This window comes from Streptomyces sp. NPDC005195 (assembly GCF_040608315.1).
Taxonomy (GTDB): Bacteria; Actinomycetota; Actinomycetes; order Streptomycetales; family Streptomycetaceae; genus Streptomyces; species Streptomyces kaempferi.
Map to the genome: position 1 here is coordinate 112,246 of NZ_JBEXHZ010000006.1, position 54,120 is coordinate 166,365.

59 protein-coding genes, 2 pseudogenes and 1 riboswitch (2 of these 62 cut by a window edge) are annotated in these 54,120 nt (G+C 71.7%); of the genes and pseudogenes, 31 read left to right on the forward strand and 30 right to left on the reverse strand.

What is annotated here, in order from left to right; translation table 11 throughout:
* Positions 1 to 265: the 3' portion of a fic family toxin-antitoxin system, toxin component gene (locus tag ABZV34_RS09815; protein ID WP_356273043.1), read on the forward strand. 110 nt of this gene lie to the left of the window's left edge; the window shows 265 of its 375 coding nt (coding positions 111–375); its start codon lies off the left edge, out of view; its stop codon occupies positions 263 to 265.
* Positions 266 to 311: 46 nt separating this feature from the next.
* Here the strand turns inward: ABZV34_RS09815 and ABZV34_RS09820 are convergent.
* The 4 genes and pseudogenes from ABZV34_RS09820 to bioB form a co-directional block, all read right to left on the reverse strand.
* Positions 312 to 446, reverse strand: a pseudogene (locus ABZV34_RS09820) (SAM-dependent methyltransferase); the annotation flags it as partial.
* Between the two features lie 74 nt (positions 447 to 520).
* Positions 521 to 1,231 carry a dethiobiotin synthase gene (bioD, locus tag ABZV34_RS09825; RefSeq protein ID WP_356273045.1) on the reverse strand — a complete coding sequence of 237 codons (711 nt, stop codon included), beginning with the start codon at positions 1,229 to 1,231 and terminating at the stop codon, positions 521 to 523.
* A 1-nt stretch (position 1,232) separates the two neighbouring features.
* Positions 1,233 to 2,513, reverse strand: coding sequence for an adenosylmethionine--8-amino-7-oxononanoate transaminase (locus ABZV34_RS09830; RefSeq protein ID WP_356273047.1), 1,281 nt, complete (start codon positions 2,511 to 2,513; stop codon positions 1,233 to 1,235).
* Positions 2,506 to 3,705 carry a biotin synthase BioB gene (gene bioB, locus ABZV34_RS09835; RefSeq protein WP_356273049.1) on the reverse strand — a complete coding sequence of 400 codons (1,200 nt, stop codon included), beginning with the start codon at positions 3,703 to 3,705 and terminating at the stop codon, positions 2,506 to 2,508. Before bioB ends, ABZV34_RS09830 begins: the two co-directional genes overlap by 8 nt.
* 163 nt (positions 3,706 to 3,868) lie before the next feature.
* Between bioB and ABZV34_RS09840 the strand changes: the two genes are divergently transcribed.
* The gene (locus ABZV34_RS09840) at positions 3,869 to 5,002 is read left to right on the forward strand and encodes an 8-amino-7-oxononanoate synthase (RefSeq protein WP_356273051.1); all 1,134 of its coding nucleotides are present in this window, start codon (positions 3,869 to 3,871) and stop codon (positions 5,000 to 5,002) included.
* A gap of 12 nt (positions 5,003 to 5,014) precedes the next feature.
* Here ABZV34_RS09840 and ABZV34_RS09845 read toward each other — a convergent pair whose 3' ends face one another.
* Together ABZV34_RS09845 and ABZV34_RS09850 are read right to left on the reverse strand one after the other, a co-directional pair.
* The gene (locus ABZV34_RS09845; RefSeq protein WP_356273053.1) at positions 5,015 to 5,239 is read right to left on the reverse strand and encodes a DUF397 domain-containing protein; all 225 of its coding nucleotides are present in this window, start codon (positions 5,237 to 5,239) and stop codon (positions 5,015 to 5,017) included.
* Between the two features lie 12 nt (positions 5,240 to 5,251).
* On the reverse strand, positions 5,252 to 6,109 hold the full coding sequence (locus ABZV34_RS09850; protein ID WP_356273055.1) for a helix-turn-helix transcriptional regulator: 858 nt from the start codon (positions 6,107 to 6,109) through the stop codon (positions 5,252 to 5,254).
* Between the two features lie 212 nt (positions 6,110 to 6,321).
* On the opposite strand from ABZV34_RS09850, the gene ABZV34_RS09855 reads away from it, so the two are divergent.
* Entirely contained in the window at positions 6,322 to 6,780 is a 459-nt protein-coding gene (locus ABZV34_RS09855; protein WP_356273057.1) for an ATP-binding protein, read from the forward strand.
* Positions 6,781 to 6,844: 64 nt separating this feature from the next.
* On the opposite strand, the gene ABZV34_RS09860 is transcribed toward ABZV34_RS09855, so the two are convergent.
* Positions 6,845 to 7,756 (reverse strand): LysR family transcriptional regulator, encoded by a 912-nt coding sequence (locus ABZV34_RS09860; RefSeq protein WP_356273059.1) that lies wholly within the window; start codon positions 7,754 to 7,756, stop codon positions 6,845 to 6,847.
* A gap of 120 nt (positions 7,757 to 7,876) precedes the next feature.
* Here ABZV34_RS09860 and ABZV34_RS09865 point away from each other — a divergent pair, with 120 nt between their 5' ends.
* Entirely contained in the window at positions 7,877 to 8,548 is a 672-nt protein-coding gene (locus ABZV34_RS09865; protein WP_356273061.1) for a LysE family translocator, read from the forward strand.
* A 60-nt stretch (positions 8,549 to 8,608) separates the two neighbouring features.
* Here ABZV34_RS09865 and ABZV34_RS09870 read toward each other — a convergent pair whose 3' ends face one another.
* The 3 genes from ABZV34_RS09870 to ABZV34_RS09880 form a co-directional block, all read right to left on the reverse strand.
* Positions 8,609 to 9,082, reverse strand: a complete 474-nt coding sequence (locus ABZV34_RS09870; protein ID WP_356273063.1) for a C40 family peptidase — start codon at positions 9,080 to 9,082, stop codon at positions 8,609 to 8,611.
* 3 nt (positions 9,083 to 9,085) lie between these two features.
* Positions 9,086 to 9,271, reverse strand: a riboswitch (cyclic di-AMP (ydaO/yuaA leader).
* Between the two features lie 345 nt (positions 9,272 to 9,616).
* On the reverse strand, positions 9,617 to 9,922 hold the full coding sequence (locus tag ABZV34_RS09875) for a hypothetical protein (RefSeq protein ID WP_356273065.1): 306 nt from the start codon (positions 9,920 to 9,922) through the stop codon (positions 9,617 to 9,619).
* Between the two features lie 7 nt (positions 9,923 to 9,929).
* Positions 9,930 to 10,586 (reverse strand): ATP-dependent Clp protease proteolytic subunit, encoded by a 657-nt coding sequence (locus tag ABZV34_RS09880; RefSeq protein ID WP_356273067.1) that lies wholly within the window; start codon positions 10,584 to 10,586, stop codon positions 9,930 to 9,932.
* 263 nt (positions 10,587 to 10,849) lie between these two features.
* Here ABZV34_RS09880 and ABZV34_RS09885 point away from each other — a divergent pair, with 263 nt between their 5' ends.
* From ABZV34_RS09885 to ABZV34_RS09920, 8 genes are all read left to right on the forward strand, one after another.
* Positions 10,850 to 11,128 carry a type II toxin-antitoxin system Phd/YefM family antitoxin gene (locus tag ABZV34_RS09885; protein WP_356273069.1) on the forward strand — a complete coding sequence of 93 codons (279 nt, stop codon included), beginning with the start codon at positions 10,850 to 10,852 and terminating at the stop codon, positions 11,126 to 11,128.
* Between the two features lie 436 nt (positions 11,129 to 11,564).
* Complete coding sequence (locus ABZV34_RS09890; RefSeq protein WP_356273071.1) at positions 11,565 to 11,867, forward strand: urease subunit gamma; 303 nt, start codon at positions 11,565 to 11,567, stop codon at positions 11,865 to 11,867.
* A gap of 16 nt (positions 11,868 to 11,883) precedes the next feature.
* Positions 11,884 to 12,195 (forward strand): urease subunit beta, encoded by a 312-nt coding sequence (locus ABZV34_RS09895; protein WP_168526983.1) that lies wholly within the window; start codon positions 11,884 to 11,886, stop codon positions 12,193 to 12,195.
* Positions 12,188 to 13,909: an urease subunit alpha gene (locus tag ABZV34_RS09900; protein WP_356273073.1), complete on the forward strand. Its 1,722-nt coding sequence runs from the start codon at positions 12,188 to 12,190 to the stop codon at positions 13,907 to 13,909. Before ABZV34_RS09895 ends, ABZV34_RS09900 begins: the two co-directional genes overlap by 8 nt.
* Positions 13,909 to 14,583: an urease accessory UreF family protein gene (locus tag ABZV34_RS09905; RefSeq protein WP_356273075.1), complete on the forward strand. Its 675-nt coding sequence runs from the start codon at positions 13,909 to 13,911 to the stop codon at positions 14,581 to 14,583. Before ABZV34_RS09900 ends, ABZV34_RS09905 begins: the two co-directional genes overlap by 1 nt.
* A gap of 88 nt (positions 14,584 to 14,671) precedes the next feature.
* Positions 14,672 to 15,355, forward strand: a complete 684-nt coding sequence (gene ureG, locus ABZV34_RS09910) for an urease accessory protein UreG (protein ID WP_356273077.1) — start codon at positions 14,672 to 14,674, stop codon at positions 15,353 to 15,355.
* On the forward strand, positions 15,343 to 16,110 hold the full coding sequence (locus tag ABZV34_RS09915) for an urease accessory protein UreD (RefSeq protein WP_356273079.1): 768 nt from the start codon (positions 15,343 to 15,345) through the stop codon (positions 16,108 to 16,110). Before ureG ends, ABZV34_RS09915 begins: the two co-directional genes overlap by 13 nt.
* 130 nt (positions 16,111 to 16,240) lie before the next feature.
* On the forward strand, positions 16,241 to 17,839 hold the full coding sequence (locus tag ABZV34_RS09920) for an alpha/beta hydrolase (RefSeq protein ID WP_356273080.1): 1,599 nt from the start codon (positions 16,241 to 16,243) through the stop codon (positions 17,837 to 17,839).
* Between the two features lie 171 nt (positions 17,840 to 18,010).
* On the opposite strand, the gene ABZV34_RS09925 is transcribed toward ABZV34_RS09920, so the two are convergent.
* From ABZV34_RS09925 to ABZV34_RS09940, 4 genes are all read right to left on the reverse strand, one after another.
* Positions 18,011 to 18,736 (reverse strand): lysophospholipid acyltransferase family protein, encoded by a 726-nt coding sequence (locus ABZV34_RS09925; RefSeq protein WP_356273082.1) that lies wholly within the window; start codon positions 18,734 to 18,736, stop codon positions 18,011 to 18,013.
* Positions 18,737 to 18,848: 112 nt separating this feature from the next.
* Positions 18,849 to 20,075 carry an ornithine--oxo-acid transaminase gene (gene rocD / locus ABZV34_RS09930; protein WP_356273084.1) on the reverse strand — a complete coding sequence of 409 codons (1,227 nt, stop codon included), beginning with the start codon at positions 20,073 to 20,075 and terminating at the stop codon, positions 18,849 to 18,851.
* Positions 20,072 to 20,893, reverse strand: coding sequence for a dimethylargininase (gene ddaH / locus ABZV34_RS09935; RefSeq protein WP_356273086.1), 822 nt, complete (start codon positions 20,891 to 20,893; stop codon positions 20,072 to 20,074). The genes rocD and ddaH overlap by 4 nt, the downstream gene beginning before the upstream one ends.
* Positions 20,894 to 21,015: 122 nt before the next feature.
* Entirely contained in the window at positions 21,016 to 21,528 is a 513-nt protein-coding gene (locus tag ABZV34_RS09940) for an Lrp/AsnC family transcriptional regulator (protein WP_356273088.1), read from the reverse strand.
* Positions 21,529 to 21,604: 76 nt separating this feature from the next.
* On the opposite strand from ABZV34_RS09940, the gene ABZV34_RS09945 reads away from it, so the two are divergent.
* The 4 genes from ABZV34_RS09945 (at position 21,605) to ABZV34_RS09960 (ending at position 25,788) form a co-directional block, all read left to right on the forward strand.
* Entirely contained in the window at positions 21,605 to 22,360 is a 756-nt protein-coding gene (locus ABZV34_RS09945) for a LytTR family DNA-binding domain-containing protein (RefSeq protein ID WP_356273090.1), read from the forward strand.
* An 11-nt stretch (positions 22,361 to 22,371) separates the two neighbouring features.
* Positions 22,372 to 22,731 carry a hypothetical protein gene (locus tag ABZV34_RS09950; protein WP_356273092.1) on the forward strand — a complete coding sequence of 120 codons (360 nt, stop codon included), beginning with the start codon at positions 22,372 to 22,374 and terminating at the stop codon, positions 22,729 to 22,731.
* 103 nt (positions 22,732 to 22,834) lie between these two features.
* Positions 22,835 to 24,577, forward strand: a complete 1,743-nt coding sequence (locus ABZV34_RS09955) for a cation acetate symporter (RefSeq protein WP_356273093.1) — start codon at positions 22,835 to 22,837, stop codon at positions 24,575 to 24,577.
* The gene (locus ABZV34_RS09960) at positions 24,574 to 25,788 is read left to right on the forward strand and encodes a histidine kinase (protein WP_356273094.1); all 1,215 of its coding nucleotides are present in this window, start codon (positions 24,574 to 24,576) and stop codon (positions 25,786 to 25,788) included. The genes ABZV34_RS09955 and ABZV34_RS09960 overlap by 4 nt, the downstream gene beginning before the upstream one ends.
* A 12-nt stretch (positions 25,789 to 25,800) precedes the next feature.
* Here the strand turns inward: ABZV34_RS09960 and ABZV34_RS09965 are convergent, their stop codons facing one another.
* The 5 genes from ABZV34_RS09965 to ABZV34_RS09985 all read right to left on the reverse strand — a co-directional run bounded on the left by ABZV34_RS09965 (position 25,801) and on the right by ABZV34_RS09985 (position 30,512).
* Complete coding sequence (locus ABZV34_RS09965) at positions 25,801 to 25,959, reverse strand: hypothetical protein (RefSeq protein ID WP_153291893.1); 159 nt, start codon at positions 25,957 to 25,959, stop codon at positions 25,801 to 25,803.
* A gap of 109 nt (positions 25,960 to 26,068) precedes the next feature.
* Positions 26,069 to 27,022 carry a cytochrome c oxidase assembly protein gene (locus ABZV34_RS09970; RefSeq protein ID WP_356273095.1) on the reverse strand — a complete coding sequence of 318 codons (954 nt, stop codon included), beginning with the start codon at positions 27,020 to 27,022 and terminating at the stop codon, positions 26,069 to 26,071.
* A 167-nt stretch (positions 27,023 to 27,189) separates the two neighbouring features.
* Positions 27,190 to 28,215 (reverse strand): 6-phosphofructokinase, encoded by a 1,026-nt coding sequence (locus ABZV34_RS09975; RefSeq protein WP_356273097.1) that lies wholly within the window; start codon positions 28,213 to 28,215, stop codon positions 27,190 to 27,192.
* Positions 28,216 to 28,525: 310 nt separating this feature from the next.
* Complete coding sequence (locus ABZV34_RS09980) at positions 28,526 to 29,254, reverse strand: glutamine amidotransferase (protein WP_356273099.1); 729 nt, start codon at positions 29,252 to 29,254, stop codon at positions 28,526 to 28,528.
* A gap of 19 nt (positions 29,255 to 29,273) precedes the next feature.
* Positions 29,274 to 30,512: a MurT ligase domain-containing protein gene (locus ABZV34_RS09985; RefSeq protein WP_356273101.1), complete on the reverse strand. Its 1,239-nt coding sequence runs from the start codon at positions 30,510 to 30,512 to the stop codon at positions 29,274 to 29,276.
* Between the two features lie 154 nt (positions 30,513 to 30,666).
* Here ABZV34_RS09985 and def point away from each other — a divergent pair, with 154 nt between their 5' ends.
* A complete protein-coding gene (def, locus tag ABZV34_RS09990) occupies positions 30,667 to 31,206 on the forward strand; it encodes a peptide deformylase (RefSeq protein ID WP_356273103.1) in 540 nt (179 codons plus the stop codon).
* Between the two features lie 130 nt (positions 31,207 to 31,336).
* Here def and ABZV34_RS09995 read toward each other — a convergent pair whose 3' ends face one another.
* Positions 31,337 to 31,981, reverse strand: a complete 645-nt coding sequence (locus ABZV34_RS09995) for a TetR family transcriptional regulator (RefSeq protein WP_148008033.1) — start codon at positions 31,979 to 31,981, stop codon at positions 31,337 to 31,339.
* Positions 31,982 to 32,150: 169 nt separating this feature from the next.
* Between ABZV34_RS09995 and ABZV34_RS10000 the strand changes: the two genes are divergently transcribed.
* Positions 32,151 to 33,380: an acyl-CoA dehydrogenase family protein gene (locus tag ABZV34_RS10000; protein WP_356273105.1), complete on the forward strand. Its 1,230-nt coding sequence runs from the start codon at positions 32,151 to 32,153 to the stop codon at positions 33,378 to 33,380.
* Positions 33,381 to 33,396: 16 nt separating this feature from the next.
* Here ABZV34_RS10000 and ABZV34_RS10005 read toward each other — a convergent pair whose 3' ends face one another.
* From ABZV34_RS10005 to ABZV34_RS10015, 3 genes are read right to left on the reverse strand one after another with little or no spacing between them, the layout of a single operon-like run.
* Entirely contained in the window at positions 33,397 to 33,918 is a 522-nt protein-coding gene (locus ABZV34_RS10005) for a cupin domain-containing protein (protein ID WP_356273107.1), read from the reverse strand.
* Positions 33,919 to 33,925: 7 nt separating this feature from the next.
* Positions 33,926 to 35,149, reverse strand: a complete 1,224-nt coding sequence (locus ABZV34_RS10010) for a cytochrome P450 (RefSeq protein ID WP_356273109.1) — start codon at positions 35,147 to 35,149, stop codon at positions 33,926 to 33,928.
* A complete protein-coding gene (locus ABZV34_RS10015; RefSeq protein ID WP_356273292.1) occupies positions 35,146 to 36,267 on the reverse strand; it encodes a type III polyketide synthase in 1,122 nt (373 codons plus the stop codon). Before ABZV34_RS10015 ends, ABZV34_RS10010 begins: the two co-directional genes overlap by 4 nt.
* 144 nt (positions 36,268 to 36,411) lie before the next feature.
* Between ABZV34_RS10015 and ABZV34_RS10020 the strand changes: the two genes are divergently transcribed.
* Positions 36,412 to 37,086, forward strand: coding sequence for a transcriptional regulator (locus tag ABZV34_RS10020; protein ID WP_356273111.1), 675 nt, complete (start codon positions 36,412 to 36,414; stop codon positions 37,084 to 37,086).
* 171 nt (positions 37,087 to 37,257) lie between these two features.
* On the opposite strand, the gene ABZV34_RS10025 is transcribed toward ABZV34_RS10020, so the two are convergent.
* The 5 genes and pseudogenes from ABZV34_RS10025 to ABZV34_RS10045 form a co-directional block, all read right to left on the reverse strand.
* Complete coding sequence (locus ABZV34_RS10025; protein ID WP_356273113.1) at positions 37,258 to 37,497, reverse strand: DUF6213 family protein; 240 nt, start codon at positions 37,495 to 37,497, stop codon at positions 37,258 to 37,260.
* A 24-nt stretch (positions 37,498 to 37,521) separates the two neighbouring features.
* On the reverse strand, positions 37,522 to 38,916 hold the full coding sequence (locus tag ABZV34_RS10030) for an NADP-dependent succinic semialdehyde dehydrogenase (protein ID WP_356273293.1): 1,395 nt from the start codon (positions 38,914 to 38,916) through the stop codon (positions 37,522 to 37,524).
* A 108-nt stretch (positions 38,917 to 39,024) separates the two neighbouring features.
* Positions 39,025 to 39,456, reverse strand: a pseudogene (locus ABZV34_RS10035) (NUDIX domain-containing protein); the annotation flags it as partial.
* Positions 39,453 to 40,991, reverse strand: coding sequence for an ATP-dependent DNA ligase (locus ABZV34_RS10040; protein WP_356273115.1), 1,539 nt, complete (start codon positions 40,989 to 40,991; stop codon positions 39,453 to 39,455). The gene ABZV34_RS10040 and the pseudogene ABZV34_RS10035, both read right to left, overlap by 4 nt.
* 43 nt (positions 40,992 to 41,034) lie before the next feature.
* The gene (locus ABZV34_RS10045; RefSeq protein WP_356273117.1) at positions 41,035 to 41,973 is read right to left on the reverse strand and encodes an NAD(P)/FAD-dependent oxidoreductase; all 939 of its coding nucleotides are present in this window, start codon (positions 41,971 to 41,973) and stop codon (positions 41,035 to 41,037) included.
* Between the two features lie 77 nt (positions 41,974 to 42,050).
* Here ABZV34_RS10045 and ABZV34_RS10050 point away from each other — a divergent pair, with 77 nt between their 5' ends.
* The 6 genes from ABZV34_RS10050 (at position 42,051) to ABZV34_RS10075 (ending at position 47,375) form a co-directional block, all read left to right on the forward strand.
* A complete protein-coding gene (locus ABZV34_RS10050) occupies positions 42,051 to 42,623 on the forward strand; it encodes an XRE family transcriptional regulator (protein ID WP_356273119.1) in 573 nt (190 codons plus the stop codon).
* Positions 42,624 to 42,731: 108 nt separating this feature from the next.
* Complete coding sequence (locus tag ABZV34_RS10055; RefSeq protein WP_356273121.1) at positions 42,732 to 43,709, forward strand: NADPH:quinone oxidoreductase family protein; 978 nt, start codon at positions 42,732 to 42,734, stop codon at positions 43,707 to 43,709.
* Complete coding sequence (locus ABZV34_RS10060; RefSeq protein WP_356273123.1) at positions 43,706 to 44,914, forward strand: acyl-CoA dehydrogenase family protein; 1,209 nt, start codon at positions 43,706 to 43,708, stop codon at positions 44,912 to 44,914. The genes ABZV34_RS10055 and ABZV34_RS10060 overlap by 4 nt, the downstream gene beginning before the upstream one ends.
* A complete protein-coding gene (locus ABZV34_RS10065) occupies positions 44,911 to 46,014 on the forward strand; it encodes an acyl-CoA dehydrogenase family protein (protein WP_356273125.1) in 1,104 nt (367 codons plus the stop codon). Before ABZV34_RS10060 ends, ABZV34_RS10065 begins: the two co-directional genes overlap by 4 nt.
* A 176-nt stretch (positions 46,015 to 46,190) precedes the next feature.
* Complete coding sequence (locus ABZV34_RS10070) at positions 46,191 to 47,078, forward strand: phosphatidylinositol-specific phospholipase C/glycerophosphodiester phosphodiesterase family protein (protein ID WP_356273127.1); 888 nt, start codon at positions 46,191 to 46,193, stop codon at positions 47,076 to 47,078.
* Between the two features lie 102 nt (positions 47,079 to 47,180).
* Positions 47,181 to 47,375 (forward strand): hypothetical protein, encoded by a 195-nt coding sequence (locus ABZV34_RS10075; protein ID WP_148008049.1) that lies wholly within the window; start codon positions 47,181 to 47,183, stop codon positions 47,373 to 47,375.
* A gap of 163 nt (positions 47,376 to 47,538) precedes the next feature.
* Here ABZV34_RS10075 and ABZV34_RS10080 read toward each other — a convergent pair whose 3' ends face one another.
* Complete coding sequence (locus ABZV34_RS10080) at positions 47,539 to 47,892, reverse strand: DUF779 domain-containing protein (protein WP_356273129.1); 354 nt, start codon at positions 47,890 to 47,892, stop codon at positions 47,539 to 47,541.
* A gap of 167 nt (positions 47,893 to 48,059) precedes the next feature.
* Here ABZV34_RS10080 and ABZV34_RS10085 point away from each other — a divergent pair, with 167 nt between their 5' ends.
* Entirely contained in the window at positions 48,060 to 50,777 is a 2,718-nt protein-coding gene (locus ABZV34_RS10085; protein ID WP_356273131.1) for a LuxR C-terminal-related transcriptional regulator, read from the forward strand.
* A gap of 125 nt (positions 50,778 to 50,902) precedes the next feature.
* Complete coding sequence (locus tag ABZV34_RS10090; RefSeq protein WP_153291916.1) at positions 50,903 to 51,100, forward strand: hypothetical protein; 198 nt, start codon at positions 50,903 to 50,905, stop codon at positions 51,098 to 51,100.
* Between the two features lie 106 nt (positions 51,101 to 51,206).
* Here ABZV34_RS10090 and ABZV34_RS10095 read toward each other — a convergent pair whose 3' ends face one another.
* On the reverse strand, positions 51,207 to 51,779 hold the full coding sequence (locus ABZV34_RS10095) for an ion channel (protein WP_356273133.1): 573 nt from the start codon (positions 51,777 to 51,779) through the stop codon (positions 51,207 to 51,209).
* A 347-nt stretch (positions 51,780 to 52,126) separates the two neighbouring features.
* Between ABZV34_RS10095 and ABZV34_RS10100 the strand changes: the two genes are divergently transcribed.
* From ABZV34_RS10100 to ABZV34_RS10115, 4 genes are all read left to right on the forward strand, one after another.
* Complete coding sequence (locus ABZV34_RS10100; RefSeq protein ID WP_356273135.1) at positions 52,127 to 52,789, forward strand: DUF308 domain-containing protein; 663 nt, start codon at positions 52,127 to 52,129, stop codon at positions 52,787 to 52,789.
* 216 nt (positions 52,790 to 53,005) lie between these two features.
* Positions 53,006 to 53,443, forward strand: coding sequence for an SHOCT domain-containing protein (locus ABZV34_RS10105; RefSeq protein WP_356273137.1), 438 nt, complete (start codon positions 53,006 to 53,008; stop codon positions 53,441 to 53,443).
* 79 nt (positions 53,444 to 53,522) lie between these two features.
* Complete coding sequence (locus ABZV34_RS10110) at positions 53,523 to 53,966, forward strand: hypothetical protein (protein WP_356273139.1); 444 nt, start codon at positions 53,523 to 53,525, stop codon at positions 53,964 to 53,966.
* Positions 53,967 to 54,066: 100 nt separating this feature from the next.
* Positions 54,067 to 54,120, forward strand: partial view of an OsmC family protein gene (locus ABZV34_RS10115; protein ID WP_356273141.1) — the 5' end (the start) only. It continues 399 nt past the right edge of the window; only the first 54 of its 453 coding nucleotides appear in the window; the start codon lies at positions 54,067 to 54,069; its stop codon lies off the right edge, out of view.

A 54,120-nucleotide genomic window follows, 5' to 3' on the forward strand; every position in this document is an offset into this window, starting at 1 on the left:
GCACGAGGCGGAGATACTCGGCATTCCCGTCTACGACAGTCCGCACGCCCGCGCCGCCGCACTGCTCCAGCTCCTGCTGCACGTCCCGGCGCTCGAACGCTCCAACGCGATGTTCGCCTCGGCCGTCGCGTACGCCTATCTCGTCGCCAGCGGCCTCAAGGTCGTCACCTCCCCGGAGCAGGTGCGCGATCTCGCCCGCCTGGTGAAGGGCGGCGAGGCGACCGTGCACGACATCGCACAGGAACTGCGCCAGTGGAGCCTGTGACGCGTCGGCCGCTGTGACAGACCTGCCTCTGTACACGCGGGTCCAGCAGCCGGTCGCGTACGCCGCCCATGCCCAGCCGCGTCTCGGCGGTCACGCTGACACGGGCGTGGTAGCGGGCGAACAGCGGGTGGTGCACCGGATCCCGTGACACCGTGCCGGAACCGGCCGACCCGAACGCCATGACGGACCTTCCGGAAGGACGGGACCTACCGCGATCGTCCCCCGTGGAGGTCCGTCACACCCTTCGGCGGCCTCTCAGCAGGACCCGGCGAAGGCGTCCGCGTTCCAGGTGCCGCCGAGCGCGGGTGCCAGCCAACCCGGAGCCCCGGCGCGGAATGCGGCGGGCGGGCGGGCGCCGGCCCCCGCGGGCAGCGCGCCCAGCAGCGGTGCTTCGGCCACCACCGGCAGGTCCACGAGGTTGCAACGGGACGCCAGGTCCGCTGAGCCGGGCCAGCTGCCGATCACGAGCCCGGCCAGACCGAGGCCACGGCGCCGGATCTCACGCGCCGTCAGCTCGGTCGTGTTGAGGGTGCCGAGTCCCGCCGCCACGACGAGCAGCACCGGCGCGTCCAGCAGCGTCGCCACGTCCGCCAGCGTGCCGCCCTCGTCGTCGAAGCGGACGAGCAGACCGCCCGCTCCCTCGATCAGCACGAGGTCGTGCTCGGTGGCCAGCTTGACCGCCGCCTCCGCCACCTCCCGGGGCCGCACCGGAGCCAGCCGGGCCCGTCGCGCGGCCGTGGCGGGTGCCAGGGGATCGGGGTAGCGGCCGAGTTCGAGCGTGGTGACAGTCCCCGCGAGCCGGGCCACCTCGTCGGCGTCCCCGCGCTCGTGCGGACCCACGCCCGTCTGCGCGGGTTTGAGGACGGCCACCGACCGTCCGGCGGCGACGGCGACGGCGGCGACGGCGGCCGTCGTGACCGTCTTGCCCACCTCCGTGCCCGTCCCCGTGATCACCAGGACCGCCATGTCATCCCTCCCGCGCCGCCGCGCGGACCGCGCGGACGATCCGTGCCACGTCCTCGTCGCCGGTGACGAACGGCGGCATCGTGTAGACGAGGTCGCGGAACGGCCGCAGCCACACGCCCTCGCGCACGGCGGCGGCGGTCGCCGCCGCCATGTCCACCTCGTGGTCGAGCTGGACGACACCGATCGCGCCCAGCACGCGTACGTCCCGGACCCCCGGCATCGAGGAGGCCTCCGCCAGCCCCTCCCGCAGTCCCGCCTCGATCCGCTTGACCTCGGTCTGCCAGTCCTGTCCGAGCAGCAGGTCGATCGAGGCGCAGGCCACCGCGGCGGCGAGCGGATTGCCCATGAAGGTCGGGCCGTGCGCGAGCACCGGGACCTCGCCGCGCGAGATGCCCTCGGCCACCTCGGCCGTGCACAGCGTCGCCGCCATGGTCAGGTAACCGCCGGTCAGCGCCTTGCCCACGCACATCACGTCCGGCGTCACGCCCGCATGCTCCGCCGCGAAGAGCGTGCCCGTACGGCCGAAGCCGGTCGCGATCTCGTCGAACACCAGCAACACGTCGTGCGCGTCGCACGCCTCCCGCAGCACCCGCAGATACGCGGGGGAGTGGAAGCGCATCCCGCCCGCGCCCTGCACCACCGGCTCCACGATCACCGCGGCGAGTTCGTCCGCGTGGCGCCCGATCAGCTCGCGCAGGTGCGCGGCGTACGACTCCTCGTATCCGGCCGGCGGGGCGTCGGCGAACACCTGGCGCTGCAGCACGCCCTGCCACAGCTCGTGCATCCCGCCCTCGGGGTCGCACACCGACATCGGCTGCCAGGTGTCCCCGTGGTAGCCGCCCCGCCAGGTCAGCAGCCGCTGCTTGGCCGGGCGGCCGAGCGAACGCCAGTGCTGGAGACACATCTTGACGGCGACCTCGACCGAGACCGAACCGGAGTCGGCGAGGAAGACGTGCTCCAGCCCCTCGGGGGAGATGTCGACCAGACGCTTGGCCAGCCGCACGGCGGGCTCGTGCGTGAGCCCGCCGAACATCACATGGCTCATCCGCTCCAACTGGCCGCGCGCCGCGTCGTTCAGCACCGGGTGGTTGTAGCCGTGGATGGCCGACCACCAGGACGACATCCCGTCGACCAGATCGCCGGAGCCGTCCGCCATCCGCAGCCGCACCCCGCTCGCCGACTCCACGACGAGCGGTTCCTGCCGGCCCGGCATCGGCCCGTACGGATGCCAGACGTGACGCCGGTCCAGATCGAGCAGCTCCCGCAGGGACAGGTCAGGCATTGGGCGCGAGATCCGTTCCGGCACCCCGGCGGCGCACGGCGACCAGATCCGTACGCGCCTCGGCGGGCACCTCGACCGAAGCCGAACCGCACACACGGCTCCCCGCGTGCGACCCGCACCCACCGCCTTCGTGGGACCCGCACCCGGCGTCCGCGTCCGTGTGGGCGCCGCAGCCCGCGTCCGCCGTCGCCCGGTGCTCCGGCAGCGTCACCTCGCCCGCGCCCTCCACCTCGAACCCGGCGTCCGCGATCATCTCCAGGTCGGCCTTGCCCGCCTGGCCCTCGCTCGTCAGGTAGTCGCCGAGGAAGATCGAGTTGGCCAGATTGAGGGCCAGCGGCTGCATCGTGCGCAGGTGGACCTCACGGCCGCCCGCGATGCGGACCTCGGCGTCCGGGCAGACGAAGCGGACCATGGCCAGGATGCGCAGACACCGCTGGGGTGTCAGGTTCCACTCCTTGGCGAGCGGGGTTCCCTCGAAGGGGATCAGGAAGTTCACCGGAACGGAGTCGGGATCGAGCTCGCGCAGCGCGTAGACGACGTCCACGAGGTCCTCGTCGCTCTCGCCCATGCCCGCGATCAGACCGGAGCAGGCGGACAGACCCGCCGCGTGCGCCTTCTGCACGGTGTCCACCCGGTCGGCGTACGTGTGCGTGGTCGTGATGTCCCCGTACGTCCCCTCGGACGTGTTGAGGTTGTGGTTGTAGGCGTCCGCGCCCGCCTCGCGCAGCCGCTCGGCCTGACCGTCGGAGAGCAGGCCGAGGCAGGCACACACCTCGACGTTCTCGTGCTGGTCCTTGATCGCCTTGATGGTGTCGGAGACCCGGTCCACGTCGCGGTCGGTCGGACCGCGGCCGCTGGCCACCAGACAGACCCGCTTGGCGCCCCCGGCCAGCCCCGCCGCGGCGGCCTGCGAGGCCTGGTCGGGCTTGAGCCAGCTGTACTTGAGGATCTCGGCCTTGGAGCCGAGCCGCTGCGAGCAGTACGAGCAGTCCTCGGGACACAGCCCGGACTTCAGGTTGACCAGATAGTTGAGCTTCACTCGACGGCCGAACCAGTGCCGGCGGACTTTGCCGGCCGCGGCCACCACGTCGAGCACGTCGTCGTCGGACGTGGCCAGTACGGCCAGCGCCTCGTCACGGGTCGGCAGCTCGCGCCGAAGCCCCTTGTCCACCAGCGTGTTCAACAGGTCCATGAGATCCGATCCTGACGTATCCGGGCGGGTGCGGCCAAGGAGAGATCGCACAACAGAGTCGGTTCGACGTGTGGGTATTGCCACATCCTGGGCGCCGGGCCGTCCCGCTAGGGTCTGTGCACTGCCTACAAAACCACCACCCCCAGGGCCCGGAGGCGCCAGCATGGCCGGATCGCCGTTCGCATGGATCGACGAGCAGGCGCACCAGCGCCGACAGGCCGGACTCGTCCGCACCCTGCGCCCGCGCCCCGCCGACTCGGCCCTGCTCGATCTGGCGAGCAACGACTATCTCGGTCTCGCCCGCCACCCCGAGATCACGGCCGCCGCCGCGGCCGCCGCCCACCGCTGGGGGGCGGGTGCCACCGGATCGCGGCTCGTGTCCGGCACTACCGGACTTCACGCCGAACTCGAACGCGAACTCGCCGACTTCTGCGGCTTCGAGGCCGCGCTCGTCTTCTCCTCCGGGTACGCGGCCAATCTCGCCGCGGTCACCGCGCTCGCGCCGCACGGCTCGCTCGTCGTCTCGGACGCGGGCAACCACGCCTCGCTCATCGACGGCTGCCGGCTCGCCCGCGGCGCCACGCAGGTCGTCGCCCACGCCGACCCCGACGCCGTGGGCAAGGCGCTCGGGACGCACAAGGGTCCCGCCGTCGTCGTCTCCGACACGGTCTTCTCGGTGGACGGCGACGCGGCACCGCTGGCCGGGCTGGCCACGGCCTGTCGCGCACACGGGGCGGCGCTGCTCGTCGACGACGCGCACGGACTCGGGGTGCTGGGCAGGGGCGGCCGGGGCGCGCCGCACGCCGCGGGGCTCGCCGGTGCCCCGGACGTCGTCGTGACCGTCACCCTCTCCAAGTCGTTCGGCAGCCAGGGCGGCGCCGTCCTCGGGCCCGCACCGGTCATCGACCACCTGGTCAACGCGGCGCGCACCTTCATCTTCGACACCGGTCTGGCACCGGCCGCGGCGGGCGCGGCCCTCGCGGCGCTCGGACTGCTGCGCCGCGAGCCGGCGCGCGCCGACCGGGCCCGCGCGGTGGCGACGGCGCTGCACACCCGGCTGACCGCCGAGGGCCTGGAGGCCGTACGGCCGGACGCCGCCGTGGTCTCCGTGCGCGCGCCGTCCCCCGAGCGGGCCGTGCGGTGGGCGGCGGACTGCCGGGAGGCGGGGCTCGCCGTCGGCTGCTTCCGCCCCCCGTCCGTGCCCGACGGCATCTCCCGGCTGCGGCTGACCGCCCGGGCGGATCTCACCGACGCCCAGATCGAGCAGGCCGTACGGGTGGTCTCGGAGAACCGGTGAACGAGGCGGCGGTCAGTTCAGTCCGGTGATGAACCCCTCCCAGCTGGCAGGGGTGAACAGCAGGGCGGGGCCCGCCTTGTTCTTGGAGTCGCGCACCGCGACGAGTCCGGCCCAGGGACCAGGGCCCGGTCGTGCGGTCTCGACGCAGTTGTTCATTCCTGTACTGCGACTGCTGCGCAGCCAGCGGACATCACGGAGTGAAGTACTGAAAGGTACGTACCGAGGCAGTGCGGTCATGGGGGTGCCTCCTTACGCGCCGTCACCTATCGCGGCGATGTAGTCCAACGAGTCCTCGGGTGAAAGGGCGTGGAACCGAAGGGTGTTGAAGACCTCGGTGTAGGCCTGAAGGTCTTCTTTCCGCTCGAGGTAGAGGCTACTCGTCAAGTGGTCGAGAACAACCACGTCCAGATCAGTTGTGTTCGGAAAGGAGAAAATAACGAAAGGACCGGTCACTCCGGCGTGCGCGCCGGCGGCGAACGGCAGTACCTGAAGACGCACTTGGGGAAGAGCGGCGGCCTCCCGCAGCCGGGCCAGCTGCCGGGCCATGACCTCGGGTCCGCCGACCTCTCGACGCAGCACGGCCTCGTCCAGGACCGCGGTCAGTTCCAGCGGCGGATCCGAACGCAGGACGTCCTGCCGGGCGAGGCGCACCTCGACGAGCGCGTCCAGTTTGCCGTCCTCGAGTCCGCCCACGGCCGCCCGCGTCACCGCGCGGGCGTACTCCGGCGTCTGGAGCAGCCCCGGCACCACGGACGTCTCCAGCGTGCGCATGCCGCTGGCCTGGGACTCCAGGCTGATGAAGTCCCGGTAGGCGGGCGGCAGGACCCCCCGATAGGCGTGCCACCAGTGGTGACGCCCGTTGCCCTCGGATCCGGACAGTCCGAGCAGGAGCTCCCGTAAGCCGGGTTCCCGCACGCCGTAAGCGTCCAGGAGGCGCTCCACGTCGGCCGCTTTCACCCCGCTGATCCCCGTCTCGATCCGGCTCACCTTCGACTGATGCCAGCCGACGAGACGGGCCGCCTCACCACTGGTGAGGCCCACACCGGCGCGCAGCGCGCGCAGTTCGGCACCGAGTTTGCGGCGGCGTACCGCGGGACCGTGCTGCATGGCCGTACTCCTTACTCCTTCCGAGCCGCCCAAATACGGTCTGCCGTCGCAGAGTTCACCGCTTCGAGCGACAGATATATGCATATCTCGGTGGATCGCGCCCGTGACCGGCCCAGTGATGGCAGTCTGGCGCGAAGCACCAGTCCGGGACCGTACTCGAACCATCCGCTCCGTGTCGGACTCCGGTCCCGTGGGAAAGGGACGACGTCGTCATGGCAGATCACCAGGAAGCATCCGTCACTCTGCCGAGCGATCCCGCCTCGGTCTGCGCGGCCCGGAGTTTCGTCGTCGACGTGCTGGCCGAATGGGGCCTGCCGCGCGACGCCGAAGCCGCGGACACCGTACGCCTGATCGTGTCCGAACTAGCCACCAACGCCGTCCAGCACACCTTCGGTCAGTCGCCCACCTTCACGGTGGACGTCCGGCTCGACCGGGACGAACAACTGCGCATCGGCGTCACCGACAGCCATCCACGCTTCCCGAAACGCCTGCCCGCCGCCGTCCAACAGGACAACGGCCGTGGGATGGTGATCATTCGTTGGCTGACCGCCGAATGCGGCGGCAGGGTTCTCGTGCGCCCCACCCGGGAGGGCGGCAAGACGGTCTCCATCGAGCTGCCGTGGACGGTGCCGGCCCGGCCGGTGGTGGCCGGCGGCCCACAAGAGCCCTGAGGAAACGATCAGTTGCCCCGCCCGCGCGCGAGTCCGTGCCGCGCGTCCCCGCCGCGTGGCACGCCTACCGCGTGGCACGCCCGAACACGCCGCGCAGCAGGGCCCGGAAGGCCTCGGCCGCGGGTGCCTGCCGGTCGGTCCGGTGGACGACGGAGATCGTACGGCGCAGATCTCCCGGCTCCAGCAGCCGCAGCCCCACCGGGGTCGCCGCCGTCCTGGCCACCATCTCCGGCACCACCGCGACCCCGAGCCCCGCACTGACCAGCGCGCACACCAGGGCGTACCCGGGGCTCTCGACCCGCACGGCCGGGGTGGCCCCGACCCGGGCCAGCGCGGCCTCCACACCCTGCCGGGGCGGATGGTCCGGAGCCATGCTGATCAGCGGCTGTCCGGCGAGTCCGGACAGCGGCAGCCGGGCCGCACCGTCCGCGAGGACGTGTCCCGGAGCCGTGACGAGCACCAGCTCCTCGACCAGCACCGGCTCCGCGTGCACCGACGTGGGGAGGGGTACCGGGTCCGCGGGCTCGTAGGTGTGCGTCAGCGCGAGATCGACCTCGCCCGCCGCGACCGCCGAGACACCGTCCGGGGGCTCGTAGTTCGCGACCGTGAGTTCCACGTCGGGGTGGGCCCGGCGGAAGGCGCTGAGCACCGGCGGCAGCAGATGGATGCCCGCCGTCTGGAAGGTGCCGAGCCGCAGGGTGCCGCCCGACAGACCGGTCAGACGGGCCAGTTCGTGCCGGGCCCGCTCCATCTCGTCGAGCACCCGGCGGGCCCGGGCCACGAGCAGCTCGCCCGCGTCCGTGAGCCGCGCCCCGCGGTGGGACCGCACCAGCAGGGACGCGCCCGCCTCCCGTTCCAGCTTGGCGAGCTGCTGGGAGAGGGCGGGCGGGCTGTAGCCGAGGCGTTCGGCGGCCCGGGTGATGGATCCCGCCTCGGCCACCGCCACCAGGGCCGCCAGCCGTGTCGGGTCGTACATCGAACGCCTCCCCAGGTCCGGGGCACCCCGCGGAGGAGCCCAGGTCTTAACGATTGGTTAAGGCAGACCCAGGATATTCGACATACCTGGTGAAGGCCCGGCCCGGGCACCCTGGTGGCCATGGACGCACAGCTCATCGCCTTCACCGCTGTGGCCGCGGGAATGGTCGCCATGCCCGGCGCGGACTTCACCGTCGTCGTGCGCAACGCCCTCGTCTCCCGCCGGGCCGGGGTGGCGTGCGCGCTCGGGGTCGCGGGCGGGCTCCTCCTGCACACCGTGCTGGCCGTCGCCGGTGTCGCCGCCGTCCTCACGGCCGTGCCCGCGCTGTTCCGCACGCTGCAGCTCCTCGGCGGCGCCTACGTGCTGTACCTGGGCGTACGGACGCTGGGCGGTCCGCGACGGCAGCGGGACCGGGATCCGGACCGGGAGCGCCCGGCGGCGTCCGGCGGGACGCTGCCCCGCGAGGCCGTGGCCGGCGGGCCCGGGGACGGGAGCCGTCCGCTGCGGCAGGGCTTCGTCACGAACGCGCTCAACCCGAAGGCGCCGATCACCTTCCTGAGCCTGCTGCCGCAGTTCGTGCCCGCGGGCAGCCCCGCGATGCCCCGCACCCTGGTGCTGGCCCTGATCGTGGTGGCCGTCGCCCTCGTGTGGTTCCCGGCGGTCGCCCTGCTGGTCGACCGGCTGGGACGGTGGCTGCGCAGGCCGCGTGCCGCCCGCGCCGTGGAAGCGGTCACCGGGAGCGCGCTCACGGTGCTCGGTCTGGTGCTCCTCCTGGAGCCCCTGACGGCCTGAGAGTCTCCCCGCTTCGTGCCGCGAGGGGCGGCGGCCCGGCGCCGCCGCCCCTCGGCCGGGTCAGCTCACACGGCCGTACCAGACGCTCTTCGTCCAGATCTTCTGGAGCTTCACGACCTCCCCGCTCTTCGGGGAGTGCCAGATCTTTCCCTTCCCGGCGTAGATGCCGACGTGGTACACGTTCCGGCCCGAATGGAAGAACACGAGGTCACCGGCCTTGCGATGCGAGGCTGAGATGTGGTGGCTCTTGTTGTACTGCCCGGCGGCCGTACGAGGCAGCTTCTTGCCCGCCTTCTTGTACGAGTACAGCGTGAGCCCGGAGCAGTCGAAGCGGCGCGGCCCGGTGGCCCCGTACCTGTACGGGGCGCCCTTCTTGGATGCCGCGACCTGGAGTGCCCTCGTCGCCGGTGTGGCCGCCTCGGCGTCGGCTGCGACGCCCGGGACCACCAGGCTGCCGCCCACGGCGGCGATGGTCAGAGCCGAGGCCGTACCGGCCCGGGTCAGCAGCGACGGGACACGATTGAGCGCAGTCATGCGCAACCCTTCGTCAACCGCCTGTGAAGGATGACCTGTCGGATTCGGGCTGGCGAAGTAGCCCGGCCGCTTACGCGGCTTCACCCCAAGGACCGCCCGGATCTCTCCGGCGGCCCGTCTTGCTGGGTCCTCCACTCCTGCCGATGCACATCTGTCGACCGGTCATCCGGGCGGCGGCAGGACTCGGCGTCCGCCCGGACCGCCCCGCCGGTGTGGCGGGGGCTTGTCGTCGGAAGGGATCTTCACGCATGGATGTCGGAAAATCCGAGCGGAACCGATGATTTGTGGGGTTACTCACCACTCACCCGTTCGGGTGGACACTCCTCTGTTCGAGGGGCGTTGGGGACGTCGGCAAGGCTCTTACCAGCACCGGAGCACTTCATTGCGCCTTTTGGCTACGCGTGTTGCGCAACTTTTGGGGCCACCCGAAAGGACGCGCGTCTACGCCGTTGGGGGGTACGTCGACTGGTCCGTTTGAAACCCGGTCCGGACGTTCCGCGGATCGGTGTGAGCGGCGCCCCGGTCCTGGATGCCTCAACTGCCGGAGTCGGGCGGCAGGGTGACGCGGGCGGTCCGCCGCTCGCCGTCGAGGACGCGCAGGGCCTGCGCCAGGGTCGGCGCGTGCACCTCGCTCTCGCCCCGCTGGTGCATCAGGGCCAGGGCGTCACGCAGTGCGGTCGCCTTGCCCACGAGTGCCTGGGCGGCGCGGAGCCCGCGATAGGTGTCTCCCGGCCGGCCCGGGTTGATGCGGCCGACCAGGTCGACCACGTCGAGGTAGCGGTCGATCAGCTCGGCCTCGGCGTGGGTCAGTGCGGGCAGCGGAGGCAGTTCGGGCACCATCGGCGGATCACCTCGCGTCGGGTGTGGCGTTCCTCGCACCGGGCGTGGTGCGCGAGTTCTTGCGGCTCGGGATGATCCCGTCCACCAGCCCGTACGCCAGCGCGGCCTGCGCGTCCAGAATCGTGTCCCGCTCGATGTCTGCGGCGACTTGTTCGGGATTTTGCCCCGTGTGCCGTACGAGCATGTCCTCCAGCAGCTTCCGAGTGCGCGTCAACTCCGTTGCCTGGAGGGCTGGATCGCTCGCGTGGCCCGGAACGGGGACGGGCAGAGAGGGCTGACGGATCAGCACCCGTGCACCCGGCAGGGCGAACCGCTTGCCCGGAGTGCCGCCGGCCAGCAGGACGGCGGCGACCGACGCGGCCTGCCCCAGGCACACGGTCTCCACGTCACAGGCGACGAACCGCATCGTGTCGTAGATCGCCGTCATCGCGGTGAACGAGCCACCAGGGCAGTTGACGTAGAGCGAGATGTCCCGCTCCGGCGCCAGGTGTTCGAGGTGCATGAACAGGGCCGTCACGTCGTTCGCCGCGGTGTCGTCGACCGGTGTCCCGAGGAACACGATGCGCTCGTCGAGCAGTTGGGAGTACGGGTCGAGGGACCGGCGTCCCCTGGTCGTGCGAGCGGTGAACTCGGGCAGGACGTGGCGGGCGGACGGTTCGTACATGGCTGGCGCCTCCTCCGGGTGACTCCCCTGTGTGTCGCTACTTGTAAAAAATGTACAGGACGTACGGATCATGTCGAGGGGATCGGCCGACAGCGAAAATCCCGGCGGAGAGGAGGAGGGAGATGCTCCACGGGTACGACGCCGAGGGTCCGGGCCGGACGCGGGATCCGTGGGCGTGGCGGCGGGGGACGTCGCTTTCGGCGGAAGCGGCGGACATCGTCCGTTTCGGGGGAGCGTCAGGGGTCCGGTCTAAGCTGGTGGGCATGGCCTACGAGATTCCGGTGACGCAAGCCAGGGCTGAGCTCGCCGACCTGATCAACCGGGTGGTGTACGGGGGTGAGCGGGTCGTCGTGACGCGGCACGGGAAGCCTCTCGTCGCCCTCGTCTCCGCCGCCGACCTGGAGCGGCTCGAAGAGCTCCGGGATCCCGCCGGGGAGCAGGCGGTCAGCTCCCTCTCCAGCGTCCGGGAGGCCACGTCCGCGCCGCGGGAGCGCCGGCGCTTCGGTATCGCCGCGGAGCACCAGGGGCCCAACGTCTCGTAGAGGAAGGGCGATCGGGGAAGCACGCCGGCTGACAGCCGTACGCCGTGCGTGGTGCCGACCCGCGCGGGCCGAGGACCGCGCCGTATACGGTCCCGGTTCCGGAGGATGTCCGCAGCGGGCCGGGCCGGCCCGCGAGGCGGCCGTCCGCTCGTCGCGGGGCGGGCCGGAACCCGGAGGACCGAGCGGCCCGGCGCCCGCCGTGACCCGGCGCGCCGCTCCGCCGAGGTGCGCGCGGTTCGAGAAAAGATCGTCGGGGTCCACCGGACCCCGGGCCGGCCCGGGGTCGCCCGACACGTCGGCAGGAGCGGACCACAGACCGGTTAACGTCCACGAAACGACGGCCAACTAGCGTGCGCATCCATGCCACCAGGGGTTTTGGTGGCTGCGGCCACCGGACCCCGCACGGTCCGGAGCGAGGACTGTGAGGTGGGACGCCGTGCAACTGACCCCGCACGAGCAAGAGAGGCTGCTGATCCACGTGGCCGCCGACGTGGCCGAGAAGCGCCGGGCCCGCGGACTGAGACTGAACCACCCCGAGGCCGTCGCCCTCATCACGTCGCACCTCCTCGAAGGCGCCCGGGACGGCCGCACCGTGGCCGAACTGATGTCCTCCGGGCGCAGGATCCTCACCCGCGACGACGTCATGGAGGGCATTCCCGAGATGATCCACGACGTCCAGGTCGAGGCGACCTTCCCGGACGGCACCAAACTCGTCACCGTCCACGACCCGATCGTCTGACGGGGGAGCGAGCACCGTGATTCCCGGAGAGATCCTCTTCGCCGAGGGACCCGTCACCTTCAACGAGGGCCGCGAAGTCACCCGGCTGACCGTCCTCAACGCCGCCGACCGGCCCGTCCAGGTCGGCTCCCACTACCACTTCGCCGAGGCCAACCCCGGCCTGGAGTTCGACCGCGCCGCCGCGCGCGGCAAGCGGCTCAACGTCGCCGCCGGCACCGCCGTGCGCTTCGAACCCGGGATCCCCGTCGACGTCGAACTCGTACCGCTCGCCGGTGCCCGTGTCGTACCCGGCCTGCGCGGCGAGACCGGAGGTGCCCTCGATGCCTGACCTCTCCCGCGGCGCGTACGCCGATCTGTTCGGCCCCACCACCGGCGACCGCATCCGCCTCGCCGACACCGACCTGCTCGTCGAGATCGAGGAGGACCGCTCCGGGGGCCCGGGGCGCGCCGGTGACGAGGCCGTGTTCGGCGGCGGCAAGGTCATCCGGGAGTCCATGGGCCAGTCGCGCGCCACGCGCGCGGAGGGCACTCCGGACACCGTCATCACGGGCGCGGTGATCATCGACCACTGGGGGATCGTCAAGGCCGACCTCGGCATCCGCGACGGCCGGATCACCGGCATCGGCAAGGCCGGCAACCCCGACACCATGGACGGTGTCCACCCCGACCTCGTCATCGGTCCTGAGACCGAGATCATCGCGGGCAACGGACGGATCGTCACCGCGGGCGCCGTCGACGCCCACGTCCACCTGATCTGCCCCCAGATCGCCGACGAGGCACTCGCCTCCGGCATCACGACGCTGGTGGGCGGCGGCACCGGTCCCGCCGAGGGTTCCAAGGCCACCACCGTCACTCCCGGCCCCTGGCATCTGGCCCGGATGCTGGAGTCGATGGAGGGGTATCCGCTCAACTTCGGACTGCTCGGCAAGGGCAACACCGTCTCGCACGACGCGATGCTCTCGCAGATCCGCGGCGGCGCACTCGGACTGAAGCTGCACGAGGACTGGGGCTCGACGCCCGCCGTCATCGACGCCGCGCTGACCGTGGCCGACCGCACCGGCATCCAGGTCGCCATCCACACGGACACGCTGAACGAGGCGGGGTTCGTCGGTGACACGCTCGCCGCGATCGGTGGGCGCGGCATTCACGCGTACCACACCGAGGGCGCCGGCGGCGGGCACGCACCGGACATCATGACGGTGGTCTCCGAGCCGCACGTGCTGCCCAGTTCCACCAACCCGACCCGGCCGTACACCGTCAACACCGCCGAGGAACACCTCGACATGCTGATGGTCTGCCACCACCTCAACGCGGCCGTTCCCGAGGACCTGGCCTTCGCCGAGTCACGTATCCGGCCGTCCACCATCGGAGCCGAGGACATCCTGCACGACCTCGGCGCGATCTCGATCATCTCCTCCGACTCGCAGGCGATGGGCCGGATCGGCGAGGTCATCCTGCGGACCTGGCAGACGGCCCATGTGATGAAGCGACGGCGTGGTGCCCTGCCGGGCGACGGACACGCGGACAACCACCGTGTACGCCGCTATGTCGCCAAGTACACGATCAACCCGGCGCTCGCGCAGGGACTCGCCCGCGAGATCGGCTCCGTCGAGACCGGCAAGCTCGCCGACCTCGTGCTGTGGGAGCCCGCGTTCTTCGGCGTCAAGCCGCACCTCGTCATCAAGGGCGGACAGATCGCGTACGCGCAGATGGGCGACGCCAACGCGTCCATCCCGACACCGCAGCCGATCCTGCCCCGCCCGATGTTCGGGGCGATCGGACGGGCGCCCGCCGCGAACTCGTTCAACTTCGTGGCACCGCTCGCGATCGAGGACGGGCTGCCGGAACGGCTCTCGCTGAGCAAGAGATTCATGGCGATCGACTCGACCCGGGGGGTGACCAAGGCCGACATGCGGGAGAACGACGCCCGGCCGCGCGTACAGATCGATCCCGACAGTTTCGCCGTGCGCATCGACGGAGAGCTGGTCGAGGCGACTCCGGCCGCGGAACTGCCCATGGCCCAGCGTTACTTCCTCTTCTGATGTCCCGCGCGGCACTTCTCGTCCTGGCGGACGGCCGCTTCCCCGCCGGAGGGCACGCCCACTCCGGCGGGGCCGAGGCGGCGGTCAGAGCCGGGCGGATCGGCGGGGCGGCGAGCCTGGAGGACTTCTGTCTCGGGCGGTTGCACACGACGGGGCTGGTGTCGGCCGCCCTCGCCGCGGCGGCGGCGCTCGGAGTCGACCCGGTGGCACTGGACTCGGCCGCGGACGCCCGGACGCCGTCGCCCACCCTGCGCGGGGCCGCGCGGCGGCTCGGACGGCAGTTGACGCGGGCGGCGCGAGCGGCCTGGCCGTCCGAGGAACTCGAGACGCTGGCAAGGGAGTTCCCCAAGGGCGCGCATCAGCCCGTGGTGCTCGGGGTGGTGGCACGGGGCGCCGGACTCGGGCCCGAGGACGCGGCGTACTGCTCCGCGTACGAGAGTGTCAGCGGGCCGGCGACGGCGACCGTGCGGCTGCTCAGCCTGAATCCCTTCGACGCGACGGCGGTACTGGCCCGGCTGGCGCCGGAGGTGGACCGGGTCGCTCAGCGGGCGGCCGAGGCGGCGCGGCGTGTGGTGGCCGACGGCGTCGACGCCTTGCCCGCGGGGAGTGCTCCGCTGCTGGAGATCAGTGCGGAAGCGCATGCCGCCTGGGCGGTGCGGTTGTTCGCGTCGTAGGGGGTTCGGTGTCCGGACGGTCCGAGGGCGCCGGAAGGTTCGAAAACGTCGGAGAATTCGGTCTCGGCCGGGAAACGGAGCCGCAATCATGCATGTCGACCATCTTCACGGTCACGACGGGACGTCCGCCGTGAGTGCCGACGCATGGCGCCCCGACGGCTCGCGTCGGGCCCTGCGGATCGGGCTCGGCGGGCCCGTGGGATCCGGCAAGACCGCGACCGTCGCCGCGCTCTGCCGGGCCCTGCGCGACGAGGTGTCGCTCGCGGTCGTGACGAACGACATCTACACGCGCGAGGACGCCGAGTTCCTGCTGCGGGAGGCGGTGCTGCCGCCCGAGCGGATCACCGCCGTCGAGACGGGTGCCTGCCCGCACACCGCGATCCGGGACGACATCTCGGCGAACCTCGAAGCGGTGGAGGACCTGGAGGACGAGGTCGGGCCGCTGGACCTGATCCTGGTCGAGTCGGGGGGCGACAACCTCACGGCGACCTTCTCCAGAGGGCTGGTCGACGCGCAGATCTTCGTGATCGACGTGGCGGGTGGGGACGACATCCCGCGCAAGGGCGGGCCGGGGGTCACCACCGCGGATCTGCTCGTCGTCAACAAGACCGACCTCGCGCCCTACGTGGGGTCCGACCTGGCACGGATGGCCGCCGACGCCAAGGCCCAGCGAGCCGAACTGCCCGTTGTGCTGCAGTCGTTGAGGACCGAGAGCGGTGTCACGGCCGTCGCGGACTGGGTGCGGGGACGGCTCGCCGCATGGACGGTGTGACGACAGCGGGCGTGCGGGCCACCGCACGGATCGCGGCACGCGCCGACGGCCGGGGCGGCACCTCGCTGCCCGTGCTGGAGGGCGAGGGCCCGATCGCGCCACGCCGCACCCGGGCCCACGGCGACGAGGCACGGGTCCTGCTGGTCGGTGCCATGAGCGGCCCGCTCGGCAACGACCGTTTCGCCGTGGAGGCGACCGTCGCCGAAGGGGCACGACTGCACGTCGGTTCGGCCGCCGCGACGATCGCCCTGCCGGGGCAGGCCAAGGGCGAGGCCCGCTACGACGTACGGCTGCGCGTCGCCACGGGAGGTGAACTGCGCTGGCTTCCGGAGCAGTTGATCTCCGCGAACGGGAGTGATCTTCAGGTCACCTCGGGAATCGACCTGGAGCCTGGCGCGCGGCTCGTGTTCCGCGAGGAGCAGGTACTGGGTCGCGTCGGTGAGCAACCGGGCAGACTCACCAGCCGGCTCACCCTCCGACTCGGCGGACGGACCCTGCTGGACCAGGAGTTGTCGTGCGGCCCCGGCGCGCCTGGCGGATGGGACGGTCCCGCCGTCCTTGGAGGACACCGTGCCCTCGGGCAACTTCTCATCGCACGACCGGAGTTCGAGGAGGAGATGCCGCGAGCACGGGTGCTGGGGGAGTGCGCGGCCGTCAATCCGCTGGTCGGACCGGCTGTTCTGGTGAGCGCGGTGGCACCTGACGCGCTGCGGCTGCGGCGGTTTCTGGACGAGGCGTTGAGGTCGTTCGGCTGACTATCCGCTCAACGGGGTGCTGTACACCGCTTATCGGATTAGTAAAGAAGCCCCGTCCCCCCTGTTCTCAGGGACCTCACAGCCGAAAGGATCCCCGTACCAATCGCAACGATGTACGGGGAGGTCCCACTTGAGGGCTTTGAGACCGACGAGACGAGTGACAGCGCTCGGCTCGGCCGGAGCGCTCGTCACGGCGACCCTGATAGCCGGAGCCGTGGCGGCGCCGTCGGCCACCGCCGCCTCGCGCCACGGCCAGGACCGCGAGGCCCGTGGTGCGGCGATCGCCGCCGCCCGAGCCGAGAAGGCCGGTATCAACTGGCAGGACTGCCCGGCGGACTGGGGCTTCGTGAAGCCCATCCAGTGCGGCTGGGTCAGCGTCCCGCTGGACTACGCCCACCCGAACGGCAAGCAGCTCAAGCTTGCCGTGGACCACATCGGGTCCACCGGGACGAAGGAGGAGCGCCAGGGCGCCCTCGTCTACAACCCGGGCGGCCCCGGCGGCTCCGGCATGCGCTTCCCGACCCGGGTCACCAACAAGAACCCGCTCTGGGTGAACACCTCGAAGGCCTACGACTTCGTGGGCTTCGACCCGCGCGGCGTCGGCCACTCGGCGCCCATCTCCTGCATCGACCCGCAGGAGTTCGTGAAGGCGCCCAAGGCCGACCCGGTCCCGGGCTCCGAGGCCGACAAGCGCGCCCAGCGCAAGCTCGCCGCCGAGTACGCGGACGGCTGCGCCGAGCGCAGCGGCAAGGCCGTCCTGCGGCAGATGACCACGCCGAACACCGCGCGCGACCTGGACGTCATCCGCGCCGCGCTCGGTGAGAAGAAGCTCAACTACCTGGGCGTCTCCTACGGCACCTACCTCGGCGCCGTCTACGGCACGCTCTTCCCGGGGCACGTCCGCCGCATGCTCGTGGACAGCGTGGTCAACCCGGCGCGGGAGAACATCTGGTACGAGGCCAACCTCGGCCAGGACGTGGCCTTCGAGGGCCGCTGGAAGGACTGGGAGGACTGGGTCGCCAAGAACGACGCGGCCTTCCACCTCGGCGACACCCGCGCGAAGGTGCAGAACCAGTGGCTGAAGCTGCGCGCCACGGCGAAGAAGAGCCCGCTGGGCGGGGTCGTCGGACCCGCCGAGCTGATCTCCTTCTTCCAGAGCGCCCCGTACTACGACTCCTCGTGGGTACCGGTCGCGACGGTGTTCAGCAAGTACGTCGCCGGTGACACCCAGGCGATGGTGGACGCCGCCGCTCCGGACCTGTCCGACACCGCGGGCAACATCAGCTCGGAGAACGGCAACGCCGTCTACACCGCGGTCGAGTGCACCGACGCCAAGTGGCCCACCAGCTGGAACAAGTGGGACAAGGACAACACGCGGCTCAACAAGGACTACCCGTTCATGACGTGGGCCAACGCGTGGATGAACCTGCCGTGCGCCACCTGGCCGGTCAAGCAGCAGACCCCGGTCGAGGTCAGGACCGGCAAGGGCCTGCCGAGCGTCCTGATCGTGCAGTCCACGCGTGACGCCGCCACCCCGTACGCGGGCGCGGTCGAACTGCACAAGCGCTTCAAGGGCTCCCGCCTCATCACCGAGAACGGCGCGGGCTCGCACGGAGTGACCGGCCTGGTCAACCCGTGCATCAACACCCGGGTGGACACCTACCTGCTCACCGGCAGGACGGACGCGGCCGATGTGACGTGCACGCCGCACGCCACGCCGGCGCCGTAACACACCGCACACGAAGGGGCGGCCGGTTCTCCGGCCGCCCCTTTCGCGTCGGCGCACCCGCCGCCCCTTTCGCGTCGGCGCACCCGCCGCCCCTTTCGCGTCGGCGCACCCGCCGCCCCTTTCGCGTCGGCGCACCCGCCGCCCCGCTCCGTCGGCGGTCCCACCGGGCCGTCAGCTCAACGGCATCCGCGGGAACCTGCGCGCCTTCTCCGCCTTCTCGGCGGCCGCCTCGGCCTTGACGTCGGCCGCGTACCGGTCGACGTACTCCTGCCCGGAGAGGGTGAGGATGGCGTACATGATCTCGTCGGTGACGGCACGCAGGATGACCTTCTCGTTCTCCATACCGGCGTAGCGGGAGAAGTCGAGGGGCTCGCCGAAGCGGATCACCACGGGGTGGAGGTTCGGGATCTTCTGGCCCGGCGGCTGCGCCTCGAAGGTGCCGATCATCGCGCAGGGGACGACCGGCACCCGGGCCTTCAGAGCCATGGCCGCGACGCCGACCTTGCCCTTGTAGAGGCGCCCGTCGTGCGAGCGGGTGCCCTCGGGGTAGACGCCGAGCAGCTCGCCCTGGCGCAGCACACCGAGCCCCTCCCGGATCGCGGCCTGTCCCGCCTTCTTGCCGGAGCGGTCCACCGGGATCTGCCCGGCGCTGCGGAAGAACGCGGCCGTCAGACGGCCCTTGATACCCGGCCCGGTGAAGTACTCCGCCTTCGCGAGGAAGGTGATCCGCCGCTTGAGGATGGCGGGCATCAGGAAGTGGTCCGAGAAGGACAGGTGGTTGCCCGCCACGATGGCGCCCCCCGACGACGGTATGTGCTCAAGGCCCTCGATCCGAGGCCGGAACGCCAGCCTCAACAGCGGACCCAGAAGCACGTGTTTGAGCACGTAATAAAACACCTGAAGCGCTCCTCTGTTCCTCCGGGTCCTCCCCGGGGAGCGATCAGTTTAGGCGTGCCCGTCGCCGGGGGTAACCGTTCGGAGGTCACTCTCTGTGGTCTCGTGGCCGGTATCAGACCCCTTGCGTCAGAACCTTCTCCAGGGCCGCGAGAGCCGACCGGAGTTCGTCGGCGGTGATGGTCAGCGGCGGGGCCAGCCGGACGGTCGAGCCGTGGGTGTCCTTGACCAGGATCCCCTCGCGCATGAGGCCCTCGCTGATCTCGCGGCCGGTACCGATGGACGGGTCGATGTCGACGCCCGCCCACAGCCCGCGCGAGCGGAAGCCCTCCACTCCTCTGCCCACGAGCGCCGTGAGGCCGTCGCGCAGGACCACGCCCAGCTCGGCCGCCCGGCGCTGGAACTCCCCCGTCTCCAGCAGCTCGACGACCGCCGAGCCGACCGCCGCGGCGAGCGGGTTGCCGCCGAACGTGGAGCCGTGCTCGCCGGGTCCCAGGACGCCGAGAACGTCGCGGCGCGCCACCACCGCCGAGACCGGCACGATGCCGCCGCCGAGCGCCTTGCCGAGCAGCAGCATGTCCGGGACGACGCCCTCGTGGTCGACGGCGAGGGTGGTGCCCGTCCGCCCCAGACCCGACTGGATCTCGTCCGCGACGAACAGGCAGTTCGCCCGGCTGGTCAGCGCGCGCACACCGGCCAGATAGCCGTCGTCGGGGATGACGACGCCCGCCTCGCCCTGGATGGGCTCGATCAGCACGGCCGCGGTCGTCTCGTCGACGGCCGCTTCGAGCGCCGCGAGATCGTTGTACGGAACGATCCGGAAGCCCGGGGTGAAGGGACCGAAGCCGCTACGGGCCGTCTCGTCCGTGGAGAAGCTGACGATCGTCGTCGTACGGCCGTGGAAGTTGTCCGCGGCCACGACGATCGTGGCCTGGTCCGGGGCGACGCCCTTCACCTCGTACGCCCACTTGCGGGCCACCTTGACGGCGCTCTCCACCGCCTCGGCGCCGGTGTTCATCGGCAGGACCATGTCCAGGCCCGTCAGCCGGGCCAGGGACGCGGCGAAGTGGGCCAGCTGGTCGTTGTGGAAGGCGCGGGAGGTCAGGGTGAGCCGGTCGAGCTGGCGGTGCGCCGCCTCGATCAGCACGGGGTTGCGGTGGCCGAAGTTGAGGGCCGAGTAGCCCGCCAGCATGTCGAGGTAGCGGCGGCCCTCGACGTCCTCGACCCAGGTGCCCTCGGCGCGGGCGACGACGACGGGGAGCGGGTGGTAGTTGTGCGCGAGGACCGGCGCCTCGGCGCGGATCAGTTCGGAGGACGTACGCGTACGGGCGGGAGCGGTCATGAGCGGATCTCCTGGGTGCAGCACTTGATGCCGCCGCCGGCCTTGTGGAACTCGGAGAGGTCGACGGGGACGGGGACGTAGCCGTGCCGGGCGAGCTGGTCGGCGAGGGCCTCGGCACGCGGTGCGATGAAGACGTGACGGCCGTCGGAGACGGAGTTCAGACCGAAGGTCATCGCGTCCTCGCGGGTCGCGACCACCGCGTCCGGGAAGAGCCGTGCCAGTACCTCACGGCTGCCCGGCGAGAACGCCTCCGGGTAGTAGGCGATGTTCGCCCCCGGCCCCTCCTCCAGCACGAAGAGAGCCGTGTCCAGGTGGTAGAAGCGCGGGTCCACCAGCTGGAGGCTGATCACCGGGACGCCGAAGAACTCCTGGACCTCGCGGTGCGCCTCCCGCGTCGTACGGAAGCCGGTGCCCGCCAGGAGATACCGGCCCACCGGAACGAGGTCGCCCTCGCCCTCGCACACGGACTCGGGACGGTAGACGTCGAAGCCGGCGGCCTTGAACCAGCTCTCGTAGGCGCCGGACTCGGGACGGCGCTGGGGCGCGTGGAAGAGCGAACCGAAGACACGGCCCGCGAGGACGAGCGCGGAGTTCGCCGCGAACACCATGTCCGGGAGATCCGCCACGGGCTCCACGATGTCCACGGTGTGCCCATGGGCACGATAGGCGCTGATCAGCGCCTTCCACTGGCCATGGGCCAGATCGACGTCCACCCGGGTGTCGGGGTGCATCCAGGGGTTGATCGCGTACTGCACGGCGAAGTGTCTGGGTTCGCAGACGAGAAAGCGCCGGGGGCGCGGCACACGGCTGTCAGGCACAGAGAGGTTCCTCCGCTTCCTGCGGTGTTGACGGGGGTGCCTCAAAGGTAGGAAACGGGGGATACGGGCGACAAGCGAGGAGAGCTGCGCATGTACGCAGTATCGCTGCGCAATCACGGTGGTCAGCGCACGTTTGATGCGTCCTGGGCTTCCTGTGGGGCGGCATGGGTCGCGCCCGCCTCGGGGGCCTCCGGCAGCAGATGGGACAGCACCATGTAGCTGATCGTCTTCCGGATGAAGGGCTCGGTACGGATCCGCTCGAGGACCTCCTCGAAGTGGTCCACATCGGTGGCACGTACATGCAGCAGCGCGTCCGCGCCCCCGGTCACCGTCATGGCGGCGGTGATCTCCGGATGGTTGCGGACCACCTCCGCGAGCCGCCGGGGCGGCGCCGCGCCCTCGCAGTACACCTCGACGTACGCCTCCGTGCGCCAGCCGAGCGCGGTCGGCTTCACCGTCGCCGTGAACCCGGTGATCACTCCGGTCTCCCGGAGCCGGTCCACCCGCCGCTTGACGGCGGTCGCCGACAGCCCGATCGCCGCGCCGATCTCGGCGAAGCTCGTCCGGGCATTGGCCATCAGGGCTGTGATGATCTTGCGGTCGAGTTCGTCGAACATCCCGGACTTGCTGTTCATGGCGGCACTGTATCCAGCGAGAACGTCCATGCCCGCACATGTCCAGACGTACGAATCGCTCTTACACTCCACTTCCATGCTGCGCGTGCTCGCCGTCGACGACGAACAACCGTCCCTGGAGGAGCTTCTCTATCTCCTCAACGCCGATCCCCGGGTCGCCGCCGCCGAGGGCGCGAGCGACGCGACCGAGGCGCTGCGCCGGATCAACCGGGCCCTCGCCTCGGGACCCGACGGGCCCGAGGCGATCGACGTCGTCTTCCTCGACATCCACATGCCCGGACTCGACGGACTCGACCTGGCCCGGCTGCTCACCGGATTCGCCCACCCGCCGCTCGTCGTCTTCGTCACGGCGCACGAGGGATTCGCCGTCCAGGCCTTCGACCTCAAGGCGGTCGACTACGTACTGAAGCCGGTGCGCAGGGAACGCCTCGCCGAGGCCGTCCGCCGGGCGGACCAACTCCGGCGCACCGCACCGCTGATCCCCGTGCACGAACCCGACCCGGACCACATCTCCGTCGAACTCGGCGGCGTGACCCGCTTCGTGGCCGTGGAGGACATCACCCACGTCGAGGCGCACGGCGACTACGCGCGCCTGCACACCGCGCAGGGCAGCCACCTGGTCCGCATACCGCTGTCCACCCTGGAGGAACGCTGGCGCGCCCGCGGCTTCGTCCGCATCCACCGGCGCCACCTGGTCGCCCTGCGCCACATAGGCGAACTCCGCCTGGACACAGGTACGGTGAGCGTTCTCGTGGACTCCGTCGAACTCCAGGTCAGCCGTCGGCACACGCGCGAACTGCGTGACCTGCTGATGCGCCGGACCACCGGCTGAGGGGGAACGGCGTGCCGCAGGACCCGACCGAACGCCGCGTGGTCGTCACCGGAGCGCCCCGGCGCACCCGCAGGACGTCCGGCTACTACCGGCCCAGGACCGAGATCGACGAACAGACCACACTCGGGCACACCTACGTACGTTCGCTGATGCGCAGTCAACTCCGCGCCGCCCTCGTGGTGTTCGCCGTCCTGGTCCTCCTGGTCGGACCGCTGCCGCTGGTCTTCGCGGCGATCCCGGACGGCGCGGGCCTGGAGTGGGCCGTGCTCGGATTCTGCGTCTACCCACCCCTGGTCCTGCTGGCCCGCTGGTACGTGCGCCGCGCGGAGCGCAACGAGAGGGACTTCGTGCGTCTGGTCGAGGACCGTTGACCGGCCGTCGACGACCGGCGAGGGGCGAGAGGCGAGGCGTGAGGAAATGCGCGGGACGCGGGAGAGCGGTTCCCGGCGGTCGTGGCGCGAGGGGCCCCGCCCGGTGAACCAGAACTACGCCGTCCCCGCCGTCGCCCTCGTCGTCGTCGCGACCGTCCTGGTCGGGGCGTTCGGCCTGCGCATATCCCGGACCACCTCCGACTTCTACGTCGCCTCCCGTACCGTGGGCCCCCGGCTGAACGCGGCCGCGATCAGCGGGGAGTACCTCTCCGCCGCCTCCTTCCTCGGCATCGCCGGCCTGGTGCTCGTCCAGGGCCCCGACATGCTCTGGTACCCCGTCGGCTACACGGCGGGCTACCTGGTACTGCTCCTGTTCGTCGCCGCCCCGCTCCGCCGCTCCGGGGCCTACACGCTGCCCGACTTCGCCGAGGCGCGGCTCGGCTCGCAGACGGTCCGACGGCTCGCCGGCGCCTTCGTCGTCGGCGTGGGCTGGCTCTACCTGCTGCCCCAGCTCCAGGGCGCGGGACTCACCCTGGCGGTACTGACCGACGCGCCCGACTGGTTCGGCGGCGTGCTCGTCGCGGTCGTCGTGGTCGCCACGGTCGCCGCCGGCGGCATGCGCAGCATCACCTTCGTCCAGGCCTTCCAGTACTGGCTGAAGCTCACCGCCCTGCTGGTCCCGGCGATCTTCCTGGTCCTCGCCTGGCAGAGCGACGGCGCTCCACGCGACGCCTTCGACGAACCGGCGACCTTCCGCGCGCAGCGGGTCGTCCGTATCGACGACACCCTCGACCTGAGACTGCCGGACCCACTCACCGTCACCGCGACGGGCACCATGGACGGCCACCGCTACGAGAGCGAGCGGGTCCGGCTCCCGGCCGGCGTCCACCGCATCGCGCGCGGCACCCGGCTGACCTTCGAGAAGGGGGACCCGGTACCGGCCGCCGACCGCGCCCACGACGGCGGCATGTCGACCTCGCTCGCGGCCGGCCGCGAGGAACGCCCCCTCTACGCCACCTACGGACTGATCCTCGCCACCTTCCTCGGCACCATGGGACTCCCGCACGTGGTCGTCCGCTTCTACACCAGCCCGCACGGAGTCGCCGCCCGCCGCACCACCGTCGCCGTCCTCGGCCTGATCGGCGCCTTCTACCTCCTGCCGCCCGTCTACGGGGCGCTGGGCCGGCTGTACGCCCCCGAACTCAGCCTCACCGGGAACGCGGACGCCGCCGTCCTGCTGCTCCCGGACCGGGTGATCGGCGGACTCGGCGCGGACCTCCTGGGCGCGCTGGTCGCGGGCGGCGCCTTCGCGGCGTTCCTGTCCACCGCGTCCGGACTGACCATGGCGGTGGCCGGGGTCCTCACCCAGGACGTACTACCCGCACGCGGGGTGCGCCACTTCAGGCTCGGTACGGTGCTCGCCATGGTGGTGCCGCTCGCCGCCAGCGTGATCGTGGGCGGACTGCCCGTCGCCGACGCCGTGGGACTCGCCTTCGCCGTGTCCGCCTCGTCCTTCTGCCCCCTGCTCGTCCTCGGCATCTGGTGGCGGCGGCTGACACCGCCCGGCGCGGCGGCGGGCATGCTGACCGGCGGCGGCGCGGCCTTCGTGGCGGTGGCCGCGACCATGGCGGGTTACCCGCGCTCCGGAGCGCTGCACGCACTGCTCGCCTGGCCCGCGCTCTGGTCGGTGCCCCTCGGCTTCCTCACCATGATCCTGGTGTCGCTGGCGACGCCGGGCCGGGTACCGCACGGCACGGCGGCGATCCTGGCCCGGTTCCACCTCCCCGAGGAACTCTCCGACGGCCAGCTGCGCGCCACCGCGCACCCGAAGGAGGCCCAGGCGTGAGCGGATTCCTCGCCGGGCTGTGCGTGGCCGTGCTTCCGCTGCTCGCCGCCGGGTTCTGGGTCGGCAGGCGGACCGCGCGGCCCGAGAACCTCGGCGGGCTCGGCACCGCCGTCGAGCACGCCACCTTCGAGACCCTGCACACCGCCTCGCTCGCCGCACCCCCGCTGCGCGCGGGCCTCACCGGCGAGACCGCCCGCAGGTCCGCGCGCCGGCTGCGCACCCTCCTCGGCACCGACGCGCTCTGCCTCACCGACCAGGACGCCGTCCTCGCCTGGGAGGGCGTCGGGGAGCACCACCGCACGGAGATCCTGGACCGGCTCGGCGGCCCGCTGGAGACCGGCCGCGGTGAGGCCTTCCGGCTCCGGTGCGACGAGCCGGACTGCGTACTGCGCTGGGCCGTCGTCGCGCCGCTCACCGTCGACGACCGGGTGCACGGTGCGCTCGTGGCCTGCGCGCCCCGCGAGTCCGCCGTGCTCGTCCGGGCCGCGGGCGAGGTCGCCCGCTGGGTCTCGGTGCAACTGGAACTCGCCGACCTCGACCGGTCCCGTACCCGCCTGATCGAGGCCGAGATCAAGGCCCTGCGCGCCCAGATCTCCCCGCACTTCATCTTCAACTCGCTCGCGGTGATCGCCTCGTTCGTCCGCACCGATCCGGAGCGCGCCCGCGAACTGCTCCTGGAGTTCGCCGACTTCACCCGCTACTCGTTCCGCAGGCACGGCGACTTCACCACCCTCGCCGACGAACTGCACGCCATCGACCACTACCTGGCGCTCGTGCGGGCCCGTTTCGGTGACCGGCTCTCGGTCACCCTGCAGATCGCGCCCGAGGTGCTGCCGGTCGCGCTGCCCTTCCTCTGTCTCCAGCCCCTGGTGGAGAACGCCGTCAAACACGGCCTGGAGGGCAAGGCGGACACGTCGAACAAGAGCCACATCAGCATCACCGCGCAGGACGCGGGCGCCGAGGCACTGGTCGTCATCGAGGACAACGGCACCGGAATGGACCCCGAACGGCTGCGCCGCATCCTCACCGGCGAGGTCAGCCCCTCGGACGGCATCGGTCTGTCCAACGTCGACGACCGGCTGCGCCAGGTCTACGGGGACGACTACGGCCTCGTCATCGAGACCGCCGTCGGGGCGGGTATGAAGATCACCGCCCGGCTGCCCAAGTACCAGCCGGGCGTGCACTCGGCGGGACGGCGCCCCCGGCAGTGAGCGCGACGCCCGTCACGCTCCGCGCGCCGCGACCATCGCGATGGTGATCAGTCCGAGCACCACCCAGCCGAACCACAGCCAGCCGTTGCTGCCGAGCGCGACCGTATAGGCCGTCACGACAACCAGCCCACCGACGGTGAGCACCCCCATGGTCTTCGTAGAACCGGGCATCGCGGCACACCCTTCTCCCGGCGGGTCCGCTGCGCGGGCCGTGGCCTGCGGCCATTTTCACCCGGCGGGAGAAGGTTCGCCAGGGCTGGTTCAGCTGTCGGGAGGTGATTCAGTTGCTACGGGCGTTGAGTGACGCCAGATAGGCGTTGTACGCCTCGAGTTCCTTGTCGCCGTCGCGGTCCGCCGCCCGGTCCGTGCGGCGGGCCTGCCGCTGCTCGGAGCCGTACCACTGGAAGAGCAGCGCGAGCAGCACGAGGACGGAGGGGATCTCGCTGAAGGCCCAGGCGATGCCGCCCGCCGCGTTCTGGTCGGTGAGCGCGTCGATGGCGAGCGAGGCGGGCGGGTTCTTGTACGTGTCGACCATCGGCGTGGACGCCATCATCAGCGCGATACCGAAGAACGCGTGGAACGGCATACCGGCGAACAGCTCCAGCATGCGCATCAGGTAGCCCGGCCGGTGCGGTCCGGGGTCCACGCCCATGATCGGCCAGAAGAAGACCAGGCCGACGGCGAGGAAGTGGCACATCATCACGGTGTGCCCCGTCCGCGACCCCATCAGGAAGTCGAAGACGGGGGAGAAGTACAGGGCGTAGAGGCTCGCGATGAACAGCGGGATCGTGAACGCGGGGTGCGTGATGATCCGCATGAAACGGCTGTGCAGGAACATCAGCAGCAGTTCACGCGGCCCCTTGGTGCCCCGCACGGCCGCCACCGGAAGGGCCCGCAGCGCGAGCGTGATCGGTGCCCCGAGCAGGATCAGGATGGGCGTCAGCATGCTGATCACCATGTGCTGCACCATGTGCACGCTGAACATGACCATGCCGTAGTCGTTCAGTCTCGTGCACATCATCAGCAGCATGGTCAGCACACCGGTGACGAAGGAGACGGTCCGTCCCGCGGACCACTTGTCGCCGCGGCGGACGAGCCGCACGACCCCCCAGCCGTACAGCCCGAGCCCCACCAGACAGGCCACGAGGAAGAAGGGGTCCGCGGACCATCCGAGCCCTCTCCCCAGCGTGAACGGCGGCAGATCCATGGTCATGCCGTGCCCGCTGTGTTCCATCCGCCGGCTCCTGATTAGTACGGGTTGTGCTGTCTGTCCGCACCAGAGTAGAACCGGCCCCGGTCACCGCCATGGCCGGGGTCGGCATCCGCGCCCCGGAAGGGGGCGCGGGAAACCGGCGGACGAGGCACCACGAACCCGCGCGGCCGGACGGCCGCCTCAGGGCCTCAGAGCACGCACTCCGCTTCGGCGTACCGCTCCTCGGGCACCGTCTTCAGCGTCTCCACCGCCTCCGCGAGGGACACCATCACGATGTCGGTCCCGCGCAGCGCGGTCATCATGCCGAACTCGCCGCGGTGGGCCGCCTCCACGGCGTGCCAGCCGAACCGCGTCGCGAGCACCCGGTCGTACGCGGTCGGCGTACCGCCGCGCTGAACGTGCCCGAGGATCACCGGACGGGCCTCCTTGCCGAGGCGCTCCTCCAGTTCGAGGGAGAGCTGCCGGGCGATGCCGGCGAACCGCTCGTGCCCGTAGACGTCCTTCACGCCCTCGTCGAACGCCATCGTGCCCGCGCGCGGCTTGGCGCCCTCGGCGGCCACGACGATGGCGAACCGCTTGCCCGCCTCGAAGCGCTCGCCCACCTTAACCGCCAGCTCCTCGATGTCGAACGGACGCTCCGGTACGACGATGGCGTGGGCGCCGGCCGCCATGCCGGAGTGCAGCGCGATCCAGCCGGTGTGGCGGCCCATGACCTCCACGATCAGCACCCGCTGGTGGGACTCGGCGGTGGTCTTCAGCCGGTCCAGCGCCTCGGTCGCGACGCCGACGGCCGTGTCGAAGCCGAAGGTCACGTCCGTGACGGCGATGTCGTTGTCGATGGTCTTCGGCACGCCGACGATCGGCAGGCCGCCGTCCGAGAGCAGCCGGGCCGCCTTCAGGGTGCCCTCGCCGCCGATCGGGATGATCGCGTCGAGGCCGAGCTCCTCGACATGCCCCTTCGCCCGTTCCACGCCGTCACGCAGATGCGCGGGCTGGACCCGGGAGGAGCCGAGGATCGTGCCGCCGCGGGCCAGGATGCCGCTCACCGCGTCGAGGTCGAGCTTCAGGTAGTCGCACTCCAGAAGCCCCTTCCAGCCGTCCCGGAAGCCGATGACCTCGTCGCCGTGGTCGACGACGGCGCGGTGCACGACGGACCGGATGACGGCGTTCAGGCCGGGGCAGTCGCCGCCGGACGTGAGGACACCAATGCGCATAGCCCGAAATACCTTCTCAACGTGGGCCGGGGACCGGACCACGTTGTCCGGCTGGAATCCCGATCACCCTACCGGCGGGACGGGGTCGTGCCGTAGCGGGCGTCCGCCTGGTGGACTCGGCCGCACAAGTGAGCGGACCGGCTGTCAGGCGGGCTCCTGTGCACACCGTGCCGGAAACACCTTGGGCGCGCTTGAGGTTTCCCTCAAGCGCGCCCTGTGGACGTCGTGCCCGGACTGCCGGACTGCCGGACTGCCGGACTGCCGGGCCGCCGGTTCACGCGGTGGCGCGTCCCGGTGGTGGCGTGTCGGCTCAGGCCGGCTGCTGGGCGGAGGCGATGCGCTCGCCCCGGAGCGCCTCGTACCAGCGGTCGTCGATCGGCGGCAGCGCGTTGACGTCGAGCGCCAGCTTCAGCAGCAGGTCGGCGATCTGCGGGTTACGGGCGAGCACGGGACCGTGCATGTACGTACCGAAGACCGTGTCGTTGTACGCGCCCTCGGTGCCGTCGCCCGTGCCGTTGCCCTTGCCGAGCCGCACCTGCGCGAACGGGCGGGCGGTGGGGCCGAGACGGGTGACGCCCTGGTGGTTCTCGAAACCGGTCAGCTGCGGCAGGCCCAGACGCGGGTCGATGTCCCCGAGCACGTCACCGACGCAGCGCTCTCCCTCGCCGCGCGTCGAGACCACGTCGAGCAGGCCGAGGCCCGGCTCGCGCTGCCCGAGGTCGTTGATGAACTCGTGGCCGAGGATCTGGTAGCCGGCGCACACCGAGAAGACGATCGCGCCGTTGCCGACCGCGCGGTGCAGGCCTCCGTCGCGGCGCAGCCGCTCCGCGGCGAGCCGCTGCGGCCGGTCCTCGCCGCCGCCGATCAGGTAGATGTCGCCGGAGGTGGGGATCGGCTGGTCGCTGCGCACGTCGAGGCGGGCGACGTCGAGTCCGCGCTGGCGGGCCCGGCGCTCCACGACGAGCGCGTTGCCCTGGTCGCCGTAGGTGCTCAGCAGGTCCGGGTAGATCCACACCAGACGCAGGCTGTTGTCACTCATTCTCTTCGTCCTCCGTGGCTCAGTTGCCGACACGACGCCTCAAATCCTGGAACGCGGTGTAGTTCGCGATGACCTCGATGCGTCCGGGCGGTGCGAGCTGCACGGCCTGGTCGAGGGTCTCGCAGACCTGGAAGGACTGGTTGGCGACCTCGAGGCGCACCGCGAGGTCGAGCTTGCGGTCACCGAGGACGAAGATCGGGTGCCCGGTCAGCCGGGTGTAGTCGACGTCCCACAGCCAGGAGGTGTCGGTGCCGTCGGCGCCCCGCGCGTTCACCGACAGGATGACCGGGGTGGGCGGCGGGTCGATCAGGGAGAACGTCTCCAGCCAGCCCGCGGGGTTCTTGGCGAGCAGCAGACGCAGGTCGCGCTGCATGAACTGCACCACGTCGTAGCGTCCGGCCACCGCCTGCACCTGGTACATGCGCTCCAGGGCGACCTGCGGGGGCACTCCGAAGACGGCGGCGACGGCGGCCGACGAGGCCGCGTTCGCCTTGTTGGCGCGGCCGGGCAGCTGGAGGCGGATCGGCCAGGCGGAGCCGTGCGGGTCGAGGACGTGGTCGCCGGAGAGCGCCCAGGTCGGCGTCGGACGGCGGAACCCGCAGTCGCCGCAGAACCAGTCGTCGCCGGGGCGCTGCATCACACCGCCGCAGGACGGGCAGGACCAGGCGTCGTCCTTCCACATCTGACCGGCCGCCACCCACATGACGTTCGGCGAGGAGGACGCGGCCCACACGACCAGGGGGTCGTCGGCGTTGGCGACCACGACGGCCTTGGAACCGGCCAGCCCCTCACGCCAGTGCTCGGCCATCATCCGGGTCTCGGCGGCCCGGTCGAGCTGGTCGCGGGAGAGGTTGAGCAGCGCGATGCACTTCGGGTCGGTGTCGCGCGCCACACCCGAGAGGTACTTCTCGTCGACCTCGATGACCGCGAACTTGGCGTCCGAGCCGCCGGCCAGCGCCGAGGTGATGCCCGCGGGCATGTTGGCGCCGAGCGCGTTGGACACGACCGGGCCCGCGGCGCCCAGCGCCTCCGCGATCAGCCGGGTGGTCGTGGTCTTGCCGTTGGTCGCCGACACCAGGATCACGTCCAGGTGTGTGGCGAGCCTGGCCAGCAGGTCGGGGTCGAGCTTGAGTGCCACCCGGCCGCCGATCACCGATCCGCTGCCGCGTCCGGCGGCCCGCGAGACGGCCGCCGCCGCCTTGCCCGCCGTCACGGCCAGCTTGGCCCGCGGCGTCAGCGGGTCCGAGTTGCCTGACATCGTTTCTCGATCCTCCTTGCGTACGCGCCGCGCCTCTGCCCCCGGCACCGTGTGGGCCTCAGCCTATCGAGATCCACTCACGTGCCCGAATCGCGGCACCGCGACGGTGCCCGCGCGAGGTTCGCGCGCCAGTAAGGACCGTACCCTTGCCGCCATGCGACACGGCTCCATCCCCGGCTCCCGAGGGCGCGTCCGCCCGGTGACCCTGCTCGGCGACCCCGTCCTGCACGCGGTGTGCGAGGAGGTCACCGACTTCGGTCCCGAACTGGCCCGGCTCGTCGAGGACATGTTCGCGACGATGTACGCGGCGCGGGGCGTCGGCCTCGCCGCCAACCAGGTCGGCGCGGCGCTGCGGGTGTTCGTGTACGACTGCCCGGACGACGACGAGGTCCGTCATCTGGGACATGTGGTGAACCCATGTCTCGTCGAGGCGGATGGTGTGGTCCTGCGTGGTCCCGAGGGCTGTCTCTCGCTGCCGGGCCTGGAGGCGGGCACGGAACGGTACGACCATGCCGTCGTCGAGGGGTTCACCGCGGACGGGGAGCCGCTGCGGGTGCACGGCACGGGATGGTTCGCCCGGTGCCTGCAGCACGAGTACGACCACCTGGAGGGTGGCCTGTACGTGGACCGGCTGAGCGGGTGGCGCCGGCACCGGGTGATGCGGCAGGCGGCGCGGGCGCCCTGGGGACGGTGATCACGGTCGCGCGGCGGCGGAGCGCGGTGGCCGGTCGCGCGGTTCCGCCCGTGCCCCCTCAGGGGCGTGGGGAACTGCGCGCTCAGCCGAAACGGATCCGCCGAAACGGACCCGCGGCCGAGGGCGGACCTCAGAACCCGGGACCCCCGACCCGGTCCCCGGCGGCGGCCAGCCGTCCCCACAGCAGATCGGCGAGACTCCGCACCAACTCGGCGCGTGTGCACGGCCGCTCGCCCAGCCACCAGTCCCCGGCGGCATGCATCATGCCGACGATCCCGTGGCCCCACACGCGCGCCAGCTGCTGACTGCCCGGACCGAGATCCACCCGTTCCTCGATGACCTCGGCGAGTTCCTCGCCCATGCGCCGCAGCAGCGGCGCGGAGTGCTTGCCCACGTCGAAGCCCGGGTCGCCCGGCTGTCCGCCCTCGGAGGGGTGCATCAGGAAGCGGTACACCTGCGGGCGGGCCTCGATGGCCGCCAGATACGTGTCGAGGGTCGCCTCCACCCGCTCCCGGCGCTCGGCGGGCGCGTCCAGCGCTGCCCGCAGCGCTCCGAGGAGGGCGTCGGTGTGCCGCTTGGCGAGCGCCGCGTAGAGACCACCCTTGTCGCCGAAGTGCCGGTACAGGATGGGCTTGGTGATGCCCGCCTCGGCGGCGATGGCGTTCATCGAGGCGCCGGGGCCGTCGCGGAGCACCACTCTGTCCGCGGCCTCGAGCAGCTCTCGCCGACGGCGGTCGGCGGACCTCTGCTGATCGGTCCGCTGTGTGGTGTCCATGATCTCTCCCCACCCATGGTGATTCGGTGACGCCTGCGCAAACTAACACTCATCAGCCCATGCACATCGAACGGGCTGCCGGGCGGGGTTCGGGAGTTGACTTTCTCTACTGGTCAGTAACAGACTCCAGTTACCGCAAGTAACATTTTAGTGCACCGCTGGAGGGGACATGGCCGAGTTCACCATGGAGCTCAACGACGAACAGAGGGAGGTCCGCGACTGGCTCCACGGGTTCGCCGCCGATGTGATCCGCCCCGCGGCCGCCGAGTGGGACGAGCGCGAGGAGACTCCCTGGCCGGTCATCCAGGAAGCCGCGAAGGTCGGTATCTATTCCCTGGACTTCTACGCCCAGCAGTACTTCGACGCCACCGGCCTCGGCATACCCATGGCCATGGAGGAACTGTTCTGGGGCGACGCGGGCATAGCGCTCTCCATTGTCGGTACCGGACTCGCCGCCGTGGGCGTCCTCGCCAACGGCACCGAGGAGCAGATCGGTACCTGGATTCCCCAGATGTACGGGGATGCCAACGATGTCAAGGTCGCGGCCTTCTGCTCCTCCGAGCCCGACGCCGGCTCCGACGTCGCCTCCATGCGCACCCGGGCCGTGTACGACGAGGCCAAGGACGAATGGGTCCTCAACGGCACCAAGACCTGGGCGACCAACGGCGGTATCGCCAACGTCCACGTCGTCGTCGCGGTCGTCGACGCGGACCTCGGTTCGAAGGGCCATGCCTCCTTCATCGTGCCGCCGGGCACTCCCGGCCTCTCGCAGGGCCAGAAGTTCAAGAAGCACGGCATCCGCGCCTCGCACACCGCCGAGGTCGTCCTGGAGGACGTCCGTGTCCCCGGCTCCTGCCTGCTCGGCGGCAAGGAGAAGCTGGACGAGCGTCTCGCCCGTGCCCGTGAGCGGGCCAGGGCGGGTGGCGGTGAGCGCGTGAAGAACGCCGCGATGGCCACGTTCGAGGCGTCGCGTCCGGCCGTCGGCGCGATGGCGGTGGGCACCGCCCGCGCCGCGTACGAGGTCGCCCTCGACTATGCGACGACCCGCGAGCAGTTCGGGCGGCCGATCATCGACAACCAGGGCGTCGCGTTCCAGCTCGCCGATATGCGTACCTCCATCGACGCGGCGCGTCTGCTGGTGTGGCGTGCTTCGTGGATGGCGGTCAACGGCAGGCCGTTCACGGCGGCCGAGGGATCGATGTCCAAGCTGTTCGCCAGCGAGACGGCGAAGAAGGTCACCGGACAGGCGATCCAGATCCTGGGCGGCAACGGCTACACCCGCGAGTACCCGGTGGAGCGGATGCACCGGGACGCGGCCATCTACACCATCTTCGAGGGCACCAGCGAGATCCAGCGGCTGGTGATCGCCCGGACGCTGTCCGGGATGCCGATCCGGTAGCGACGGGGCGCCGGCCTCACCGGTGCTTCAGAGGGGTGAGCTGCTCGATGTCGTACCGCTTGCGCAGCGCCTCGATCGCCGCGTGATCCGGTGGGCCCCCGTTGCCCAGGATCTCCAGCAGTTCCTCGAAGTAGCGCTCGTGGTCCGGCGGCGGTGACGCCTGGAAGAACACCTTCGCCGGCGTCTCGGTGGGGTTGGAGAAGGCGTGCGGACAGCCCGGCGGGACGACGATGACCGTGCCGGGTGTCGCCCGGACCACCCGGGTGCCCGAACTCGACTCCCACTTCTGCCAGTTGTCGGGTGTGCGGATCCGGGGTTCGAAGGCGAGCACGTCCAGCTCGCCTTCGAGCACGTAGAACAGTTCCTCGCTGCGCGTGTGCACATGGGCGCCCACGTCGAACCCGGGCGGCACCAGCACCTCGAAGGTGGACGCCATGCGGGAGTGCGAGCCGGTCACCTTGAACGTCACGTGCTGGGCGGGCGTCCGCACGACCCGGCCGTGACCCGGCGGTACGAGGAGCCCTTCGGGCGCGGTCATCGTCCGCTCACCACCTGACGGGCAGGGCCTCGGGGCCGCGGATCAGCGCTCCCTTTCTGAACGGGACCCGCTCCGGGGCCACGGCGAGCCGCAGGCCCGGCATCCGGTCGACGAACGCGTCGACCAGGAGCTCCGACTCCAGCCTCGCCAGCATTCCGCCCGGACAGTAGTGCGGGCCGAAGCCGAACGCCACATGCGGGTTGGGGCTGCGGGAGAAGTCGATGGTCTCCGGGTCGGAGAAGACGTCCGGGTCGCGGTTCGCGGCCAGGTACGACACGTAGATCGCCTCGCCCGCCCGGATGCGTACGCCCTTGATGTCCACGTCCTCGGTCGCGATGCGGGAGAGGCCCACCGCGCTGCGGTGCGGGATGTAGCGCAGCAGTTCGTCGATGGCCTGTGGGCGGATGTCCGGCTCGGCCCGCAGCCGTTCGGCCAGGTCCGGGCGGGTCAGGAGGAGGAAGAACAACTGCCCGCAGTTGTTGGTGACCGCCTCGCCGCCGATCTGGAGGAGGACGGCGAGTCCGACGGCCTCCTCCAGGGTGATCTCGCCCCGGCCCACGGCCGCGCCGAGCAGTGAGGTGACGTCCTCGTCGGTACTGCCCTCGCGGTCGCCGATGAGTTTCGCGAAGTAGGACCCCATCTCGTTCTTGGCCTTCTCGCTGACGTCGGCGCCGTGCGAGGAGGACAGGATGAACTGGGTCCAGCCGTGCATGGTGTGCCGGTCGATGGCCGGCACACCCATCAGCTCGCAGATGACCGCGATGGGGAAGGGGCCGAGGACCGTCTCGGTGAGATCGGTCGGCGGACCGTCCTGGAGCAGCTCGTCGATCAGCTCGTCGAGTATCCGCCGGGACTTCCCGCGGACCCGCTCCACCCCGCGCGCCGTGAAGGCGGCGGCCACCGAGCGGCGCAGCCGGGTGTGGTCGGGCGGGTCGAGGAAGCCCACCGCTCCCTTGGCCGGGATGAAGTGCGGGGCGAGCCGGGTGACCGGATGGTCCATGACCGCCTCGCGGCTGAACCGGGGGTCGTTGGCGACCCTGCGCACGTCGTCGTGGCGGGTCACCAGCCAGGCCCAGCCCTCGCCGTTGGGCAGCTTGACCCGGGTGACCGGGCCCTCGCGCATCAGCTCGGCCAGCACGGGGTCGAACTCCACGCCGGTCAGGTCGAGGGCGGGCCACTCGCGGACGGCCGGGACGGCCTCGGTGATCGTCTCTTCGGTCGTGCCGCTCATGCCGGCTCCCCGTCGTTGTTCTGCCAGCGGCCGAGAGACATCTCCGCGGTGATGCCGGGACCGAAGCCCGCGAGCAGTCCGCGCGAGGCGTGCTCGGCGCCGCCCTCCTCGAACAGTCGGCGTGCGGCGTCCAGGACGACGGCGCTGGCGATGTTGCCGTACTCGGTGAGCGTGGCCCGGCTGAACCGGAAGGCGTCCGGCGGGACCTCGAGGAACTTGCTGAGGTCGTCGAGGATCCGCGGGCCGCCGGCGTGGATGATGTAGAAGTCCAGGTCGGAGGCGTCCCAGCCGTGCTGTCGGGCGAGCGAGTGGAGGGCGGGAGCGAGCGGCTCCATCGTTCCCGGCACCCGCTTGTCCAGCAGGAAGTGGAATCCGGTGGCCCGGACGTCGTACATGATCCACTCTTCGGTCTTGGGGATCAGGTACGAGCCGTTGCGTTCGAGCTTGATCCCGGTGCCGCCGCGGCCCCGGACGACGGCCGCGGCGATGCCGTCGCCGAACAGTCCGTTGGACAGCAGGGAGCCGACGCCGAGGTCGGTCGGCTGGTAGCAGAGCGAGCAGAACTCGCAGGCCACGATGAGGGCGTTGCCCTCGGGGTAGGCGGTGCAGAAGTCGTGCGCCCGGTTGATCGCGGCGCCGCCGGCGGCACAGCCCAGCTGGGCTATGGGCATCTGCCGGGTGTCGCTGCTGAAGTCCATCGAGTTGATCAGCCAGGCCGTGAGCGAGGGCATCATGAACCCGGTGCACGACACGTAGATGATCATGTCGATGTCGGTGGTGAGGAGTTCGGCGTCGTCCAGCGCACGCTGTACGACCGCGGGGACGCGGGCCTTCGCCTCGCTCTCGTAGACCTTGTTGCGGTCCTCGAAGCCGGGGTGCTTGAGCGTCTCTTCGATGGGCTGCACGATGTGCCGGGTCTTGACACCGGTGTTCTCGATCAGTCGCAGTGCCAGCGGCAGTTGGGGGTGGTCCGGGTGGCGGGAGCTCGCCAGTTCCAGCGTCTCCTCCATCGTGATCACGTGTTCCGGGACGGAGACCGAGGGTTTGCACAAAGTCGCCATTGAGCGCGCCTTCTTTCGCCTTCCGGGGAACTCGCGTCCCCCGGCGGAAGGATGGATCACCCACGTTGCGAAGGGTGGTCCACCCACGATCACCCGGAAGCGTGGGGATATCGCGTCGGACTACTCCATTGCGGGGAATTTCGGGACGAAGTGGGATGCTGGTGGAAGGTCCCCCGGACAGGCGAATCGAAGGAGTACGTCATGGCGCGCACGGCCAGGGAGCTACTGGAACGCACGGCCGGGAAACTCGCCCCGGACCCCCATGCCAACCGGCTGCTGCCGCTGATCGCCCGCGGCGCGGCGCAGCGCTCCACACTCACCGCCCTCGCCCTGGAACAGGGCCATGTGATTCCCGCGGACCGCCGGGCGTTCCTGCATCTGGCCGAACGGCCGGACACCGGCCCCGACGGCGCGGCCTTCTTCACCGCGCTCGCCGAGGGTGAGGCCCTCGCCCTGGAGCGGCTGGCCGCCTACGCCGACGCCTGCGGGGCGGACGAGGCGTGCGGGGCGGCGTACGAGCCCCTCGCGGGCTGTCAGAGCTATCCTGCGTACGTCGCCTGGCTCGCCATGAACGGTTCACCCGCCGACGTGGTCCTCGCCCTGACCGCCAACTTCGCGGCCTGGAGCAGCTATTGCGCGACGATCGCCGAGGCCCTGCGCCGCCACTACGGCTTCGACGACGAGGCCTGCGGCTTTTTCGACCACTTCGCCGAGCCCGCGCCGGAACTGCGGCAGCGGGGGCTGGCCGCCGTGCAGGAGGGACTGGCGGCCGACCGGATCGACGAGGACCGGGCGCACCGCCACGGCCGTCTGCTCCAGACCTACGAGACCGCCTTCTGGCACGCCCTGTGGGAGCAGGACCAGCGCGTTCCGTGAGACGGCCCCACCGGGCCGGGCGCGACGGGGGCGCGGCCACGAGCGCCGGCCTTCCGAGACGCGGGACGCGGGGCCGGCTGGACTCTCAGGGGCGTGGGGAACCGCGCACGCGGCCACGGCGGACCCGTCCTCGAAGCCCCCGGCACCCGCTGCTCCCCGCACCGGCCGGCCCTAGCCGGAGGTGCCCCCACTGCTGTGGGCGATGCAGGCCACATCGATCCGGTCGGCGAGCTTGGCGAGTTCGATGGTCAGCGCCGCCACCGTGTCCTCGTCGAGCCCGCCCTCGCCGGCCTCCACCAGATGCAGCCACCGGCCGCCCAGCGTGCGCAGCAGTTTGCTGACGTCGGCGGCCGCCACCTGCAACGAGCCGCGGTCGTCGACGATCAGAGGCAGGGTAACTTCGCGGTTCACACAGGGATCGTAGCCGCGGAACGCTCACGCTCCGTGCCATACCGTGGTGATGTTGCAGAACTCGCGGATCCCGTGCTCCGCCAGTTCACGGCCGTAGCCGGACCGCTTGACCCCGCCGAACGGGAACGCCGCGTGAGAGGCCGTCATCCCGTTGACGTACACGGCCCCCGCCTCCAGATCCCGTACGAACCGGTCGATCTCGCTCTCGTCACGTGTCCAGACGTTCGAACTCAGCCCGAACGGCGTGTCGTTGGCGAGGGCCACCGCGTCGTCCAGGCCGGTGGCGCGGTACAGCGTGGCGACGGGACCGAAGGTCTCCTCCTGGTGGACACGCATCTCGGGGGTGATGTCCGCGAGGACGGTCGGCGCGTAGTACCAGCCGCGCTCGGCGAACCCCTCGGGGCGTTCACCGCCGCACAGGACGCTCGCGCCGTTCTCCACCGCGTCGTCGACGAGTTCCTCCAGATCCCGGCGGCCCTGCTCGCTGGAGAGCGGACCGACGTCCGTGTCCTCGTCCAGCGGGTCGCCGACCTTCAGGGCCTCCATGCCCGCCGTGAAGCGCTCGGCGAAGGCGTCGAACACGTCCGTGTGGACGATGAACCGCTTGGCGGCGATGCACGACTGCCCGTTGTTCTGCACCCGGGCGGTCACGGCGGTCCGTGCCGCCCGGTCGACGTCGGCGGACGGCATCACGACATACGGGTCGCTGCCGCCGAGCTCCATGACCGTCTTCTTGATCTCGTCCCCGGCCACCGACGCCACGGCGCGCCCGGCGGGTTCACTCCCGGTGAGCGTCGCCGCCCTGACCCGTGGGTCGCGCAGGATGTCCTCGACGGCGCCCGAGCCGATCAGCAGCGTCTGGAAACAGCCCCCGGGGAAGCCCGCCCGGCGGAACAGGTCCTCCAGGTAGAGGGCGGTCTGCGGCACGTTCGAGGCGTGTTTGAGCAGGCCGACGTTGCCCGCCATCAGCGCGGGCGCGGCGAACCGGATCACCTGCCAGAGCGGGAAGTTCCACGGCATGACGGCCAGCACCGGGCCCAGCGGCCGGTAGCGCACCAGCACGCGGGCCGCGCCGGAGTCCTTCACGTCGGCGTCGGCGGGCAGTTCGTCGGCGAGCAGTCCCGCCGCGTGGTCGGCGTACCAGCGCATCGACTTCGCGCACTTGGCCGCCTCCGCGCGGGCCTGCTTGACCGGCTTGCCCATCTCCGTGGTCATCACCCGGCCGATGGCGTCCTGGTCCGCGTCCAGGAGGTCGGCGGCCCGGTGCATCAGCCGGGCCCGTTCGGCGAAGGACGTGGTGCGATAGGTGTGGAACGTGGTCTCGGCCGTCGCGAGTCTGCGCTCGATCTCCTCGGCGCCGAGCGCCTCGTACGTCCTGAGTGTCTCGCCGTTCGCCGGGTTCACCGTCGCGATGGGCATGGCCGACCTCCTGAAGCGGGCTGTTCCCCGACCCTCCCGCGCGCCGGGACGCGGCGCAACGCGAAGAGGGGCCGCCCAGTCCTCGTGCTCCGCCAGCCGGTCCACAAACGCCGCCTGCGCCGCGACCATGACCGCCCGCGCCCGGTCCAGGCCGAACCACTCCACCCGGTCCAGCTCGGGGAACTCCTGGCGGCGCCCCGACTTCGGCGGCCACTCCCTCTCGAAGGTGCCCGGGACCACGGCCGCCGGGTCGAGGTCCGCCTCGATCGCCCAGGCCGTGACGACCTTGCCGCCCGTCTGCCGGACCTCGCCGAGCGGCACCGCCTGCCCGTCGGGCGGGGGCAGTCCCAGTTCCTCCCGGAACTCGCGGCGCGCGGCGTCCCAGGCGGTCTCGTCGGGCCCGTACTCGCCCTTGGGCACGGTCCACGCCCCGGCGTCGCGGCGGGCGAAGAACGGGCCGCCCATGTGGCCGAGCAGTACCTCCAGGCCGCACTCGGCGCGTCGGTACAGCAGCAGTCCCGCGCTGCGCCTCCCCGTCACGGGGCCACCTCGGGATGTGCGGCGAGCAGGGCCGCGACGGTATCCGCCCCGGCGGGGGTCTTGTCCTCGCGATAGCGCACCACACGGGCGAAGCGGAGGGTGACACCGGCCGGGTACCGGGTCGACCTCTGCAGGCCGTCGTACGCGATCTCGACGACGAGTTCGGGGCGTACGGTCACGACATGGCCGTCGTCGCCCACGGCCAGCTCCTGGAGCCTCCCGGTCTGCCAGGCCAGCATCGCGTCCGTCATGCCCTTGAAGGTCTTGCCGAGCATCACGAACGACCCGTCCCCGCCACGCGCGCCGAGGTGCAGGTTGGAGAGCTTTCCGGTGCGCCGCCCATGGCCCCACTCGGCGGCCAGGACCACCAGGTCGAGGGTGTGCACGGGCTTGACCTTCAGCCAGGAGGCGCCCCGTCGCCCCGCGCTGTAGGTGGCGTCCAGCGCCTTGACGACGACTCCCTCGTGGCCGCGGCGCAGGGTGGCGGCGAGGAACTCCTCCGCCGCGGCGAGGTCCGCGGGACCCTCGACGAGCGCGCGCCGCACCCGCATCGGCTCGGGCACCAGGCGCGCGAGCTCCGCGTGCCGTTCCGCGAAGGGCAGGTCCAGCAGATCCTGTCCGTCCGCGGAGAGGGCGTCGAAGAAGACGGGTGAGACGGGTACGCTCCGCGCGGCCGTGGCCACATCCACCCGTGAGCCCACGCGCCCGGCGGTCTCCTGGAAGGAACGCGGTCGCCCGTCTTCGTCCAGCGCGATGACCTCGCCGTCCAGGATGAACCGGCTGTCCTCCAACTCCATCGCGGCTGAGGTGAGTTCGGGCAGCCGGTCGGTGATGTCGTCGAGTGTGCGGGTGTAGATCCGTACCTCGTCGCCGTCGCGGTGGAGCTGTACGCGGATGCCGTCGAGCTTCTCCTCGACGGCACACACTCCCAGCTTGCCGACTGCCTCGGACACGGACGGGGCGCTGTGCGCGAGCATCGGCAGCACCGGACGGCCGACGGTGAGCCGGAACGCGTCCAGCGCCCCGGGGCCCTCTGCGAGCAGTGCCCGCGCCACCGTCCGCAGCGACCCGGCGAGCATCACCGCCCGTCGTACGTCGGCGGCGCTCGCGCCGGTCGCCCCGGCGAGCCCCTCCACCGCGACCGCGTCCAGCGCGCCCTGCCGTACCTCGCCGGTGAGCAGCCCGAGCAGGAAGCGCTGCTCGCTCTCGGTGGCCGCCGCCCGCAACGCGTCCACCAGACGTCCGCGCGCGGCCTGCGAGCCGGTGCCCGTGACCGCGCCGATCTCCGTCAGCCGGGCGTCCACGTCCCGCACGGTGAGCGTGGCCTCGGCGGCGGGCGGGACCGGACGGCTCAGCAGCTTCCAGCCGATGCCGAGCCGCCCCTGCGGGAGGCGCCCCGCGAGATAAGGGATCACGATCGGCACGTCGTCCGCGTCGGCGTCCCGGAACAGCTCGGCGAGCAGAGCGATCTTCCGGGTCCGCGCCGACGTGGCGGCGACCTCCTGGGACACATGGGCGAGCCGGCTCAGCAGCATGCAGCCATGGTGCAACGCGGACGGCCGGTCCACACCCCGGCGTTCAGTCCCGTCGCGAGACGGCGTCGAGGTCGGCGAGGAGCAGCTCTCCGTTGAGGGTGGCGGCCGCCCGGTACCCGGCGCTCGCGGCGTTCACCACCTGCTCCGCGAAGCCGGCCGCGTTGCCCGCCGCCCAGACACCGGGCACGCTCGTCAGCCCGGTCTCGTCGACCACGGGATACGTGCCGAACGGGGTCTCGCGCAGTTCGGCTCCCAGGCGCTCGAAGAGGCCGTTGCGGGGGACGGCGCGTGGAGCCACGAACAGCACCGAACGGGCGTGCGCCGAGCCGTCCGTGAGCCGGATCCCGGTGAGCCGGTCCTCCTCGACGACGAGCGCGGCGACCTCACCCGGCACCACGGTGACCCCGGCGGCGGCGAGCCGGCGCCGGTCGTCGCGCGACACCTCCTCCTCGGCGACCTGGTGGAGGAAGAGGGTGACGTCCTTCGACCACTGGGAGACCATCAGCGCCTGGTGGACACCCATCGGCGTACTGGCCAGCACTCCGAAGGCCTCGTCGCGGACCTCCCAGCCGTGGCAGTACGGGCAGTGCAGCACGTCCCGCCCGAAGCGCTCGGCGACACCCGGCACCGTCGGCAGCTCGTCGGCCAGCCCGGTGGCGAGGACCAGCCGTCGCGCGGACGCCGTCCGCCCGGACGCGAGCGTCACCCGGAACTCCCCGGAGCCGGTCCGGATCACGTCGACGGCCCGGTCCCGGACCAGTTCGACCCCGTAGCGCGCGATCTCCTCGCGTCCCAGGGCGAGGAACTCGGCGGGCGGCACGCCGTCCCGGGTCAGATAGCCCTGCAGGTGCGCGGCGGGCGCGTTGCGGGGCTCGCCCGCGTCGACGACGAGCGTCCGGCGCCGTGCCCGTCCCAGTACCAGGGCCGCGGACAGCCCGGCCGCGCCCCCTCCGACCACGACGGCCTCGTATGTGTCGGTCATGGTGACCACCTCCGAGGAGACCGTCGCCCGGCCGCCCGCGGATTGACAAACGGCTTTGCCGAAACTGCAATACCCGTATGACCACGGATGAAGTCCTCGCCGACGTCGGACCCCGGCTGCGCCGGATCAGGAAGGAGCGCGGTGCCACGCTGGCCGGGCTGTCGGAGGCGACCGGGATCTCCGTCAGTACCCTCTCCCGACTGGAGTCCGGGCTGCGCAAGCCCAGTCTGGAGCTGCTGCTGCCGATCGCCCGCGCCCACCAGGTGGCGCTCGACGAACTGGTCGGCGCGCCGCAGGTCGGCGACCCGCGCGTCCGCTCCGAACCGATCGTCCGCAACGGCCGCACGCACTGGCCCCTGACGCGGCAGCCCGGCGGACTGCAGGCCTACAAGGTGCTCGAACCGCAGCGCGAGCTCGACCCGGACCCGCGGACCCACGAGGGCTACGAGTGGCTGTACGTGCTCTCCGGGCGGCTGCGGCTCGTGCTGGCCGGGCACGACGTGGTGCTGGGGGCCGGAGAGGCCGCCGAGTTCGACACGCGTGTTCCGCACTGGTTCGGGTCGACGGGGGAGGGGCCGGTGGAGTTCCTGAGCCTGTTCGGGCCGCAGGGGGAGCGGATGCACGTACGGGCCCGGCCGACCCGCCAGTGACACGGCCCGTTCGCGCGCGTGACGGACGAGACGGTTCCCTGATCGGCAAGCGACCGCTTAGTATGCGAGCGACCCCGGTCAGACGAAGCAGTCCCGTGGAGGCCCCGCATGCAGGCATGGCAAGTGCACCAGCTCGGCGAACCGGGCGAGGTGATGCGGCTCCAGGACGTGGAGCGGCCGGTCCCCGGTGACGGACAGGTCCTGCTCAAGGTGCGCGCGGCGAACATAAACTTCCCGGACGCGCTGATGTGCCGCGGGCACTACCAGGTCAGGCCGCCGCTGCCGTTCACACCCGGTGTCGAGATCTGCGGCGAGACCGAGGACGGGCGCCGCGTGCTCGCGAACCCCGCACTGCCGCACGGCGGATTCGCCGAGTACGCCGTCGCGGACGCCGCCGCCCTGCTGCCCGCCCCCGACGCCCTGGACGACGCGGAGGCGGCCGCCCTGCACATCGGGTACCAGACAGGATGGTTCGGTCTGCACCGGCGGGCCCGCCTCGAAGCGGGCGAGACGCTGCTCGTGCACGCGGCCGCGGGCGGCGTCGGCAGTGCCGCCGTACAGCTCGGCAAGGCGGCCGGGGCCACCGTCATCGGAGTCGTCGGCGGAGCCGACAAGGTCGCCGTCGCCCGGGAACTGGGCTGCGACGTGGTCGTCGACCGGCGCGGCCAGGACGTCATCGCCGCCGTGAAGGAGGCCACCGGCGGCCGGGGCGCCGACGTGATCTACGACCCGGTCGGCGGCGAGGCCTACACCCAGTCCACCAAGGTCGTCGCCTTCGAGGGCAGGATCGTCGTCGTCGGCTTCGCCAGCGGGTCCATCCCCAGCCCGGCGCTGAACCACGCACTCGTGAAGAACTACTCGATCCTCGGTCTGCACTGGGGCCTGTACGGCACCAAGAACCCCAAGCTGATACAGCACTGCCACGAGCAGCTCACCGAACTCGCCGCGCGGGGTTCGATCAAGCCGCTGGTCAGCGAGCGTGTGCCGCTGGCCGGTGCCGCAGCGGCCGTGCAGCGCGTCGCCGACGGTGTCACCACGGGCCGGGTCGCCGTGCTGCCCTCGCTCGAGAACGGAGCCTCGGCATGACCGACGCCGCACACCGGGGCGGTGCGCCCGACGCCACCGAACTGCGCCGCCGCACCAGGGAGTTGCTGGCCGCCCACCCGCCCCTGGAGACCGGGCGGACCGCCTTCCTGGAGGCCCGCTTCGACGCCGGACTCGCCTGGGTGCACTACCCCGAGGGCCTCGGCGGCCTCGGCGCCCCGCGCACCCTCCAAGCCGTCGTGGACGCCGAACTGGAGGCCGCGGGCGCACCCGACAACGACCCCCGGCGCATCGGCATCGGCCTCGGCATGGCCGCGCCGACGATCCTCGGCTTCGGCACCCGGGAACAGAAGGAGCGCTTCCTGCGGCCCCTGTGGGTCGGCGAGGAGGTCTGGTGCCAGCTCTTCAGCGAGCCCGGCGCCGGATCGGACCTGGCCGCGATCGGTACGCGCGCGGTCAGGGAGGGCGACGACTGGGTGGTCGACGGCCAGAAGGTCTGGACGTCCAGCGCCCATCTCGCCCGCTGGGCCATTCTCATCGCCCGCACCGACCCGGACGTCCCCAAGCACCGCGGCATCACCTACTTCGTCTGCGACATGACCGACCCGGGCGTCGAGGTACGGCCGCTGCGCCAGATCACCGGCGAGGCCGAGTTCAACGAGGTCTTCCTCACCGGCGTACGCATCCCCGACAGCCACCGCCTCGGCGAGGTCGGTGACGGCTGGCGGGTCGCGCAGACCACGCTCATGAACGAGCGCGTGTCCATCGGCGGCATGCGCATCCCGCGCGAGGGCGGCATGATCGGCCCGGTCGCGAAGACCTGGCGCGAGCGGCCCGAACTACGCACGCACGACCTGCACCAGCGGCTGCTGAAGCTGTGGGTCGAGGCCGAGGCAGGCCGGCTCGCCGGCGAGCGGCTGCGCCAGCAGCTCGTCGCGGGGCAGCCCGGCCCCGAGGGCTCCGGCCTGAAGCTCGGCTTCGCCCGGCTCAACCAGGAGATCAGCGGTCTGGAGGTCGAACTCCTCGGTGAGGAAGGCCTGTTGTACGGGGACTGGACGATGCGCCGCCCCGAGCTGGTCGACTTCACCGGCCGCGACGCGGGCTACCGCTACCTCCGCTCCAAGGGCAACAGCATCGAGGGCGGGACCAGCGAGGTCCTGCTGAACATCGTCGCCGAACGCGTGCTGGGACTGCCGTCCGAGCCGCGCACCGACAAGGACGTCGCGTGGAAGGACCTCGCCCGATGACAACGCAGGGCACGCAACCCGATCTGCTGTACTCGGAGGAGGAAGAGGCGCTGCGCGCCGCCGTGCGCGACCTCCTCGCCGACCACTGCGACGCCGGCCGTGTCATCGCCCGCACCGAGTCGGACACGCCCCACGACCCCGCGCTGTGGAAGGCGCTCTCGGACGGGATGGGCCTGGCGGGTCTGCTGGTGCCCGAGGCACAGGGCGGCCAGGGCGCCACCCACCGTGAAGTCGCCGTGGTCCTCGAGGAGCTGGGCCGAGCCGTCGCTCCCGTGCCCTATCTCACGAGCGCCGTCGTGGCGACCGAGGCGCTGCTGGCCTGCCCGGGGGAGGACGCCGACGCCCTGCTGACGGAACTGGCCTCCGGACGGACCGTCGGCGCGCTCGCCGTCGCCCTCTCCGCGGCTCCGGACGGTGCCCACCGGACCGTACGTGACGAAGGCGGCCTGCTGTACGGCGAGTTGACCGGGATCGCGGACGCGGTGGCGGCCGGCGTGCTGCTGGTCCCGGCGGCGGACGGCGGCCTGTACGCGGTGGACGCGAGCGCCGTCACGGTCGTACCGCAGATCTCTCTCGACCTCACCCGGCCGCTCGCCACGGTCACCCTCGACGGGGTGCGGGGCCGCCGGCTGGGCGACGCCGGACCCGCCGTACGCCGGGCCCTCACGGCCGGTGCCGGACTGCTCGCCTCGGAGCAGCTCGGCCTCGCCGACTGGTGCCTGACGGAGACGGTCCGCCACCTCAAGGAGCGCAAGCAGTTCAACCGGCCCGTCGGTGGCTTCCAGGCGCTCAAGCACCGGCTCGCGCAGCTGTGGCTCGAGGTCGTCAACACCCGGGCCGCCGCCCGCAACGCCGCCGACGCGCTCGCGGCAGACAGCTCGGACACCGCCGTGGCGGTCGCCGTCGCCCAGGCGTACGCGGCCCCGGTCGCCGTCCACGCCGCCGAGGAGGCACTCCAGCTGCACGGAGGCATCGGCATGACCTGGGAGCACCCGGTCCACCTGTACCTGAAGCGCGCCAAGGCGGACTCGATCGCCTACGGTACGGCGGGCGCGCACCGCGAGGCTCTGGCGCGGCTGGTCGACCTCCAGGCGCCCTGACCGCCCGGTTCATGTGAAGCCCGTCCCACCGGGGGCGGGCTTCTCGGTGTGTGCCGCCGCGAAGAAGTGAACCCATGACGGCAGTCCGGCCAACTCCCCACGTGGCACCGCACCTTGGGCTTTCGCGCGCCTCATACTCGCCGGTATCCGGTACGGCACTTCCAGGGAGGCAGAGCATGGCCCACACCACCCGTCGCAGAGCCCTCACCACCCTCGGCGCCGCCCTCGCGGGCGCCGTCGCACTGCCCGCCGTGCACGCCCGAGCCGACGAGCAGGGGCACGGCGGGCGCCCGCTGTGGCGCGCCCACGCCCACAACGACTACGACCACTCGCGACCCCTGTTCGACGCCCTCGCCCACCGGTTCGGGAGCGTCGAGGCCGACATCTACCTCGTCGGCAGCCAGCTCCTCGTCGCCCACGACCCGGTCGATCTCGACCCGACCCGCACACTCGAAGCGCTCTACCTCGACCCGCTCGTCTCCCGGGTCAGGGCCAACCACGGCTCCGTGTACCGGGGTTACCGCAGGCCGCTGCAACTCCTGATCGACATCAAGACCGAGGGCTCCTCGACCTACCTCGAACTCGACCGTCATCTGCGCCGCTACCCGCACCTGTTCACGACCTACGCGCACGGCCGGGTGCACCCCGGTCCGGTCACGGCCGTCATCTCAGGCGACCGCGCCGCCCGCACCCCGATGGAGGCGCAGAGCCTGCGGCGTGCCTTCTACGACGGCCGGCTCACCGACCTCGGCAGCGCGGCGACCGCGTCCTTCGTCCCGCTCATCAGCGACAACTGGACACTCAACTTCACCTGGCTCGGGGACGGTCCGTTCCCCGAGGCGGAGCGTGCGAAGCTGCGCGAGATCATCGCGGCGGCGCACGCGCGCCGGCAGAAGGTTCGGTTCTGGGCCACACCCGACCTCGCGGGACCGGCCCGGGACGCGCTGTGGGGCGAACTGCTGGCCGCAGGCGTCGACTACTTCAACACCGACGACCTCGCCGGACTCGAGACGTTCCTCGACACGCACGAACGGACACGCGAACAGCCGCACGAGCGGGCATAGACACCACACGTTCGGAGGACACGTCAGCCGCCCGGACGAACCCTCCGCTACGCGACACTTGCGCCGGAAGCCGCGGTGTCGACGTGGCGGAGGAGGTTGACGATGGCCATTTCCATCTCTGTGGTGGTACTGCTGCTGATCCTCGCGGTGGTGTTCCTGCGCAACGGCGCGCTGAAGCCCTCGCACGCGGTGGTGTGCGTTCTGCTCGGCTTCTTCCTGTCGGGCAGCAGCATGGCGCCGACGATCCAGAACGGGCTCACGGCCACGGCGGACATCGTGAGCAGTCTGCATCCCTGATTCCAGGTGCGGGTGAAGACCCCGCTGCCGTGAGACATCAGGCGTCCGGCGCCGTCGCCGCGGTGGTCGAGGGCGCGCACGGTTGCCGTTCCCGGCGGCCGCGGGGCCGGTTCGCGCGCCCGCCTCGCGTCCCACCGAAGGGTGCGGCGAAGGGCGGTGGCTGTCAGCCGACGACGCGGGAGCGGATGAGGAAGCGCACCCCTTCGGGTGCTTCCAGCGAGAAGCCGCTGCCCCGGCCCGGGACGACGTCGACGGTGAGCCGCGTGTGACTCCACAGCTCGTACTGGCTCTTCGACATCCAGAACGTCACCGGTTCGTCGACCCCCTCCACCTCCAGCTCCGCGAGCAGGATGTCGGAGCCGCCGGTGCGGAACTCGCCCGCCGGGAAGCACATGGGCGCACTGCCGTCGCAGCAGCCGCCGGACTGGTGGAACATCAGCGGGCCGTGCACCGCCCGCAACCGCCGCACCAGGTCGGCGGCCGCCGGAGTGAGCGTTACGCGCGGGACGACGTCCATCGGGGTTCTCCGTCGGGTCGGGGACGAACGGTGACAGGGGCGGGAGCCGGCCGTGGCGGAGAGCGGGGCAGGCCACCGTGCATCCCACCATCCGGCAGGTTGCGAGAGGGTTGCACGGGTCGGATCGTGAGGGAGGGAACGCTGCCCATGACCTGACGGAAACGGTGGTGAGCGCCGTGGCTGCCCTCGACGAGAACGGTACGGGCCCGGCCCCGGCGCATGTCGATCCGCTGGGCGACCCCTTTCTGCGTACGCGGTTCGCCCTGCCCACCAGATCCGCCACCTTCCTGCGCCGGGACCGTCTCACCGCGCACCTCGACGAGGCGCTCCTGACACCCCTGACGATGGTCAACGGAGCGGCCGGGGCCGGCAAGACCCTGCTGGTCGCCGACTGGGCCGCCGGCCTCGGGCAGCCGGTCACCTGGCTCACCACCGACGCGGCGGGTCAGGGCCCCGGGATGTTCTGGGCGTACCTCCTCCAGGCCCTGGAGGCCTCCGGAGTGCCGGTGCCCCGCGAGATCCCCCGCCCCACGGACGCGAGCGGGGTCGACCACGAACTGCCGGCCCGCCTCGCCGCCGAACTGAGCGGCCGCGACCGGCCCGCCGTCCTCGTGCTCGACGAGTACGACCGGGTGACCGCCCCCGAGATCGCCGAGCAGTTGGAGTTCGTGCTCCGCCACGCCGGGCCGGGCCTGCGCCTGGTCCTCGTCACCCGCACCGAACCGCTGCTGCCGCTGCACCGCCATCGCGCCGCCGGGGACCTGACCGAGATACGCGACGCCGAGCTGGCCTTCACCCCCGAGGAGGCGTCCGCCCTCCTCGACACGCACGGTCTGCACCTGCCCGCGGCCGCCGTACGCGCACTCGTGGACCGCACCCGGGGCTGGGCCGCGGGCCTGCGCCTGTGCGCCCTGGCCGCGCGGGAGGCCCCCGATCCGGAGACCTACCTCAAGGAGTTCGAGGCAGGGCAGAGCACGGTCGCCGACTACCTCCTGGCCGAGGTGCTGAAGCGGCGCACGGCCGAGACCCAGGACCTCCTGCTGCGCGTCAGCGTCCTGGAGCGCTTCTGCCCGGAACTGGCGAACGCGCTGACGGAGCGCGCCGACGCCGAGCCCATCCTCGCCGGGCTGCACCGCGAGAACGCGTTCGTCGAGAGCCTCGGACACTCCTGGTACCGCCTCCACCCGTTGTTCGGGGAGATCCTCCGCGCCCATCTCAGGGTCCGCTCTCCCGGACTCGAACCCGAACTCCACCGGCGCGCCGCGCGCTGGCTGCGGCGGTCCGGATCGCTCCCGGAGACACTCGCGCACGGGGCCGCGGCGGGCGACTGGGAGTTCACCGCCGCCGCCCTGGTCGACGACCTGGCCATCGGGCAGCTCTTCACCGGCCTGCGCTCCGAGGACCTGACCGAGCTGTTCTCCCGTATGGGGCCCGAGGCCACGGGCCCCGCGACCGATCTCGTACGGGCGGCCCGCGACCTCTCCCGCCACGACCTCGACCGAGGCCTGGCCCACCTGCGTCACGCCCAGGAGGGCCTGGCAGCGGAGGGCGCGGCCCAGAAGGGTCCGGCCGCGAACGGGCCGGGCCTCGGCCCGGCCCGGCTCAGCTGCGCTCTGCTCGAGGCGCTGGCGGCCCGGCTGGCCGGTTCCCCCGCGCACGCGCGGACGGCGGCGGTGGCCGCCGAGGAACTGCGGCAGGCGGTCCCCGCCCACCTCCTGGAGCGGCATCCCGAGCTCTCCGCCCTGCTCCTGACGCATCTGGGTTCGACGCTTCTGTGGGCGGGACGCTTCGAGGAGGCGCGCGCCGTCCTGTCCACGGTCGCCGACCCGTGCGGTCCGGCCTCGGCCGGGCTGCCCCGGGAGGAGTCCCTGGCGCACCTGGCACTCATGGACTATCTGGACGGCTGGCTCGGCCGGGCGGAGAGCAGGGCCCTGGCGGCCACGACCGGGACGGAGCGCCGCGGTCCGCACCGGTCGTCGGGCTCCGCCCTCGGGCGGCTGGTGCTGGCGGCCGTGGCCGTCGACCGCGACGAACTGGACCGGGCCCAGGCACTCCTCGACGAGACGGCCGACGCCGGGCGCGGGCCCCGGGACCCGGTGACGGCTGCGGGCCGGTCCCTCGCGGCGGCCGGTCTGCTACTGGCCCGCGGCAGGGCGGGAGCCGCGCTGACGGCAGCGTCCGCCACGATCCCCGCCGCCGTGGTCTCACCCTGGGCGGAGGGCCACGCGGCGCTGGTCGCCGCCGCCGTTCACCTGACCGAGGGACGTACGGAGAGAGCCGCCGAGGCGCTGCGCCGGGTACCGGACGGCCAGACGGCCTGCGCGGTGCAGGCCGCGCGCGTCCAGCTCGCGGCGGGCCACCGCCGCGAGGCGATCGGGATCCTCGACCGTCTTCACCTGGAGGAACGGACGGGCCGGACCGGTCCCGCCCTGACCGTGCGGGCCACGCTGGTACGGGCCCAGGCCGCGGAAGAGGCGGGGGACCCCGTGACCGCCCGCGGGCTCGTCGCCCGGGCGCTCGTCGAGGCCCGCCGCGAGCGGCTGCGGCGTCCCTTTCTCGACGCCGGACCCTGGATCGGGCGAGCGCTGGGCGAGGCGCCGCTCCAGGCACTGGCCGAGGGCTGGCTCCAGACCGGTCCGACCCACGGCGGCGATCCGTCCCGGCTTCCGTCCCTGCCTCCGGCGCTCGTCGTCGAGGAACTGAGCGGACGCGAACTCGACGTTCTCCGGCGGCTGGCCGAGATGATGTCCACAGAGGAGATCGCGGCCGACCTCTACGTGTCCGTGAACACGGTGAAGACCCACCTCAAGAGCGTCTACCGGAAACTCGCGGTGAACCGGCGCAACGAAGCGGTGCGCCGTGCGCGCGAACTGCGACTGCTGTGACCCTCGGGGCCGGCGGACGGGCGTCGGGTCACCTGCTGAGGGTGAGGGCGGCCCGCGCGCCGAGGCGGAGGATCACGGGTAGGGCGTCGTCCGTCCGCCCCGGGCCGCCCGCGGGAGAGCAGCTGATGCGCTACGAGATCCGTGTCGACGGACATATGTCGGAGACGCTGGCCCAGGCCTTCCCGGACATGGAGCACGTGGTGATGTCCGGTCAGACCGTCCTGTTCGGGCCCGTCCTCGACGAGGCCCATCTGTACGGTCTGCTGGCGCGCTGTCAGTCGCTGGGACTGCGCGTCCTGGAGATGCGTCAGCTGCCCGAGTGAACGCCGGCGGCAGGGCTGTGGCCCTTCGCGGCCGGTCCGGTGCCCGGACGCCCTGGTCTCCGGCGCGGCGCGCTCGTTCCCGGCCTCGTCGACGGATCGCCCACGCCTACGCCTCTTTCTCCGGCTCGGCTTCGGAATCCGCGGTGCCCCCGGCGTCCTGGGCGTCCCCGGCGTCCTTGGTGTCCCCGGTCTCGTGCCCGACAGGCCCCCTGTGCCGCAGCCCCGCCTGGACGGCGCTCGCCAGCACGCGCGCGGCGAAGCCCACCAGGACCAGTCCTCCCGCCATCTGCAGCATCGTCATCACCCGGCCCGTCTCGGAGCGGGCGGCGATGTCGCCGAAACCGACGGTGCTGAACGTGGTCAGCGTGAAGTACAGGGCGTCCGTCCTGGACAGCGGCTCGGTGAAGGAGCCCGGGGCGGAGCGGTCCAGCAGGTAGTAGGCGCTGGCGAAGAGCACCAGGAACAGCACCAGCGTGGCGGCCAGGGCCTCGACGGCCTTCAGCCGGGGGTGGGGCGAGCGGATGATGGTCCGCAGTTCCCAGACGAAGACCAGGACCACCGCCAGCAGACCGGACAGCAGCAGCACCGAGGTGCCGCGGGCGCTGTACCCGTCCAGGGGCAGCAGGTAGTAGGCGGTGACGAGTCCGGCCGCGATCAGGAAGGCCCGGGCCACCACCACGGCCTTCGTCCACCGGGTGCCGGGCCTCGGTCGGTCCCGCCGGTACGGGCCCCGCCGGTACGGGCCCCGCCGGTACGGGCCCCGCCGGTACGGGCCCCTCCGCGGCCGGACGCGGTCGGCCCGGGAATCCGCTGGATCGCTCATCGCGTGTCCCGTCGTTCGGTTCGCCGGGAGCCGGGCGGCCGGCCCGTCCAGCCCCCACCTCATCGCCATGGCGGCCGGAAGGGATCACCCGCCGCGGGTGATCCGGTGGCCGCCGCCGCGGGGCACGCTGGCCCGGTGAGGTTGCCGCGCGCCCGCCTGCCGGCGGTCCGGCGGCGACCTGCTCGATCGTGCGAGGAGGAGCCATGACCGTACCGCGTGGTTCGGCGCCGTCCGCCGGGCCGGAACACCGGCCCGGCGGACCGGCGCCCACCGCGGGGGGCGACCCCGCGGAGCTGCTGGCGGCACTGGGCGGCGCGTGGACCTGGATTCTGGGTTCGGCGGTGGCGACGCTGGTGCCGGGCGTCCTGGTGCTGGTCTGGCCGAACGAGAGCCTGCATGTCCTGGCCGTTCTCATCGGTCTGTATCTGCTCGTGATCGGGGTCTTCCGCTTCGTCGCGGCCTTCTCCCGGCGCGAACAGGGTGAACGGCTTCCCGGGCTCCTTCTCGCCCTGCTGTTCGTCCTGGCCGGCGTGCTCTGTCTGCGGAATCCGATGCAGACCATCGCCGCGCTCTCCCTGATCGTCGGGGTCGCCTGGCTGGTGTCCGGAATGCTGACCGCCTACACGGCCCTCGCCACCCGGGACCTGCCGCACCGCGGCGTCGTCCTCGCCGCCGCCGCGCTCGGCATCGCCGCGGGTGTCGTGGTGCTGGCGCTGCCGATCGAGTCGGCCCGTGCGCTGACCCGGCTGCTCGGCCTGTGGCTCGTGCTGCTCGGTCTGGTCGAACTCGGCGTCGCCCTCGCGTGGCGGGCCGCACTGCGCAGGGCGGCCGCCGCGCACCAGGGCGGCATCGCCGCACCGTTGTGAGCACGGCCGTCGCGCGCCGGTCCGTGATTCGCCCGGTCCGCGCGTCGCCGGTCCGCGCGTCGCCGGTCCGGGCGTCGCCGGTCCGGTGCCCGACCGTGGTGGTCGCGTCGGAGGCACCTCCACTCACCCGCCTCGGGTGAGGCCGCCCGGTCCGGGCCGTGCGCATGCTGAGGACGGCAACGACTGCCGGGCACACGCCCCGGGAGGGAGAGAGACATGAGCGAGCCGATGTACCTCGCGTACGACTATCCGCTGCTGAGCATCTTCTGGACCATGCTCTGGTTCTTCCTGTGGGTCATGTGGTTCGTCCTGCTCTTCCGGGTCATCGTGGACATCTTCCGCGACGACACACTGAGCGGCTGGGCCAAGGCCGGCTGGCTGGTGTTCGTCATCGTGCTGCCCTTCCTGGGCGTTCTCGTCTACGTGATCGCCCGTGGCAGGAACATGGGCACGCGGGAGCTGAAGCAGGCGCACGCCCAGCAGGATGCCTTCGACTCCTACATCCGGGAGACCGCGGCCGGAGCATCCCGGTCCGGCAGTGTCGACGAACTCGCCAGGCTGTCCGAGATCCGCGCCCGCGGGGACATCACGGACGAGGAGTTCCGCAGGGCGAAGGAGCTGGTCCTGAGCGGCCACGGCCCTTCGGACCGATGAGGAGCCGACGCCCCACCAGCCGACGCCCCATCCACCGGACGGCACGGAACGACCCGGCGACAGGAGACGAGGGAGCACGATGACCGCGACACACACCGGGCACGGACACACACGCTCGACCAGGCAGCAATGGGCCGGGGGCCTGACGGTCTTCGCGGGTGTGATGCTCATGATCGCCGGACTGCTCGACCTCTTCCGGGGCGTCATGGCGATCGCCGAGGACGACGTCTTCGTCTCGGCCCCGAGCTACGTCTTCCGGTTCGACCTCACGGGCTGGGGCTGGATCCACCTCGTCCTGGGGGCGGTCGCCGTGGTCGTCAGCCTCGGTCTGTTCCAGGCGGCGTTCTGGGCGCGTGTCCTCGGCGTGGTCATCGCCGGACTCATCATCGTCGCCAACTTCCTGTCCCTGCCGTACTACCCGGTCTGGTCCGTCGTGATGATGGCCTTCTCCGCGCTGATCATCTGGGCGCTGTGCGTGGCCCGGCCCGAGACGTCCTACGACGTACCGCGGGACGACGGGTGAAGGACGGGACGAAGGCTCCAACCAACCCCGCGAACCCCGCGAAGCAGCGGGTCGGCACTCCTCGCGCGAGCCGACGGCACCCGGCACTACTGTCGACGGCATGACCGACGACAGCCCGCGTTCCGTCAGCATCGAGCGGACCCGTACCGGCCAC

Coding starts and splice junctions, on each gene's coding strand:
- ABZV34_RS09915 (WP_356273079.1), top strand. CDS start 15,343: ATGGACGGTGTGACGACAGCGGGCGTGCGGGCCACCGCACGGATCGCG.
- ABZV34_RS09830 (WP_356273047.1), bottom strand. CDS start 2,513: ATGCCTGACCTGTCCCTGCGGGAGCTGCTCGATCTGGACCGGCGTCAC.
- ABZV34_RS09880 (WP_356273067.1), bottom strand. CDS start 10,586: ATGTACGAACCGTCCGCCCGCCACGTCCTGCCCGAGTTCACCGCTCGC.
- ABZV34_RS09995 (WP_148008033.1), bottom strand. CDS start 31,981: ATGGACACCACACAGCGGACCGATCAGCAGAGGTCCGCCGACCGCCGT.
- ABZV34_RS09885 (WP_356273069.1), top strand. CDS start 10,850: ATGGCCTACGAGATTCCGGTGACGCAAGCCAGGGCTGAGCTCGCCGAC.
- ureG (WP_356273077.1), top strand. CDS start 14,672: ATGCATGTCGACCATCTTCACGGTCACGACGGGACGTCCGCCGTGAGT.
- ABZV34_RS10065 (WP_356273125.1), top strand. CDS start 44,911: ATGACAACGCAGGGCACGCAACCCGATCTGCTGTACTCGGAGGAGGAA.
- ABZV34_RS09840 (WP_356273051.1), top strand. CDS start 3,869: ATGGCCGGATCGCCGTTCGCATGGATCGACGAGCAGGCGCACCAGCGC.
- ABZV34_RS10000 (WP_356273105.1), top strand. CDS start 32,151: ATGGCCGAGTTCACCATGGAGCTCAACGACGAACAGAGGGAGGTCCGC.
- ABZV34_RS09865 (WP_356273061.1), top strand. CDS start 7,877: ATGGACGCACAGCTCATCGCCTTCACCGCTGTGGCCGCGGGAATGGTC.
- ABZV34_RS09855 (WP_356273057.1), top strand. CDS start 6,322: ATGGCAGATCACCAGGAAGCATCCGTCACTCTGCCGAGCGATCCCGCC.
- ABZV34_RS10005 (WP_356273107.1), bottom strand. CDS start 33,918: ATGACCGCGCCCGAAGGGCTCCTCGTACCGCCGGGTCACGGCCGGGTC.
- ABZV34_RS10010 (WP_356273109.1), bottom strand. CDS start 35,149: ATGAGCGGCACGACCGAAGAGACGATCACCGAGGCCGTCCCGGCCGTC.
- ABZV34_RS09940 (WP_356273088.1), bottom strand. CDS start 21,528: ATGAACAGCAAGTCCGGGATGTTCGACGAACTCGACCGCAAGATCATC.
- ABZV34_RS09985 (WP_356273101.1), bottom strand. CDS start 30,512: ATGTCAGGCAACTCGGACCCGCTGACGCCGCGGGCCAAGCTGGCCGTG.
- ABZV34_RS09875 (WP_356273065.1), bottom strand. CDS start 9,922: ATGGTGCCCGAACTGCCTCCGCTGCCCGCACTGACCCACGCCGAGGCC.
- ABZV34_RS10090 (WP_153291916.1), top strand. CDS start 50,903: ATGCGCTACGAGATCCGTGTCGACGGACATATGTCGGAGACGCTGGCC.
- ABZV34_RS10030 (WP_356273293.1), bottom strand. CDS start 38,916: ATGCCCATCGCGACGGTGAACCCGGCGAACGGCGAGACACTCAGGACG.
- bioD (WP_356273045.1), bottom strand. CDS start 1,231: ATGGCGGTCCTGGTGATCACGGGGACGGGCACGGAGGTGGGCAAGACG.
- ABZV34_RS10080 (WP_356273129.1), bottom strand. CDS start 47,892: ATGGACGTCGTCCCGCGCGTAACGCTCACTCCGGCGGCCGCCGACCTG.
- ABZV34_RS10020 (WP_356273111.1), top strand. CDS start 36,412: ATGGCGCGCACGGCCAGGGAGCTACTGGAACGCACGGCCGGGAAACTC.
- ABZV34_RS10075 (WP_148008049.1), top strand. CDS start 47,181: ATGGCCATTTCCATCTCTGTGGTGGTACTGCTGCTGATCCTCGCGGTG.
- ABZV34_RS09975 (WP_356273097.1), bottom strand. CDS start 28,215: ATGCGCATTGGTGTCCTCACGTCCGGCGGCGACTGCCCCGGCCTGAAC.
- ABZV34_RS10070 (WP_356273127.1), top strand. CDS start 46,191: ATGGCCCACACCACCCGTCGCAGAGCCCTCACCACCCTCGGCGCCGCC.
- bioB (WP_356273049.1), bottom strand. CDS start 3,705: ATGGACCTGTTGAACACGCTGGTGGACAAGGGGCTTCGGCGCGAGCTG.
- ABZV34_RS10040 (WP_356273115.1), bottom strand. CDS start 40,991: ATGCTGCTGAGCCGGCTCGCCCATGTGTCCCAGGAGGTCGCCGCCACG.
- ABZV34_RS09900 (WP_356273073.1), top strand. CDS start 12,188: ATGCCTGACCTCTCCCGCGGCGCGTACGCCGATCTGTTCGGCCCCACC.
- ABZV34_RS10105 (WP_356273137.1), top strand. CDS start 53,006: ATGAGCGAGCCGATGTACCTCGCGTACGACTATCCGCTGCTGAGCATC.
- ABZV34_RS10045 (WP_356273117.1), bottom strand. CDS start 41,973: ATGACCGACACATACGAGGCCGTCGTGGTCGGAGGGGGCGCGGCCGGG.
- rocD (WP_356273084.1), bottom strand. CDS start 20,075: ATGACCGCTCCCGCCCGTACGCGTACGTCCTCCGAACTGATCCGCGCC.
- ABZV34_RS09980 (WP_356273099.1), bottom strand. CDS start 29,254: ATGAGTGACAACAGCCTGCGTCTGGTGTGGATCTACCCGGACCTGCTG.
- ABZV34_RS09945 (WP_356273090.1), top strand. CDS start 21,605: ATGCTGCGCGTGCTCGCCGTCGACGACGAACAACCGTCCCTGGAGGAG.
- ABZV34_RS09860 (WP_356273059.1), bottom strand. CDS start 7,756: ATGTACGACCCGACACGGCTGGCGGCCCTGGTGGCGGTGGCCGAGGCG.
- ABZV34_RS09965 (WP_153291893.1), bottom strand. CDS start 25,959: ATGCCCGGTTCTACGAAGACCATGGGGGTGCTCACCGTCGGTGGGCTG.
- ABZV34_RS09845 (WP_356273053.1), bottom strand. CDS start 5,239: ATGACCGCACTGCCTCGGTACGTACCTTTCAGTACTTCACTCCGTGAT.
- ABZV34_RS09970 (WP_356273095.1), bottom strand. CDS start 27,022: ATGGAACACAGCGGGCACGGCATGACCATGGATCTGCCGCCGTTCACG.
- ABZV34_RS09905 (WP_356273075.1), top strand. CDS start 13,909: ATGTCCCGCGCGGCACTTCTCGTCCTGGCGGACGGCCGCTTCCCCGCC.
- ABZV34_RS10055 (WP_356273121.1), top strand. CDS start 42,732: ATGCAGGCATGGCAAGTGCACCAGCTCGGCGAACCGGGCGAGGTGATG.
- ABZV34_RS10060 (WP_356273123.1), top strand. CDS start 43,706: ATGACCGACGCCGCACACCGGGGCGGTGCGCCCGACGCCACCGAACTG.
- ABZV34_RS10110 (WP_356273139.1), top strand. CDS start 53,523: ATGACCGCGACACACACCGGGCACGGACACACACGCTCGACCAGGCAG.
- ABZV34_RS09850 (WP_356273055.1), bottom strand. CDS start 6,109: ATGCAGCACGGTCCCGCGGTACGCCGCCGCAAACTCGGTGCCGAACTG.
- ABZV34_RS09870 (WP_356273063.1), bottom strand. CDS start 9,082: ATGACTGCGCTCAATCGTGTCCCGTCGCTGCTGACCCGGGCCGGTACG.
- ABZV34_RS10100 (WP_356273135.1), top strand. CDS start 52,127: ATGACCGTACCGCGTGGTTCGGCGCCGTCCGCCGGGCCGGAACACCGG.
- def (WP_356273103.1), top strand. CDS start 30,667: ATGCGACACGGCTCCATCCCCGGCTCCCGAGGGCGCGTCCGCCCGGTG.
- ABZV34_RS10050 (WP_356273119.1), top strand. CDS start 42,051: ATGACCACGGATGAAGTCCTCGCCGACGTCGGACCCCGGCTGCGCCGG.